Source organism: Micromonospora sp. bgisy143 (assembly GCF_057708145.1).
The window spans coordinates 173,015-230,685 of sequence record NZ_JBYIRN010000003.1 but is presented as its reverse complement, the minus strand read 5'-3'; the positions used below and the strand labels follow the sequence as shown (position 1 = coordinate 230,685).

The window sequence follows — 57,671 nt, the reverse complement described above, 5'->3', positions numbered from 1 at the left end:
GGTCAGCCGGCAGGAAGCCGGCCGCCTTCTTGTAGCCGGTGGCGATAGCGGTGAGCTCCTCGGGCGGGATGACGTCGTTAATGTGCGTGAACCCGTCCGGCGCGCGCTCGTGGGCGAGCACCATCACCTGTTCCGGGCCCTGCCGCCGGTTGCTCAGCACGAGCGCGGTGGTCACGGGCCGCCGGTCCGCCTCGTAGGCGTCGAGCGCCGCCCGGACCGTCGGCGCGGTCGCGAGGTGGAAGGCGAGGGTACGTGCGTCCAGGATCGCCTGCGACGCCCCGTTGGAACCGTTCGGGTACATCGGGTGGGCCGCGTCGCCGAGCAGCGTGGTGTTGCCGTGGCTCCACGTGTCGATCGGATCGCGGTCCACCATGGGGTATTCGAGGATCTCGTCGGCGGCGGCCAGCAGGTCCGGCACGTTGAGCCACCCAAAACGCCAGTCCGCGAAGAGCGAGACGACCGGCGCGGGGTCGACCGTCCGGTTCCAGTCCGCGTTGGGCCCGGCGAAACCGGGCCCGCGCCGCTCGGCCACGACGTTGACCACGCCGGGACCGATCGGGTACGCCACGAACTTCTGTTCCGCGTCCCCGGCCATGATCATGGTGCGCCCGTCCAGGAATCCGGGTGCCCGTGCCGTCCCGCGCCACAGTGTCAGCCCGTTCCACAGTGGCGCCCCCTCGCCGGGCCGATGTTGGCGACGCAGCGCGGAGTGGATGCCGTCCGCTCCGACGATCAGGTCGCCGCCGACGGTCACCTCCCCCGCCGCCGTCTCGAAGTGCGCGACGCCGTCGCGGACGCCGACGAGCCGGTGCCCGGTGCGCACCGCGTCGGCGCCCAGCCGTTCCCGCACTGCCGCGAGCAGTTCCATCTGGAACCGGCCGCGGTGCACGGAAAGCTGCGGCCAGCGATATCCGGCGTCCAGTCCGCGTGGCTCGCTCCAGATCTGCTGACCGTAGCGGTTGTAGTAGGCAAGCGTGCCAGGTGCGGCACCCAGCCTTTCCATGCGTTCCCCGAGACCCAATTCGGTCAGCTCACGGACGGCGTGCGGGAGCAGATTGATTCCGACGCCGAGTGGGCGCAGCGCGGCGGCGCGCTCGTAGACGGTGATCTCACGGAAGCCGGCCCGGTGCAGGCTGAGCGCGGTGGTGAGGCCACCGATACCAGCGCCCACGATCACGATTGCCACGTCGTCGCCCTCTCCGCCCCGCGCCACCAACCGCACAGTTTGGTCACAAAATCGTCGGCCGTCAAGGCGTGTTCTCGCCACCGTCGGACTACTCGCGGCGCTTGCGATTCGCTCTTTCGGAATTCTTGACAATCAATCGCGCCTGCATGACGCTGATCGACGCGATCGGATGCTTTCGGCACTCCGTCGACCCCACTCCTCAGGCTGCACAAGCGCTGCGCACGGAAGGGCCCGTCCATGAAGAAGGTCACTGCCCTCGCTGTTCTCGCCGGCGTCGTGATCGCCCTGACCGGCTGCACGGATTCCGATGCCACCGATCCGTCCCCCGGGTCGAGCGGCGACCTGCGGAAGGTCCGCGTGGCGGCGCTGCCGATCAGCGAGACCGCCGCGCTGTGGGGCGGCATCAAGGCGGGCATCTTCCGGGAGCAGGGGCTCGACGTGGAGGTGGTGCCCGCACAGGGCGGCGCCCAGGCCATCCCGGCCCTGCTCAACGGCGACATCGACTTCGCCATCGGCCAGCCGTTCGGCCCGTTCCGCGCCGATCTGCAGAATCTCGGCGTGGTGATCATCGGGAACTACGCGTCGTCCTACGCCGACGGCGACGACATCAACGCCGTGCTGGCGTCCACGAAGTCCGGCATCACCCGGCCGGCCCAGCTCGCCGGACGCAAGGTGTCGGTGAACAGCCTGGGCGCCGCCGGCGATGTCACGATCATGGCAGCGGTCGAGAAGGACGGCGGCGATCCCACCAAGGTCAAGTTCGTCGAGGTGGCCTTCCCGGACGCACCGGCCCAGCTCGCCGCCGGCAACATCGACGCCGCCTGGGTGACCGAGCCGTTCATCACCCAGATGCGTAAGCGCGGTGACGTTCTCGTGGTCGCTCCATACCAGGCCACCGTTCCCGGACTCACCACCCTGACCACGATCACGTCGAGCAAGCTGAAGGACTCCGACGCCTCCCTGGTCGCGGACTTCTCGGCGGCGATGAAGAAGACGCTCACCTGGGCCAACGACCCGGCGAACGAGAAGGACCTCCGGCAGGCCATCAAGGACAACCTCGAACTGCCCGATGCGGTGGCGGACTCCGTCCGGCTCCCGGCGTTCGGGTGGGAGATCGACCGGGCCGGCCTGGAGCAACTGGCGACGCTCGCCCAGAAGTACCGCGTACTCGACCGGCAGCCCGACTTCGGCCGTCTCGTCCAGCAGCAGTAGCCGGCCGATGCGCAAGATCCTGCTGGGCGCCGTCGGCCTGCTGGGGTTCCTCGCCGTCTGGCAACTGCTCCCGGCTCTGGGGCTGGTCGACCGGCACGACCTGCCGTACGCCACCGACGTGTTCGGGCGGCTGTTCCACGAGGTCCGCGACCTGGCGTTCTGGCGGCGGCTCCGGCTCACCATGACGTCGTGGGCGATCGGCCTGACGGTGGCGACGCTCGCCGCGGTCGCGGTGGGGACGATCGTCGGGCTGGTGCCGTTTCTGCGTCGCGCCACGCACACGACAGTCGAGTTCCTGCGGCCGGTGCCGTCGGTCGCGCTGATCCCCCTCGCCGTGCTGATGTTCGGCCTGCAGATGCGCGCCGCACTCGTCATCATCGTCTACGCGGCGTTCTGGCAGGTGTTCGTGCAGGTGATCTACGGCGTCGCCGACGTCGACACGGTCGCCCGGGACACCGCGCGGAGCTTCGGTCTCACCCGCTACGAGCGGCTGCGGTATCTCATCCTTCCGACCGCTCTGCCGTACCTGATGACCGGCCTGCGCCTCGCCGCGACGGTCGCGCTCATCCTGGCCGTCACCGCGGAGATGGTGATCGGTAACCCCGGCCTCGGACGCATGATCGAGCTGTCGCGCTCCACCGGGGACGCCGTCGGCCTGTACGGCCTCGTCGTGGTCACCGGCCTTCTCGGCGTGGTGGTGAACGTCGTGTTCCGTTTCGCCGAACGCCGCTCGTTGGCCTGGCACCAGTCGGTGCTCGCGGACGAGGCAACCCGATGACCGCCCTCGGTGCGGGCAGGAACGCCCCTCGCGGCCTCGGCGTACGAGTCGCCGAGGACGTCCTGTACGCGGTCGGGCTTCCCGTCCTGGCCGTGGGGCTCTGGGCCGTCTGGTCCACCCGGTCGGCCAACCGGTTCCTCGTCGGCCCCCGCCCGCTCCTCGACGCGTTCCGGCAGACCTGGATCGGCCCGGCGTTCGTCGACGACGTGCTGCCGAGCGTGTACCGGCTGCTGGTCGGCCTGTTCGCGTCGATCGTGCTCGGCGTCGCCGCCGGCGTCCTCATCGGCCGGTTCCGCCCGCTACGCGAGATCCTCGAACCGCTGCTGGAGTTCTTCCGCGCGATTCCGCCACCGGTGCTGATCCCGGTCGCGATGCTGCTGCTCGGCATCACCGACACCATGAAGGTCGTCGTCATCACCTCCGGCGCGATCTGGCCGATCCTGCTGAACACGATCGAGGGCGTCCGGGCGACCGACAGCGTGCTGCTGGAGACCGCCGACTCGTACCGGATCTCCCGGTGGGAACGGGTGTGGCTGCTGATCCTCCCGGCGGCGAGTCCGCGCATCATGACCGGTGTACGTCAGGCGCTCTCGGTGGCCCTGATCCTCATGGTCATCTCGGAGATGTTCGCGTCCTCGGCCGGCCTCGGCTACCGGATCGCGTACTTTCAACGGAACTACCTCATCGCCGAGATGTGGAGCGGCATCCTCCTGCTCGGCCTCATCGGCGTCCTCCTCGCCGTGGCCTTCGGCGTCGTCGAACGCCGCGTCCTGCGCTGGTACCACGGAATGAGGGAGGCCACCCGTGCCTGACGCACGTCCGCTGCTGCGGGTCGAGCACCTGCGGAAGGTCTACGCCTCCGGCCGGGGCGAGGTCGAGGCGATCGGGGATCTCAGTTTCACCATGATGCCCGGCGAACTGCTGTGCGTCGTCGGCCCGTCGGGCTGCGGCAAGACCACCCTCCTGAAATGCCTCGCCGGACTGCTCCGGCCCACCAGCGGCCTCGTCGAGATGGAGGGATCGCCAGTGACGGGCCCGAGCCCGGCGATGGCAGTGGTGTTCCAGGAGTACGGCCGCAGCCTCTATCCCTGGCTGACGGTCCGGGGCAACGTGGAGCTTCCCCTTCGACACCAGAAGCTCTCCCGCGCCGAACGCGACCGGCGGGTCGCCGACGCCCTCGACGCGGTGGGACTGCCGCAGTCGGCACGCAGCCATCCGTGGCAGCTCTCCGGCGGGATGCAGCAACGGGTGGCCATCGCGCGCGCCATCGCGTACCGGCCCGAAGTGCTGATCATGGATGAGCCGTTCGCGGCGGTGGACGCGCAGACCCGCGCGGACCTGGAGGACCTCGTACGCGACCTGCACCTGAACCGCGGTATCTCCACCGTCTTCGTGACGCACGACATCGACGAGTCCGTGTATCTGGGCCAGCGCGTGCTCGTCCTGTCCCACTCGCCGACCAGGGTGCAGGAAGACCTCGTGATCGACCTCCCGCGGCAACGCGATCAGCTCACCACCCGGGCGCTGCCCCGGTTCACCGAGCTGCGGACCCACGTCTACGCGCAGATCCAGCGGGCCAAGCGCGCGCCGGCCTCGGCACCCCACCCGGCGCCGTGACGCGCCTCGCCGACCCGGCGACGCCCGTAGCCGCCGGCACTCGACCGGGCCGCAGGCCTCTCGCAAGGGCCGGCCTCCGGCCGGAACACCGGTCGTGGTGGCGACTGTGTCAGCAGTCGGTCCAGCGCACGGGGAGCAGTCGGGAGCCGTTGACGTAGCCGACGACGAGGCCGTCGTCGGCGATTTGCCAGCCAATGATGGTCTGGACGCCCGGGATGGCGCCGGGCAGGGAGACGAGCCGGTCGCCGTGGTCGACGACTCGGTCGCCGAGCACCGTGCCCTGACTGTTCACGTCCTGTGTCGACACCAGCGCCGGGTGCAGGGCGTTGGCCAGGCCAGTGCGCAGATCCCAGCGCACCAGGGTGCTGTCCTCGTCCTCGCTGCCGATGCCGAAACGGCCAACCGCCCAGTTGCCTCGGGCCGCCTGGACCCGCGCCCACCGGGCACCGGGGACGGTGAGTCGGTCGGTCCTCCCGTCGGGATGGCGTACCCAGCCGAATACGCCGGTGCCGCCGACGATGGTGCCGTCGTCGAAGATCTCCACCGCGCCAGAGCTGGATGACGGTGCGTCGATCACCTCGACGGTGCCCGGACGGCCGGCGGGCCAGAGCAGCGGCAGAGCCGTCTCGGTCTCCTCGACGGCGCCGGTGCCGACGATGTCACCGCCCGCGTTGATGCTGTGCACCGAGACGTTGGCGACCACCGACGGGACGGGTAGCCACTCCAGCCGCCCCTGCACGTAGCGCCAGGGGCGGTAGACGTCACCGACATAGGCGGTGCCGATGGCAACGCCGTACCGGTTGATGCCGTAGACCTGCGGCTCCGTTTGAAACTCGACGACGGTGAGTCGGGGTTGGTTCCACGCCCCGGGCCGGGTGGCCCAGAGCAGCAGCAGCGGCTGCCGATCCTCGCCATCGATTCGGTAGCCGGGGCCGGCGATGAACCGACCGGTCGGGTCGACCGCCCGAGCTTGACCATTCAGGTCCGCTGGCAGGGGCAGTGGCCGTAGCGTGCACGCCGACACGGTTCGCGCCTGCGGCCCGGCCGTGGCGACGCCGGGCAGCCCCAGCGTTGCGACGAGGATGCCAGCGGTCAGACCGGCCAGGAAACCGTTCCGAGAGATCCGGGTCATCGCTGCCTCCAGTGACGCGCGGTGGTGACGTGCTCACACCAAAGCACGTCGACCCCCGCCACCGGAAGTGCTCTGCCGACGCTCGTCGAGGTTGCTGGGTCGCTCACCTCCACGGTGGAACGTGGCACGCGGGCCAGGTCGCGGCCGGTCCGGATCGACCGGGCCGCGACGCCGATTCGGGCTGGTTGGGCCAGCCTCGCGGTCAGGGCAGCGCCTTGAGGAACGGGCCGTGGTTGAGCCGGAATTCCCAGGAGTAGTAGCGGTCCCAGTTGATCGACCACGTCATGAGCCCTCGGAAGTTGGGGTTGGTCCCGCTGCGCGGGGTGTACGCGCCGCAGTTCTGGCCTCGGACCAGGCAGTTCACCGCCTGTTGCACGCCGGCCGGGGCGAGGTAGCCGTTGCCGGCGCTGGTGGAGGAGGGCGCGCCGAACGCGACCTGGTCCTCGCGCAGTGCGGGGAAGACCGCGTTGGCGTTCCCGGCCACGGGGAAGCCGGCCAGCAGCATGTCCGTCATCGCGATGTGGAAGTCGGCGCTGCCCATGGTGTGGTACTGACCGTCGAGCCCGACGATGGGGCCGGAGTTGTAGTCCTGGACGTGCAGGACGGTGAGGATGTCGCGCAGCGCGTAGATCACCGGCAGGTACGACCCGGCCCGGGGATCCTGGCCGCCCCATGGGCCGGAGCCGTAGAACTGGTAGCCGAGCTGCACGAAGAACGTCTCCGGAGCCATCGTGAGTACGAAGCCGCTTCCGTAGCGCTGCCTGAGCTCGCGAATCGCCGAGATCAGGTTCACCACGACCGGGGTGGTCGGGTTGCGGAAGTCGGTGTCGCCGGTGTTGAGGTAGAGGGAGTGGCCCTCGAAGTCGATGTCCAGGCCGTTGAGGCCGTATCGGTCAATGATCGCCGACACCGAGCGGACGAATGCGTCACGGGCGGCGGTCGTGGTGAGTTGCACCTGCCCGTTCTGACCACCGATGGACAGCAGCACCTTCTTGCCCTGCTGCTGCTTGGCGCGGATCGCCGCCGTGAACTGGGCCTCGGTCTCCACGGTGGGGCACTCGGCAACCGGGCAGAGTTGGAAGCGGATGTCGCCGGAGGTGACCGAGGTGGGCTCGCCGAAGGCGAGGTTGATGATGTCCCAGTCGTCGGGCACGTCGGCCATCCGCAGGTACCCGGCCCCGTTGGCGAAGCTGGCGTGCAGGTAGCCGATCAGCGCGTGCTTCGCCAACCCCGTGTTCGGCGGCGGGCTGGTGGGCGGTGTCGTGGTCGGCGGCGCAGTCGTGGGGGGTGCGGTGCTCGGCGGCGCTGTCGTGGGAGCCGCGGTGGTCGGCGGTGTCGTGGTGGGAGGTGTGCCACCGGCGCATGGCGCGCCGTTGAGTGTGCAGTCGACGGGCGAGCCGGAGCCGGTGGCCAGGAAGCCGAACGACGCCGACGCGCCCGGGGCCAGGGTGCCGTTCCACGAGCGGTTGGTGAAGGTGTGCCGCTGCCCGACGCTGCTGACCGTGGCGTCCCAGTACGAGCCGAGGGTCGTGCCCGTCGGCAGGGTGAAGGCGACCTGCCAGCCGGTGATCGTGCTCGACCCACCGTTGGTGATGGTGTAGCGGCCCTCCCAGCCGTTGCCCCAGTCGGACGTCTTGGTGAAGGTGGCCGTCGGGCCGGCGGCCAGGGCTGGATAAGCGAAGGTCAGGGTCGCCGCGGCGGCGGAGACCAGGGCCGCCAGGACAGCCAGGAAGGGTGTTCGTGATCTGCGTGCCATCCGGTCCTCCCGAGGGGTGCCCGGTCGAGATATCGACGGGTGACTAATTATTAGGTTTGTTAACTGAAGATGTCCAGAGGCAGTGGTGCTGCGCGAAGGTCGCCCGCCGTGAGACCACCCCGATGAGGGACCACCGCCGGCAGCCGGACACGACCCCTTCGTCGCCTTGGATACGCCCTGCTCGAACAAAGGCGAACAGTTCGGGACACGGGCGGCGGTTGACCTTCCCCTGCGGCACCATCAAGCTATTGCTGGCCCAGCATTTTGCCGGCGCCGATTCCGATAGGCGCAATCGCCACCCATGCATGTACCTGCATTGCGCGGTCAGCGCTTGAGCCTCGTCTGCGGATTGGGGGTATGGTCCTGTAGTTAACTGTCACTAATCAGCTGAATACGACCTGCCTCTATTGAAGCGTAGTCAATGGAAGGGAAAACGTGATGCGGCGTAAAATCGCTCAGGCCATGGCGCTAACGGTCACAGCAGTCGGCTTGTCCGTGGTCGGATACTCCACACCGGCGATGGCAGCACCATGTGGCGTCAGTGGGCCTGACGTCGACAGCAGCTCCTACGGAAAGTATTTCCTGCGGAGCGTCTCTCTCCGCAATGGGCCGGATTGGACTTGCGACGTCATCGGAACTGCCACTACCGCCAACACCGTCGACTACCACTGCTTCGTAATCGGAGAGACAGGAACCTGGACCTACCTGCGAACGGCGACGAACAAGTACGGCTGGGTCTGGGACGAGTACCTGGACGGCAACGGTTCTCAGGTGCACTGCAGCAACGGCTAAGGAGCGCGTCGAGGTCGGCAGTGCGGCACCACCCCTCAGCGGGAGGCGGAAACGTCCTGCAGAATCCGCGCCAACTCGTTCGGCGTGTCACGCATGAGGTTGTGTCCTCCCGCTAGGGCGTGGGTTCTCCAGGCGGGGTCCGCGCTCAGCCTCTGGTAGGTCGCGGTGAACGGGGACTGGTCGGCCCAGCCGGTCGCGTACACGTAGTCCCGACGTTTGATGTGTCCGAGTTCGCCGGTGAGTCGGAGTGGCTGGAGCAACGAGGCGATCGGGTGGGGCGTCGCCCGGGCGTCGAAGAACGGTAGGGGCCGGGACGCGCAGCCGGTGTCGTCCACGTCCAGGTACCACTTCCGCTCCTGGTCCGACACCAGCGACCAGCAGGAGTCACCGTCGGTGGGAACCACGGCGTCCAGGTAGACCAGGGAGTCGACCCGTTCGGGTGCCTGGTCCGCGGCCCCGGTGATCACCATCCCGCCGTAGCTGTGCCCGACCAGCACGGCGTCCCGCAGGTCCTCGACCTCGAGAGTCGCCACCACGTCCTGGATGTGCGTGTCGAGGTTCACCGTGCCGTGCAGCAGGTGCGAGCGTTCACTCAGGCCGGTCAACGTCAGCGGGTGGACGCTGTGCCCGAGGCCACGCATCCGTCGAGTGAGGTCCTCGAAGCACCAACCGCCGTGGCACATCCCGGGTACGAGTACGAAGTCGGTCATGGTCCTTCTCCTTGGGTTGGTCGTGAGTGGTCAGGGTTGGGCGCGTCGGGGCAGGGACGAGGGCGATCAGTGCGGCAGCGGCACCCAGGACGGCGGTCCACGCGAGGGTGGCCGCGGTCGAGGTGCGGTCGGCGATCAGGCCGGCGAGCCACGGACCGGCCGTCTGGCCGGCGGCGAATACCGCGGTGAACAGGGCGAGCGTGGCGGCCCAGTCGGCTGCGGGCGTGCGTGCCCTGATGAGGGCGGTGACCGCCGCGGGCACGCCCATGAAGGTCGCGCCGTACAGGAGCGCGGAGGCCAGGACGACCCGTGTCGCGGACGACACCAGCATCAGCGCCGCACCGGCGCTCATAACGGCGAGGAGCGTGGCCAGCGCCCGATTGCCGGGCCACCGGGTGATCGGACGAGTCCACACCGCCGGCGCCGCCGCGACAGCCGAGCCCAGCACGGCCCAGGTGAGGACGACCTGCCCGATGGAGGTGTCGTGGTCGGCCAGGTAGGCGGACAGGAAGGTGATGTAGGTGATGTAGCCGGCGGCGAACAACAGGTAGGCCAGGGCGGGCGCCAGCAGCGGCCCGAGCCGGGCCCGGCCGGTGACGGGCGCTTCGGCTTCGCTGCGGGCCGCGGTCCAGCTCACCGCCGTCGCCAGTGCGGCGGCGGCGCCCAGGGCCACCCAGGCCAGCCGCCAGTGCTCGCCAAGCAGTGGTACGGCCACACCGCTGAGCACGATGCCCAGCCCGGTACCGGCGAAGTACACAGTGATGGGGGTGCCTGACGCGACACCGGACGCGAGGCGGGACGCGAGCACCCCGCCTGCGATGAACACCACCGCGCCAGTGGCCCCGGAGAGCGTACGGAGGATCATCAGCGTCAGGTGGTCGTCGCTGACCGCGGTGCTGGCCAGCGATGCGGCGGTCAGCGCCATGGCAAGGCGGAACGCGGTGGCCGCGCCGAGGCGGCCTACCAGCCCCCTGGTCAGCAGGGCGCCGAGCAGATAGCCGAAGCCGTTGGCTGCGCTCATGGCGCCGGCTGCTGCCAGGGTCCAGCTCAGGTCGTCTCGCATCGCCGGCAACAACAGCCCGTAGGCGAAGCGCGCGAAGCCGAGGGCGGACGCCGTGCCCAGGGCGAGCCGCAGGGCCGGCCACATTCCGTTGAACGCGACCGATGTCATCAGCCCTCCCGATGATCGAACCGATCAGTACGAACTCGGGAATGCTAGCAACAGAAGGAACCGCTCGGTACCATCTATCCCGTGCCAGTTCCCAAGGGTTCAACGATCGACCCGGAGCGCACCCGCTCGGGCATCATCGACGCGGCGTCCCCGTTGCTGTACGAGCGGGGCCTCGACGGCATCGGCGTCGCCGAACTGTGCTCCCGTATCGGCGTGTCCAAAGAGACCCTCTACCGGTACTTCGGCACCAAGGACGGCCTGATCCAAGCGGTGCTGGAGGCGCGCAGCGACCGGGTGACGTCCTGGATCGCCGGGGCCGTGGCCGCCGCTGGGGACGATCCCCGCGACCAGCTCGCCGCCGTCTTCGACGAGCTTCAGCGGTGGTACGAGGAGCCGACGTTCCGAGGCTGCGCCTTGCAGAACGCCGCGGCCCAACACCAGGCCCAGCCCGTCATGGACATCACGGCGCGCCACCTCGACCGCCGCCTCAACCTCCTGACCGGCATCGCCCGGCGCACCGGCGCGGCCGACCCGGGCGCGCTGGGGCGACAACTGCTCCTCCTGGTCGAGGGGGCCACCCTGATCGCCGCCCACCACGACCGGACCAGCGCCGGCAGGCACGCCAAGCGGGCCGCCCTCGCCCTGCTGGCCGCCGCTTCACCTGCCGGCGCCTGACTCCGGCCGCACGTCGCCCCGCTCGGTGCGCCTCGGCCGCGCGGTGCGCCTGCTCTCCCCACGCGAAGGCGCCGGCCCTCACCGCCGCTGGTTCGACACCCTCGACACGCGGCAACTCGACCTGCGACCGCTCGCCCTGTTTCAGCCGCGTCGCGGCTACACCCCCGACTTCCTCTCCCCGCCCCCGGTCAGCCCGCGCGCCCGGTTCGAGGACCCCTGGCCACCGATCGGCACACCGCTCTGGGACGGCTGATCGGGCGGACCCGGGCGGCGCTGCTGCCGAGCCTCGACGAGCCGACCAGCACCACGACCCTGGCCCACCGCCACGCGTTGGCAGCCGGCACGGTGTCCGAGCACCTGTCGGTGCTGCGCGACGCCGGCTTCGTCACCGGGGAACGACACCGGCACGAGATCCGCTGTCGCCGTACGCCCCTCGGCGGAGCCGCGCTCCGTTAGTGGGATGTGTGGGCGAGCGACCCCCAGGTGGTGGGTCCGCCGCGCACCGACTGATCCTCAGGCAAACGCTTTGACGATAGATTGATCAGCGATATATGTTGCCTCGGTGACTGAGATGCGTGAGGCCACCTTCCTCATCCTGACCGCGCTGGCTGACGAACCGCGCCACGGCTACGGGATCATCCAGGAGGTCACGGCTCTGTCGGACGGGCGCGTCACCCTGCTGCCGGGAACCCTCTACGCCGCGCTGGACCGACTGGCCGCGCAGGGCATGGTCGAGCTCAGCCACGAACAGGTCGTCGACGGCCGGCTGCGCCGGTACTACCGGCTGCGCGCCGACGGCCGTGCCGAACTCGCACTGCAGACGGAACGGCTGCGCCAACTGGCATCCGCCGCCGAATCCCGGCTGCGCCACCTGCGGCCCAACCCCGCCTGATCCCGACTGTCGCCGCGTCCTGGGAGATCCCATGTACCGCTGGTTACTGCTGTCCTACCCGCGCGACTACCGTCGGGAGCACGGCGCCGAAATCCTCGAGACGGTACACGACACCGCGTCCACCTACCCAGGCGTGCGGGTGGCGGCCAATCTCGTACGTCACGGTCTGCGCGCCCGCCTCGGCCGACCCGCGAGCCGTACGGTGGTCCTCTGGGCAACGGTCTTCACGGTGGCCTGCGGTCTGTTCGCCGCGTCCTTCGGCACCTGGCTCACCTGGCTCGGCTCCCGTCCGCTCGACCACGACGAGCTTGCCGTCGCGGTCAGCCAGTTGTATCCGGACAAGCCGGTGAGCCAGATCGACACGGACGACCCGCCGTCGGTGTTCGTCATCTACGGCAGTCCGCTGAGCTGGAGCTCCGCTTCGAACCTGCTGTTGGGCGACGGCGGCGAATATTCGCTGGCCGGTCTCGGCGCGTCCTTCGAGCAACTACCGGCCGACAACCGCCCGCAAGTCCTCGCCGAGCTTCTACAGCGGCTGCGGGCCTCCGGATGGGAGTACACCGAACCCGTCTACTCCAACGCGTATGACTGCGTTCCCGACGACTCGCGCTGCGACCCCGCGACGATACCCTCCGACATCGCGGTCTACGCGCAGCGTGGCGACGACATTCTCGAAGTGTCCATCAACGACGACAACACGACGCCGAAGATGAGCCTCGCCCTGACCCGATCAACCCCGTGGAGCGCCTACCCCGTCGGCGTCATCGCCTTCGTGCTCGGCGCACTCAGTGGCTGGTGCCTGTTCGGCTGGGCCAGTCGAAGTTTGCAGGGACGCCATCCGCTGGCCCAAGCATCGACAAAGTTGCTGTTCGGCTTCGCGATGGTGCTGTGGTGGGCACCGATCCTGTTGAGTACGTCGCTGATGCTCTCGCACCAACTGAGCGAGCCACACCCTCGCTGGCATCTGCCGTGGGAGTGGCTCGGCCAGCCCGCCATGTCACTGGCGTTCCTCTGCGGCAGCCTCGCGCTCGCGCTCACGCTGAGCCTTGCCGCGCTCCCCCACCGGGCCGCCGCCGGTCGCCGTCGGTCTCGGGTAGCAGTGGTGGCACCGTCCTCGGCTGGTCGTCGTCGATGGCGACCATGACCAGGTGGACGGTGGCCACGTCGGTGGGCGGACCGGCCCGATCCCACCGGTCGGCGGTGATCTGCACCGCGACCTGCCTGCCCTTACCGGAGGGTCGCTAACGGATGGTGAAGGTCAGGGGGTTCGAGATGCCGAGGCCGCCGTGGGAATCGTGGACGCGCACGGTGAAGGTGGATGACGTACCGGCCGACAGGGCCGCCTGGAACTGGTAGCGCTGTCCGCTGTTGGTAGGCGTCCCGGCCAGCCGGGTTGAGCCGAGGTAAAGCTCCACCCGGCTGACGAGGTCCCCGGGATCGGTGTCGGCGACGTCGGCGACCAGCGTGACGGTCGTCGGTTCGAGGAAGTAGGTCTGCCCGCCGGGGGTGCTCAGCGCCACCGCCGGCGGATGGTTGGTGCCGGTGGACGCCGGCGTCACCACCGTGACCAGCAACGGCGGGGCTGCGCCGGACAGCGACTGGTCGGTGCCGGCCGAGACGTACAGCACGAAGGTGGTGCTGGTGCCGGGCTCCCCGATCGGTGGTGTCCACAGCGCCTCGAACCGATCACCGGTCGTCCTCACCCCCTGGGCCACCGTGACGCCGTCCACCCGGAACGACACCGAGGTAATGCTGTGTCCGCCTCCCACGGTCGCGGTCGCCGCCAGCGGGACGGTGCCCGGCGTGGTGTACACCGCGCCGACGGTCGGGCTGAGCCAGGTGACGATCGCCGGGTAGTCAGCGACCGGCGGTGTGGGCGTCCGGGTCGGCGTCGGCGTCACGCTGGGCAGGACGCCGCCGGTACACGCGACGCCGTTGAGCATGAACGACGCCGGCATGGGGTTGCTGCCCGACCATGCACCGATGAAACCGATGTTTGTGGAGCCATTGGTGCCCAGGGTCGCGTTCCAGCCCAGATGGGTCGCGCTGACCTGCTGGCCCGACTGCGCCCAGGTGGCGCTCCAGTTCTGTGTGAGCCGCTGGTCGACCGCGGGGAACGCGAACCGCAGCGTCCACCCGTTGAGTGGGTCACCCAAGTTGGTGATCGCGATATCGGCGTGGAAGCCACCGGTCCACTCGCTGGTGACGACGTAGGTCACCCGACAACCGGCCGACGCGTTCGCCGCGCTGGCGTGTGAGATCGCGGCCATCATCGCGACCATGGCAACAGCGATGGCGGCCACAGCAGTCAGCGACTTCCGCATGACACACCTCGCATAAATAGTCACGCATCGATGATGCACGTCGACTGTCCTGCTGTTCCGCCTACCTGTCAAGGCACCGCACGGCAGTGCACCGCCCCGACGAGCGCCCTGGTGCGTACGGGGAGCGACTGAGCGGTAGGGCGCTGATCGCGCCGTCGGTAGTTCGTTGCTGGGGTCCGGCATCCCCGTCCACGAACACGGTGCGCACCCCCGAGGGCCAGCTCGTACCCGGAGCCGGCGTCCGTCCGAACCAGGGGTACGTGTACGTCCGGGCGCCGCGCCGACCCGGCTCGGGACCGCTCCCGCTCCGGTCAGCCAGCCCCGAAGCAGACGAACGCCGCCGCGGTGGCCTGGGCGGGACCGTCACCCGCCGCACCGAACGCCCGCTGCGCGTCGGCGAGGGCTCGCGCCGGGCCGGCGCCCGCCCGCATCCGCGCGTGCAGGTCCAGCATCAGTGCCGTGGTGGGCTCGGCCGGCACGGGCAACACGGTCGCGATCAGGCACCGGGTGCCGAGCGCCAGGAGCACCGCGGTGAACCCCATGACCTCGTCGCCGGGGCGTAGCCCGGTCAGGCCGGAGTCACAGGCGGAGAGCACCACGCAGCCGGGCGGTCGGGCGACCGCCTCCCACTCGTAGGCGAACAGCGGCCCGTCGGCCAGTTCCAGGGTGGAGAACTGCGGGTTGTCCGCGCGGAATGTGCCGTGGGCCGCGATGTGCACCAACCCCGCCCCGTCCAGCGCGGCGGTCAGCGCCGCGGTGGTGGCGTCGGGCCCGGTGAGCCGCCGCGCGCCGGGCAGGACCTGGGCGAGCCGGCATACCTCGGTGTGCCCGGCCGGCAGGCGCGGACCGGCGGCCAGGACCGGCGGCCCGGCGGGCAGCTCCCGCCGGTCCGCCCCGAGCCAGGCGGTGGCCGAGGGGGCGACGGTCACCGGACGCCCCGCACAGGTGGGCAGCGCCGACCAGGGCACCGCGTGCAGCGCCCCGACCGGGACGATCACCAGGGCCCGGTCGGCCAGCCGCCGCCGCAGCGAAGCGAACAGCAGCCGGTCCAGGGCGGCCGCGGCGTGAACGGCCCCCGCCCGCGCGGCGGCCGCGTCGCCGGTGGTGACCAGCCGGCGCAGGGCGAACCGGTGCCGGCGGGCCAGGTCCGCCGCGGCGGCGAGCGGACCCAGGTCGTGCAGGCTGGCCCGACCGTCGCGAACCAGCACCGCCCGGATCCGGTCGTCGTGGGCCACCAGCTCGACCAGCACCCGGGAGCCGAGCCGCGCGGCCAGCGCGCCCACCCCGGGCGGGGCCAGCACGGCGCCGCCACCGGGCACCCGCCGGGCCAGGTCCCGGATGCGCTGCTCCAGCCGGGCCTGCCGGCCGCGCAGGGCGGTTGCCGGGCGGCCGGCCAGCACCTCGTCTTCGAGCAGGCCGCTGACCAGTCGAAGCTCGGCGAGCACCGCCACCAGCTCGGGGTCGGCCGGGGGCCGGGCAGGCCGGGCCCGCAGCGCGTTGGCCCGCCACCGCTCCGCCCAGGCCAGGACCCGCGCCGGCGCGTCCGCCCGGACCGCGATGTCGACGCCCTCGGCCGCCAGTTCCTGACCGTACGCTCCGCTGTGGGCACGCAGCTCCGTGGCACCGAGCGACATGCGGTGCCGGTCGAGTACGGCCAGTCCGCGGCGTAGCGCCCGGGCGGCCCCGGGTTCATCCCCACCGAGCCGGCGCGACAGGGCCAGGGCGTACCAGCCCTGTGCTCGCCGGTCGGCGGTGCCGCGACGGCGGGCCCGGGCGGCTACCTCCAGCAGGTTCCGGGCCCGGCCTGGCCGCCCGAGCGCGGCAGCCACCAGACCGGCCTCGATCCGGGTGGTCAGCGCCGGACCCGGCCACCCGGTGGCGTCGAGCTGGTCGGCGGTACGCGCCATGGCGGTGAACAGGGGTGCCGAGCGGGTGCCCCGGCGGTACTCGGCGCGCAGCTCGACGTGCCGGGCGAAGACGGCCCAGGTGCGCCGGCCCTGGCGACGGAACCGGGCCCGGGCGGCGGCGGCGGCCTCGGTCGCGGTGTCCAGGTCCGCGGCGAGCAGCGCCGCGCGGGCCCGGGCCAGCAGCGCCTCGGCAAGGTCGGAGGCCATGCCCCGACGCCGCAGTTCCCGGACGGCCTCCGTCGCGACCATCACCGCCTCGTCGACAAGCGGCACCGACAGCAGCAGCTCGACGCGGTCCAGCAGCAGCGCCGGCCGGGGTACGGCGAGCCGCCGGTACTCCTCGTCGACGGTGGCGAAGCAGCGCAGCGCCCCGGCGATGTCGCCCCGCTGGCCGGCCGCGATGCCGCAGTTCCACCGGGCGTCGGCCGCCGCGAGGTCCAGGCCCAGCCGTTGGAAGGCGGCTGCCGCGCGGGACAGGTCGTCGTCGGTGCCGCCGGCAGCGCCCCGGTGGGCGTTGAGCAGCCCCCGGTTGTTACGCGCCCGCGCCTCCAGCAACAGATCACCCTCGCGCAGGGCGATGTCGACGGCCAAGCCGTAGTCGCGTACCGCCTCGTCGTAGCGACCTCGGTAGTGCAGCACCACGCCCCGCTGCATCCGGGCCCGCCCCGCGTCGGCGCCGACGAGTTGCGGCAGCGCGGCGGTCACCGCGCGCAGCGCCGCAGCGGTGTGGCCGGCGTTGGCCAACACGTAGCCCAGGCTCATCCGGGCCAACGCTCGGGTCCGAGGCGTGCCGGCGGCCCGGACCGCGCGGCGCAGGTGGCGCAGCGCGCCGGGAAGGTCGTTGAGCTCCCGCAGGGCCAGACCGACGGCCCGCTCGGCGGTGGAGCGCTCGTCGGCCCCGGCCGCGGGCCCGGCGGCCAGCACCCGCTGGGCGATCGCGATCGCCTCGCGCGGGTAGCGCTGGACGGCGTCAAGCGCCGCCTGGGCCGTGCCGGCACCGGAACCGGTGCTGTCGGGCATGCCCCACAGAGTCCCCGCACTGATGCCCAGCCGTCAATGTCTGCGCGAGCCTGTCGGGATTCTGCACCCACCCTTAACGCCATTGACACGCGACTATGCTTTGGAAGAATCGACGACACCCGGGAACGCGGCCACGCCGGCCAGTGGCGGGCGCTTCTGCCGACCGCATGGAGGACCCGTGTCGCTGTCGCCTGACCATCCCGCCGCGCCGCGCCCAGCCAGCCAACTGTCCCGACGGCGACTGCTGGCCGCGTCCGCGCTGGCCGCCGTAGCGTCGTTCGCCGCCGGGTCCCGTGCGGCCCCGGCCCGCGCCGACGGGGCGGACGACGCCGCCTACCAGCGCGCCTTCGACGAGGCGTTGGCCGCCGACAAGAACGTGCGCCGGCACACCACACCGGGCCGGGAGTTCCTCTACCGGCCACGGCAGCTGCTCGCCGCCGACGCTGACGCCCAGCGGGTCACCGCCTGGCTGCGTGCCCGCGGCCACCAGGTGGCCGTGGGCGACGGCTTCGCCGGGGTCACCCGGCTGCTCTTCGACCGGGAGACCGACGTTCCCGCGCTCGTGACCAAGCTGCGCGACCCCCAACAATGGCCGGGACGGCCGGTGCCGAAGGTGCAGCCACACCACGTGCTGCTGGGCTGCGGCAACATCATGGGCAACCCGGGCAGCCCACCCGTGACGGTCGCCGCGCTGCCGTTGCCGGACCCGGCCCGGACGGCTGAGGGCGCCGGGGTGACCGTCGGGATCTGCGACACCGGCATGTGGCGGCAGGCCGGCGGCTACCACCCGCAGTGGCTCGGCGGGGCGTACCTGCCGGAGGTCGACGACGAGGACCCGCTCTACGTGCACACCGACGTGCTCGCCCTGCAGGGCGGGCACGGCACCTTCGTCGCCGGGGTGGTGCGGCAGGCCGCGCCGGGGGTCCAGGTCGACCCGGAGCAGGCGCTGACCGCCACCGGCCTCGGCGACGAGGCGTCGGTGGTGGCCGCGATGGCCCGCCTCGCGCCGGCGGTGTCGGTGGTCAACCTGTCCCTGGGCGGGTTCACCCAGGACGACAGGCCGTCGCTGCCCCTGGCCAACGCCGTGGCCGCGCTACCCACGACGAGCGCCGTGGTCGCGGCGGCGGGCAACGCCGGCACCAGCCGGCCGAGCTGGCCCGCCGCGCTGGGCCAGGTCGTCGCGGTGGCGGCGGTCAGCCAGCGCGCCGGTGGCGTGGTGCCGGCCACCTACAGCGGGTACGGGCCGTGGGTCGACGTCTGCGCGGTCGGCGAGCGCCACAGCACGTACGTCGAGGGGCAGTTACCGCTGCCGGGCCTGCCGACCCGGGTGTTCCACGGCTTCGCCGCCTGGGCCGGTACCTCGTTCGCCGCGGCGCACGTCTCCGGTCGGCTCGCCGCCCTGATGACCGCCGGCGGCCTGAGCGCCGACGCGGCCCGGCTGGCGCTGCTCGCGGCGCCGCGCTGGCACCCCGACTACGGCGTGCTCGTCGAATGAGCGAGCAGGCCGCGAGCAAGCAGCTCCGCAACAGCCGGCGGACGGCGTCGCCGTGACCGACCCGAGCGCGACCGACCTGGTGACCGCCGCGGCGGGCGGGGACGAGTCGGCGTGGGTGGAGCTGGTCCACCGGTACACCCCGCTCGTCTACTCGGTGATCCGGTCGTACGACCTGAGCCGCGCCGACGCCGCCGACGTCAACCAGACCGTCTGGCTGCGTCTCGTCGAGCAGCTGAGCCGGGTACGGGACCCGCAGGCCCTCGCCTCCTGGCTGGCGACCACCGCCCGGCGCGAGTGCTACCGGCTGTCCCGCCTCGGCCGTCGCACCCAGCTCTTCGACCCGTACGACGACGCGCTGGACGCGTACCATGGCTTCTCCCGCACGGCGGACGTGGCGGCCCCCGACGAGGAACTGCTGCGCGCGGAGCGGCGGCAGGCACTGCGGGAGGGCTTCGCGCAGCTGCCGCCGCGCTGCCAGAAGCTCCTGGCCCTGTTGACCGCCGACCCGCCGGCCAGCTACCGGGAGATCGCCGAACGGCTGAGCGTGCCGGTCGGCAGCATCGGACCGACCCAGGCCAGATGCCTGCGCCGGCTACGGGACTGCCCCGCGCTCGCCCCGTTTCTCGAAACGGCCGCGACCCGGACGAACGGAGGTGAACGCGATGGAGCCGTTGCCGCCGGCCGATGACGCGGCCCTGACCGCCGAGCTGGGTGCGGCGCTGCGGGAGGGCGCGTCGGTCCCTGAGGAGCTCCTGACCGCCGCGCGGGCGGCGTTCGCCTGGCGAAACGTCGACGCGGAGGTGGCACTCGCCGAGCTGACGTTCGACTCGGCGTGCGACGCGGCGCCGGCGCTGATCCGGTCGGCCGGGTCGACGCGGACGCTGTCGTTCCGCAGTGCCGTGGTGACGCTGGAGATCGAGGTGACCGACGCCGGCATCGTCGGTCAACTCTCCCCGCCCCGGGGTGGGCGGGTGTCCGCGCAGACCGCCTCGGGCACGTACGCGGAGGCACCGGTCGACGCGGTGGGCTTCTTCTCGCTGGACGCTCCCCCACCCGGCCCGGTCCGGCTACGCGCCCACACCGACGACTATTCGGTGGCCACCACCTGGGTCTCGCTGCGCTGACCCACCGTCCACCCCCGACGGCGGCGCACCCGGGACGCCCGGACCGTCCCGGGTGCGCACGGCGACGGGGGTCGCGGGATGCCCAGGCCCACGACCCCCGCTGGTGGCCGGGACTACTGCTTCCCGACGCTGATCAGGTACTCCACACCACCGAGGTCGGTCCGCTCCGCACCGCTCGTGTCCGGGCCGAACTGGGTCACGTCGAGCGCGAACTCCTTGTCCGACGCGACCGCGGCCGCGAAGGTGAGGGAGAACTCGACCCGCTCACCCGGTTCCAGCAGCAGGTTGCCGAGGGTGGCCTTCGCCGGTTCGACGACCTCCAGCTGGTTCTTACCGACCTCGCGTACGCCGGTGCCGACCTTGCCGCCGGCCTGCCACCGCTCGAACAGGGTCGGCCCGAGGTCGACGACGACCCGGCCGCCCACGCCCTGGATCGGCTCCCCCGGCTGCGTGAAGACCAGATCGTTCTTGGTCGCCACCCGGAGCGAGTTGCCGATGGCGAACGGCCGCACGACCGGCGTCCCGCCCGCGACGAGCCGCACCGAGTCGACGTTGCGCCAGGCGATGTTGTTGTTGTTTCGGGTGTTCGTGCTGATGTCCGGACCCTCGAAGGTCATCGGGTCGGTGGCCGACACCCACCTGGCCAGCAGGCAGAAGTGGCCCGGCCCGGGCACTCCGTTCCACGGGATCGTCACGGTTGTGGTGCCGGCGAAGACGGTCACGTTCATCGCGCCGATCTGGGTCCAGTGCGTCGGCCAGACGGCACCGCCACCCGGCGTCGTCCGGTAGACCCGCAGCACGCCGCTACTGGTGCCGGTGCCGTACGGGCCGGGGTTACGCAGCTTGACGAAGATGTAGTTGGTGACGCCGACGATCGGGTTCTGGCTGACGGCACACTCGACGGCGGTCGGGCAGACCTTGATGTCGGGGCTGGCCCACAGCGGGTTGAACGAGTGGGGCTGGACGCCGACATCGGCGGCGACGTCCCGGATGTAGACGTCGGTGCGGGCCGCTGCGGCCTTGTCCTGCCGCGCCTCGACCGGCGCGGCGGCGGCCGTGGTGACCGCCAGCAGGGCGGCCAGCGCCGTGCCGGTGAGCACGGCCATCGCCGAGCGGCGGACGCGTCTTCCTACGTTGCCCATGACAGGCTTCTCCCATCGTCGAGGGACCGCCGACCCGGCGTTGTCGCCCACCGGGCCGACGCGATGACGTTGTTCAGGAGCGCGGCGCGGTGCGGTTGATACGTCCGGCGGAACCGGTCACCGTCAGATGGAGCGAACAACGACGAATTAGACGAATGTCGATACTGCCGCCGGCCCGCCAGATGCTGTCGCAGGGCGGCAGCATGCTCCACCGGCATGTCGACGTAGATGACGATGGCTCGCGGTGTGGCATAACCGCTGCAGCCGGCCGGACCGGTTACGGCCTGGTGATAGACCCTTCAACTCGACATCGGAGATTCGAGCCGTTCCCGGTATCGCCGATCACCGGCCATCAACTCCTGCCCGATTAACGACGCTGCGCGTCGCCGGTCCCCATTTATTGCGGCAACCAACGGAAGCACGAAGGGTTTCTGATTATCGAGCAGAAGCCCCGCCTCGGCGATGGCGCTCGACTGGCGGGTAACCTCCGGCCACCTTGCTCGTTGATCGCCATGTGCGACAAGCACTCGGCGTTGGGGGTCACGGCGTCGCCTCGGAATCGTCACGACCTGGCGCGGAAGCGTCGGCAGAGGACGCGCCGGGAACGGCGGGCCCATGACGAGCACGGAGCCGACCGGGCCGCGACGTAACCCCCAGTCGTCGAATCGGGCGACGCTCCTGGAGCTGTTCTTCGACGTCTTCTACGTCGCCGTGTTCGCGCAGCTCTCGATGCAGTTCGCGAGGAATCCGAGCTGGGGTGCCCTGGGACAGACCCTTATCCTGCTGCTGGCCGCCTGGTGGACCTGGTCGGTGACGGTGAACGCCACCGAGTTCTACGATCCCCAACTCCGGGCGGTCCAGGCGGTGGTCGCCGGCACGGTGTTCGGCGTGGCCCTCATGGCGATCGCCGTACCGGCCGCCTACGGCGAACGCGGGCTGCTCTTCGCCGGCGCGTACGTCGGCATCCATCTGCTCCGGGGGATCCTGCTGGTCGTCGCGCTGCGCCCACTCCGTGCGCACGCCCGGGAGGAACGCGTCCTCTTCTGGTTCGTCCTCTCCGGGATCCTGTGGCTCGCCGGCGGGTTCACCGGACCGGCGTGGCGCACCAGCCTGTGGGCCGGCGCGCTCGCTGTCGACTACCTGGCCGCCGGACTGCGCTACCCGACGCCTCGACGAGGCCGGCTACCCATCAACCGGTTGAGCACGCACTTCGGCGAGCGTTACCAGCAGATCACCATTCTCGCCCTCGGCGACATGGCACTGATGTCCACGTTGATATTCAGCGGCGCGAGCTACACCCCGGCCCGTGCCGTCGCGTTCCTCACCGCGGTCGTCACTGCGCTGCTGTTCTGGCAAATCTACGTGTTACAGAGCAACAAGCTGGTCGACCGGTCGGCGCACCTGCGTCCGGACGCCTCGATCTTGTTGGCCCCGTACGTCTACGCCTTCGTCGTTACCGGCATCATCGCCACGTCCGGCGGCGTGGACCTCGTCCTGCACGACCCGCAGGGGACCACACCGGCGAGTTGGGTCGCTCTCCTCGCCGTGGGACCGGTCCTGTACGTGCTCGGCCGGATGAGCTCGGAGTACGTGCTCCTCAACCAACTCCCGCCCACCCGCGTTGCCTGGCTGGCGCTGCTGCTCGCCTCGACGCCGCTGCTCACCATGCTGGCCCCGTGGCTCGTCATGATCGCGAGCGCGGCCGTCCTGGTCGGCATGACGATCACCGACGTGCGGCGGCTCCGACGCGCCGCCCTGGCGGACTAGCCCCTGCTTCCTGCACGAGGGGCGGCCTCTCCGACCGGCCCTTCCGCGCGCCCCTTCGCCCGTACCGTCGAGGACAGGTCCGGCGCGACGGAGGGCGACCTCCGGTGACCGGCGGGTCCGGCTGGGCCAGTTGGTCGTGGCCGTCTGGCCTGTGCTGACTTCTCCTGGGCGTGGTGGCTTGGCGTCGGCGTCGAGATGGGCTGCCAGCAGCCAGCAGATGCTGGATACGACGCCGGCGGCGCCGACGCCGACGCCGGCCGCTGGCGAACATTCCGTCGGCCCAGACCCGGGCGCATTCGCGTGAATTCAGCGGCGCCACGGGTCAGGAGGAGCCTGTGGCAAGTCCGAACTCTTCGGCGACGAGGGCAAAGGAACGTATGCGGTTGGCGGTGTCGTCGATCAACGAGGTGAGCATCAGTTCGTCGGCCTGGGTCCGCCGCTGCAGCTCTGTCAGACCTTCGCGCACCGTGTCGGGCGCTCCGTGGATGACGTTGCCCAGCCAGCCTTCTACGAACTTCATCTCCTCCGGCGTGTATGGATGGTTCTCCGCCTCGTCCGGGCTGGGAAGCGCGGCCTGCTTCCCCTGCCGTGCAAGCATCATCATCAACGCCCCCGGCCGAGTCAGGCGTTCGGCTTCGGGTGCGGTCGGGGCGCAGGTGACGTTCACGGAGACCATCACGTGTGGTGCGGCCAGGGCAGCGGACGGCCGGAACGTTCTCCGGTACTCGGCGACGGCCCGCAGGGATTGCACGGGATTGATGTGAAAGGCAGCCGCGAACGGCAGGCCGAGGCGCGCGGCCACCTCCGCACCAGTGGTTCCCGAGCCGAGCGTCCAGACGGGAACGTCGGGTGCCGCCGGCACCACGTGCACGTTGTCGCGCCGGTAGGGGTGGTTCTCCGGGAAGTCGTTCCGGAGGAAGCCCAGAAGCTCCTCGACGTCGTCGCGGAAACTGTTGCCACCCGAGTCCTCGCCGCTGCGACGTAGCGCCTGCACGACCGACGGCAGACCGCCGGGACTTCGGCCGACGCCCAGGTCGATGCGGCCGGGGTGAAAGGCGTTCAGGACGCCGAACTGCTCGGCCACGATCAGTGGTGCGTGGTTGGTGAGCATGACCCCTCCCGACCCCAGCCGGATGGATCGGGTCGCGGCACCGAGGTGAGCGAGGAGAACCGCAGGCGCCGGGCTGCTCGAGGCGGGGAAGCTGTGGTGCTCGGCGACCCAGAAGCGCCGGTAACCCCAGCGCTCGGCGGCCTGCGCCAGTGTCGTGGTCTGCTGGAGCGCGTCGGCCGGCCGGCTCCCGGTGCCCCTGACGACCAGATCGAGAATCGACAGCGGTACGGGACTCGCCCCGTACCGTCCGAGCGGGGCCGCGCCTGTCGGTAGATCGGTGCCGCGTCGTTGTTCCATTGCCACTCCCCTGAACTGGAACCGAAACAACCGTGGGGCCTACTGGGGCGCCATGGTCAGACCAACGTCTCGCCACCATCGACGGCCAGCGTGGTGCCGGTCGTGAAGGTGCTCGTGAGGGCGTAGAGGACCGCGCGGACGACGTCGTCCGGGTGGCCCACCCGACCGGCCGGGTTGCGGGCCGCCCGACTCGCGAAGAGGTCGGCCTTCTGCTGCTCGCCGAGCGCGTCGTACGCACCGCTGTCGATGGTGCCCGGCGAGACTGCGTTCACCCGCAGCGGCGCGAGTTCCACGGCCAGGGCCCGGGTGACCGCGTCGACGCCGCCGTTGGTGGCCGCGACCGCCAGCATCCCCGGCGCCGGCTTGTGGGCGGTCGCGCCGGAGAAGAAGACGAAGCTGCCGTCCTGCGGCATGCGAGGCGCGAGGTGTTTGGCCAGCAGGATCGGGCCGAGCACCTTGGTCGACAGGGACTGCAGTACGGCGGCCGGCTGCAGGTCGCTCAGACGTCCGCGAGCGCGGGCCGACGCTGTCGACACGACATGGTCGACGCGACCCAACCGTTCAGCGAGCGCCGCCACGCTCGCCTCATCCGTGACGTCGACGGATTCGATGGTCAGCTCCTCGCCGTACGCGTCGGCCAGGGCATCGCGGTTGCGGGATGCGACGATCACTGTGGCGCCGGAGGCGCGTACGGCGGAGACGATCGCGCCGGCGATGCCGCCGCTGCGCCCGATCACCAGCACTGTCCGGTTCTCCAGTTCAGAGTGCATGATTCAATTCCTCCTGAGTTGATCAACGGTGCACGACGGTGGCCTGGGCCCGTGCCTCCTCGATGACGCGATTGAGGGTGGCGAGGTCCTGGGGTCCCTCGTGACGCTGACCGTTGATGAAGAACGTGGGGGTGCCGGCCACGCCGCTGCGGTCGGCTGAATCGACATCCCGCTGCACCCGGGCCTCGTGCCGGTGGCGGGCCAGGTCGTCACGGAACCTGTCGAGGTCGAGGCCGAGTTGCTCGGCGTACCCGGTCAGGTCGTCGGGGGCGAGCCGGTCCTGGCGTTCGAGCAGCAGGGTGTGCATGGGCCAGAACGCGCCCTGATCTCCCGCGGCCTCGGCGGCCTCGGCGGCTGTCTGCGCGTACGGATGGACGTCCGGCAGCGGCAGATGCCGCCACACGTAGCGCACGTCGGCGTTCTCGATGAGCAGTTCCTGGGCGGTGGGGCCGACCATCGCGGTCCACGGGCATTCGAAGTCGCCGTACTCGACGACGGTGACGACGGCGGTGGGAGGGCCTTGGATGTGGTCGCGGTCGTCGTTGACCGGCTCCGCCAGGTCGACAAGCCGGCCCGCGCCACCGAGCAACGCCCGCGCCTGTGTTTCGGCCGGAAGGGTCTCGATGACGCGGTAGACGGCGAAGCTCACCAGAGCCGCGCCGGCCGCGGCCGCGAGAGTGCCGATCTTTGCCTGGTCGAGCGCGTCGCCGCTGAAGGCCAGGTTCGCGATCAACAGCGACACGGTGAAGCCGATCCCAGCGATCGTGCCGCCCTCCAGGACCGCGCCCCATCCGACGGGTGGGCGCAGCAAGCCTCCGCTGAGACGTTCCGCCAGCCAGGAGGCGACGACGACGGCAGCCGGCTTGCCCACGACATAGGCGAGGACGATGCCGATCGTGATCGGCGATCGCAGTGCCTGGCGCACCGCGTCACCGTCGATGACGATTCCGGCGTTGGCCAGGGCGAACAGCGGGACGATGCCGTAGCTGGTCGCGGCGTGCAGGGTATGGCGCATCCGGGAGTTGGCCGACAGCGCACCGGTCAGGCTCCGAGTGGCCACCGCCGCCAACTTCGCCGACGGCTGCTCGCGAAAGAGCCGGACCAGTCTGGTCGCCTCCTGAAGCTCGGTGCGGCTGGGCGTGTACGCCGTCGTGGCCAGCCCTGCGGCCAGCCCAGCGACCACCGGGTCGACGCCGGCCGAGAGCAACCCGGCCCAGGTCACCACAGTGCCCAGCGCGAAGCTCCATCCTCGGAGCCGGTGCGGCAGCCGGCGCCCTGCCAGCAGGCCGGCGTAGGCCACCACGGCCACCACCATGCCCGGCACCGCGATGTGCTCGCTGTAGGCGAGGGCGATCACGATCAGGGCCACCAGGTCGTCCACGACGAAGACGGTCAGGACGAAGGTCCGGATCCGCTCCGGGGCGTGCGCCGCGATCAGGGAGAAGGCTCCCAGCGCTAACGCCGTGTCGGTGGACATCGCGATGCCCCACCCCACGGCGCCGGCTCCCCCGTGGTTCACGATCAGATAGATGCTGACCGGAATGACCATCCCCGCCGCACCGGCGAGCACCGGGAGGGCCAGGCGTCGCCGCTCGCGCAGATCGCCCAGATCGAACTCGCGGCGCGCTTCGAGGCCGACGACGAGGAAGAACAACGTCATCAACCCGCTGTTGACCCAGGTGCGCAGGTCGAGGTGCGCTGCCCAGGGGCCGAGCTGGATGGTCAGGACCCAGGACCAGAAGCCGTCGTAGTCGAGCGAGGGCAGGTTCGCCCAGACGAGGGCAACGGCAACGGCGGCGACGAGGAGCGTCGCGCCAGCCGATCCGGTACGCGGGAAGCCGCGCCGAGCCACCGACCCGATGGGTGTCATAACCATCGACGTCGTCGGGTCGGGCTCCATCGTTTGTTGCACCTGCGGCATCGCTTCCTCGTGACTGGTCTGGTCCGGCGTGCCGGTCGTCAGGCGGAGAGAACTGCTGACCTCAGGGCGTTCATCGCGTGGAAGGCTCGCGACTTGGCCGTTCCGATCGGCACGGAAAGGAGTTCGGCGGCATCGACTGCGCTGCGGCTCTGCAGGTAGATCTCCTCGAACGCTCTGCGGCGCTCGGGACTCAGCTTGCGGAACGCGTCCAGCAGGGACTCGCGGGCCACGACGACGTCCATCGGGTTGGCCGGCGAGGAGTAGTTCTGCAGTTCTCGTTCGCCCGGGGACTCCTGGGGCCGCCGTACGCGCTTGCGGGCCTCATCCGCCGACACGTGGCGAGCGATCGTGAAGAGCCACGACTGGATGTGGTCCTCGTCGACCGGGATGTCTCCGATGTGCCGCCATACCCTCAACATCGTCTCCTGCAGCAGGTCTTCGACGATCTGCGGCCGGTAGGCGTTGATTCGTCTGAGGTAGCGGAGCAGGACGCCGGAACGTTCCTCGAAAATCTGCCGCAACGTCTCCCCGTCACGCTGCCGGTACGGGCTCTCGGCCGGGCCGTTGAGGCGCGGAACAGGCATGGCCATCAGTCACTCCTGGACGGCGTGGTCAGGTGAGCGGGTGGCCGCCGCTCGCGTTCGGGCACGTCGAGGGCGGCCGGCCGTCGGGCCCTAGCTGGAGACCCCGCCTGGAGCAGCCTTCGCGCTCTCGGGCATGGTCACGGACAGTCGGCGGCCGAGGAACTCGCGGATGATCGTGGCTACCGTGTCGCCGGCGCTCTCGAGCAGAAAGTGGCCGCCCTCGAGCAGGTGGATCTCGGCGTCGGTGGCATCGGTGGCGAAGGCCCGCGCACCGTCCGGACCGAAGATCTCGTCACCGCGGCCCCAGACTGCCAGCACCGGTACGCCGCTGCTGCGCAGGTATTCGTGCAGGCGGGGGTAGAGCGGCGGGTTGGTGGCGTAGTCGCGGAACAGGGCGAGCTGGATGGCGTCGTTGCCGGGCCGGCTCAGCAGGGCGTGGTCGTGGTGCCAGGTGTCGGGGCTGATCAGGGTCTCGTCGGGGGTGCCGGTGACGTATTGCCAGCGGGTGACGTCCAGGGTGAGTGCCGCACGGATGGCGGACTCGGTCTCCGGGGTCTGCTCCTTCTGGTAGTTCCAGACCGTCTGCCAGAAGCTCTCGACGAAACCCTCCTCGTAGCCGTTGCCGTTCTGCGTGATGATCGCCGTGATCGCGTCGGGGTCGCGCAGGGCCAGCCGGAATCCGACGGGTGCCCCGTAGTCCTGCACGTAGATGGCGTACCGCTCGATGCCGAGCTGCTTGAGCAGGTCGGCGGTGAGGTCGGTCAACGCGTCGAAGGTGTAAGTGAACCTGTCTGCCGCGGGGGCGTCCGAGAGCCCGAACCCGAGGTGGTCGGGCGCGATGACGTGATAGCGATCGGCCAGCGCCGGGATCAGATTGCGGAACATGAACGACGACGTCGGGAACCCGTGCAGGAGGACCACGGTCGGCGCGTTGGCCGGGCCGGCCTCCCGGTAGAACAGTTGGTGCCCTGCCACTGAGGCATACCGGTGGTGAACGTCGGGCATGGCTCCTCCTTCTCCGCTGCGGGTGCACCCGTCAGGACGGTCTGCGACCTGTACGGCTGCGAGCTTGGCTCGGCGAGACATGGCTTCGCCTCCGAATCACCACCGGCCTACCCCCGGGCGTGATCCCGGGGGGTGCCTGTCGAACGTCAGCAGGCGACGGGGCACGAACGGTCTTGGCGTACCTTTTCGGCAATTTCCTGCCTTTTGCCCACCTCCCGGGGTGCGGTTGTCAGGTCCGGGGGTGCGACCGGTGGCGGACCCCTGACTCGATCCGGCCGACGACGCGCAGGATTGTCCGATGGATGTCGACCCCGACGCCTTGGGCCTGCCAGCCGACCCTCGGTTACCCCTGTACGGTCCTGGCGAGGAGGACCAACTCGGTGACCTGACACGACGTACCGCGGCCGGTTGCGGCGGTGGGATACGCATCGTCGGAGACCGCGGCATCGGAAGTTCAGCAGCCCTGGACCAGATGATCGATCAGGCTGCCGGCTTCCGCGTGCTCCGGGTTCGGGCAGTTGCCGCCGAGCAGGAGATCCCCTTTGCGGCTGTGCACCTGCTCTGTGCTGAGCTGCTCGACCACTGCGCGACCCTGTCGGCCGCACATCTCACGACACTGCAGGCCGCGTTCGGCCTGATCGACGAAACCAGGCCCAGCGTCGGCGCGGTCGCCCCCGCTGTGCTCGCGTTGCTCAGCGGCATCGCCGGGGTGCAGCCTGTCTGCGCCGCCGTCGACGACGCCCACTGGCTGGACGAGGCCAGCGCCGAGGTACTGGCCTTCGTCGCCTCCCACTCGGCCGGGCGAGCGCTGATGATCGTGATCGCCGGCTCGCACACCCCGCGGCTCGACCCGTTCAGGGAGGTTCCGGCGATGCGCCTCCTGCCGATCGGGCACGGCAAGGGGGCGGAGCTGGCCGGTGCATTCGCGATCCCCGGCCCCCGTCGCGTCCGTTCGTGCTCGCATGAAGGCCGCTGTTCGGCAATCGTCGGTCACCTCACGCCGGTGTCCCGGCGGCTGCTGCTGGCTGCGGCGGCCGACCCGACCGGTGACGTTCTGCTCTTCGAGCTCATGGCCGCCGAACTGGGCGCCGACCGGGAAGCCCTCGTCGCGGCCCATCTGGTCGAGGTTGGTGATCATGTTGTTTTCGCCTGCCCGGACCTGAGATCGGTCAGCTACCACTCGGCCGCGCCCGCCGAACGGCGACTGATCCACCGCATGCTCGCGGGGAACACAGCCGGCGATCCGACGCGGCGTTTGTGGCACCTCGGCCTGGCGGCAGGCACTCATGACGACGCTCTCGCCGACGGTCTCGAGGCCCACGCCGACCTGTTGCAGGCCCGTGTGGGCACAGCCGCCCGAGCCGCGTTCCTGGAGAGGGCAGCCCTGCTCACCAGCGACCCGGGCGTACGCGCCGACCGCGCGCTCGCGGCGTCGGCCGCGATGTACGACGACGGCGACCTTCCCGGCGCCCAGCGGCTCCTGGCCATCGTGACGCCGGAGTCGCAGGACGCCGTCCGCGCCGCTCGGCGAACCTGGCACCGAACCCGGATCGAGACCGTCCTGCGTCCCGGTGCGGGCTCCGCGCGCCACCTGCTGGAGGCGGCCCGGCGGCTGCGGCCACTCGACCCGGCCGACGCGCCGGAGGCGTACCTCGACGCTCTCCTCGCGGCGACCTTCGCCGACGGACCCACGGATCGCGAACTGCTGATCGTCACGGCGACCGAGGCCCGCGCCACCGCAGGCGATCACCGTCGCCGACCGGCCGACCAACTCCTGTTCGGGCTCGCCACGCGGGTACTCGACGGCTACCCCCGCTCGGTCGCACCGCTGCGGGCGGCAATCGCTGCCTTCCGGGAGCCGTCTCTCGACCTGCGGGCGGCACGGTGGCTCGGCCTCGCGGCTCTGCTCGCCGCCGAGGTGTGGGACAGCCAGGCCTGGCGGGACCTGACTCAGCACCACGCCGCGGTCGGACGCGGCCCTCGGCTCGACAATCTCCTCTCGCCGGTTCCCACGAGGGCTCGCAGTCACGACGCCGTGGTCGCCGCCGCGCTGCACAACGCGACGGGGCGGTACGACCTGGCCGTCGAGGCGGCCGGCGAGGCGGCGCGGTCGGAGCACCCCGGCATCACCGGCTGGGCGCTTATCGAGCTGGTCGAGGCTGCGGTCCGCGCGGGCGACGAGCATCTGGCCGTAAGTGCGACGGTCCAGCTCGCGCGACGCACCGCCCCGGCGGGTGGCGACTGGGCGCTGGGCGTCCAGGCGACCGCCGAGGCGCTGATCGCCAAGGACCAGACGGCGGAGGCGTCATACCGAGAGGCCATCGAGCGGCTCGGCCGCACCGGCCTGCCCGATCGGCTGGCACGGGCCGAGCTGCTCTACGGCGAATGGCTGCGTCGGCGTAACCGCCGCATCGAAGCCCGGGCTCAGCTGCGAGCCGCGAGCAGGCACTTCGGCGAGGTCGACGCCGATGCGTTCGTCCAACGGGCCCGCCGAGAACTGCTCGCGACCGGGGAGAACACGCATCGGCAGCCCGACGGGCGTCGACGCCAGCTGACCCCGCAGGAGAGCCAGGTGGCGTCGCTGGCCCGGGCCGGGCTCCGCAACGCCGAAATCGCCGCACAGCTGTTCATCAGCCCTCGCACCGTGGAGTACCACCTGTACAAGGCCTTCCCCAAACTCGGCGTCCGATCCCGTGCCGAACTCCAGCCACTTCGGGACCTTGAAGGGCAGGCCGGCACTGCGGGATCGTGATCCTGGCGTCGACGAGCGGTCAGGCGTTGTTCCCGTCGCGATACGCCTCCAGCAGCCGCAGCCACACCTCGCCGACCGTCGGGAAGGGCGGCACGGCGTGCCACAGCCGGCTGATGGGCACCTGCCCGGCTACGGCGACCGTGGCCGAGTGCAGCAGTTCGGCGACTCCGAGCCCCACCAGGGTCACGCCGAGGACGCGCTCGGTGACGCTGTCGACGACCATGCGGGCATGGCCCTGATAGTCGTCCGCGAACAGCCGGGCGCCCGCGACGGTTGCCGCCATGTCGACATCGACGACCCGCGCCTCATGGCCATTGCGGCGCGCCTGGTCGGCGGTGAGCCCGACCGCCGCGACCTCGGGATCGGTGAAGATGACCTGCGCCAGGGCGTGCACGTCCGCCGTCGCCGCGTGCCGTCCCCAGGCCGCGGTGTCCAGAGCCTGACCTGCGGCAACGGACGCGATGGCGTTCCCGACGACGCGGGCCTGGTACTTGCCCTGGTGGGTCAACAACGCGCGGTGGTTGACGTCACCGATCGCGTACAGCCAGCCCTCGTCGACGCCGTGCACCCGGCAGGTGTCGTCCACGTCGAGCCAGGACCCCGGCCTCAGTCCCACCGTCTCGAGACCGATGTCGCCCGTGAGCGGGACGCGGCCGACGGCGACGAGCACCTCGTCCGCTTCCACCTCGGCCCCATCGTCGAGCATCAGCGTCACGGGACCGGTGGATGACGGCCGGCTCATCGACGTCACGGTCACACCATGTCGAACGTCGACCCCCGCCTTCTGCAGAGACGCACCGACCATCTCGCCGGCAAAGGATTCGAGCCGTGGTAGGAGACGCGGCTCCCGCGCCAACAGCGTCACCGCGGCCCCGAGACCCTGCCAGGCGGTGGCCATCTCCACACCGACCGCGCCGCCACCGATGATCGCCAAGCGGGCGGGCACGGTCGAGGTGTCGGTGGCGGTCCGGTTCGTCCAGACCAACGCCTCGGCAATACCCGGCATGTCGGGGATCGCCGCACGGCTACCGGTGCAGAGCACCACCGCGTGTCGGGCCGTCAGACCAACGATCTGCTGCTCCGAGGTGGCGACGGCGACTCGGCGCGGACCGTCGACACGGCCGTGGCCACGGAACAGGTCGGCCCCGATGTCCTTGACCCACTGCGCCTGCCCGGAGTCGTCCCACCCAGTGACGGAAAGGTCACGGCGACGGAAGACACCGGCAGCATCGACGGGCCCGCTGACGGCCTGCCGTGCACCGTCGACCCGCCGGGCCTCGTCCACCGCCACCACTGGACGAAGCATCGCCTTGCTCGGGATGCACGCCCAGTAGGAGCACTCCCCGCCGACGAGCTCCTTCTCGACCATCGCCACAGTGAGGCCAGCTGCCGTGGCGCGGGCGGCGACGCTCTGCCCGACGGGACCACCGCCGATGACGATCACGTCGTAGGTCCGGTCCGCGGAAGCCTCGACCTTGGAATTTCCCATCGTTCTCACCCTTCGTGATCGCATGGTCAGGTCAGCTTCGATCACTGTCGCCCTCGACCGCGCCGAGCGAATCCGTGTCGGCCCGGGGCCGACCCCGGGCCGATACCTGTCGACCACCTGGCGCTCGACGCCTCACCACTCGCGGCGCTTCTGGTCCGGGCTGTCAGATGTCATGTTCGTGTCGCGCGTGCCCGGATCCGCCCGATCGCGATGCGCAGGGCCTCTTCATGCAGGCGGCGCAGTGACTCATAGAGGGTGCCGTCGACGCGGTGCGCGGCCGTTCGGGCGCGTTCGAGCGCCTTCAGCCGCAGAAGCATCTGCTGGGTGATCATGTCGAGTTGCGGACGCACCTCGGACTCCAGATGCGGCCGGCGCCGTGGCCGCAGTTCCGGATGATCAGCCCACAGGGCGTGCAGACGGCGCTGGAGCACTTTGTTGGCCTCGATCTGGGCCCGGAAGAAGCGACAGCTGAGCAGCGGGTCGAGTCCGATCTCCCGGGAACGCGCTACGACGTCCGCGAGCAGCCGCTCCTCCCGAGCCTCGTCGTCGATCGGGGTCGTGCTGCCGTACTTGGCGGCGGCGACCTTGTCGCCGAGCGCGAGGCGTTCCGCAGCGAGTGCCGTGAGCAGCGACTCCTGCTCGTTCACGTCGTCGGCGGAATTCTGGTTGTTCGAGTCCGACCACTCCATGACCGCTCTCACGTCGGCTTGAGCGCGCGGTTCGACCGCGGGCCTGTGCCTATCGCCACGTTGCACGTCGCCCGCCGTCCGAGCCTGCCGCCGCCCGCGCTCATGATCGCCGGAACCGGCTCCTGAACTGCGTCACCCGAGCCTCTGTGATCTCTCACACCGAGAGAACTTCGCCCGCAGCGGTTCGTACCTGTTGATTGTGAGCGCTCAATTCCAACAGATCGAGGCCGGGGATCGGCGCGAACGCCGCCTGCGCCCCAGCCGGACAGTCCTCGTCGTGATGTGGTTCGCCGTCGGCGTGGACGCGATCCTGAACCTGATCCCATTGCCCCTGGCAGGCTCGGTGGTGACCGTGGTGAGCCTGCTGATGGAGCTGACGTTCGCCCTGTCGCACGGCGCCGTGGCCTACCGATGGCGAGGGATTCTGGTCTTCCTCCTGCTGGCGCTGGTGGTCAGCAACGTCATCGAGGACATCGGCGTGCTGACCGGCGTGCCGTTCGGCCACTATCACTACACCGACGAGCTGGGTGCCAAGCTGATCGAGGTACCCGTGCTGATCGGGCCGGCCTACTTTGCCGTCGGTTACATGGCCTGGTGCATCGCCACCATCCTGTTCCGCCCGGTGCACCGGCGCAGCCCTGTCGTCGCAGTCGTCGGCACGCCCCTCGTCGCCTCCTTCACCATGGTGGCCTGGGATCTGGCGTTGGACCCGTCATCGTCGACCCTGCGGGGACGCTGGGAGTGGGAGGACGGCGGCGGGTACTTCGGGGTGCCGCTCACGAACTTCCTGGGCTGGAGCCTGACCGTCTACGTCTTCTACCAGCTCTTCGCGCTGTACCTGCGCCGGTGGGGACCCGAGGCCGGCAGCCTCGAACGGCGGCGCGGCGGCTACCTGGCGCTACCGGTCGTCGCCTACGTCGTGGTGGCCGGCGACTACGTCGTCACCTGGCTGACCGGCGGCCACGACGGTGTGCCCGCACACGTCGTGGATGCCAGCGAATACCTGTGGCGCTCCGCGGACGTCTACGAAAGCTCGGCTCTTTCCGCCATCTACGGAATGGGCTTCCTGGCCCTGCTGGCCGCTCTCCGGTTGGCCGATCAGCACCGCTCCTGAGCGGTCGCATGTCTACTAGAAGGAGTTCCACCTTGCTTGACTCTGCTCCTCCCCCGTCCTTCCTGCTGGTGCACGGCGGCTATCACACCGCGTCCGCCTGGCTGCCCGTACAAGGCATTCTCGACGCCCAGGGATGGAAGTCCGAGGCGATCAGCATGCCCAGCGCGGGCCAGCAGCCCACAGCAGGCCTGTACGAGGATGCCGACGCGCTGGCCGCGAGGCTGCGGGAGATCGAGGGCCCGGTCGTGGTGGTCGGTCACTCCCACGCGGGCCTGACCATCACCCAGCTCGGCGACGACCACCCGAACCTCGTCCGCCTGATCTACGTCGCCGCCTTCATGCCGACCGAAGGGGTTTCCGCCGCGACGGCTTTCGGCATTCCGGTGCCGGATGACCCCAGCGGTCTCGCCCCACGTGAGGCGTACGGAAATCCGCGGGAGACGTTCTACTCGGACCTCTCGGACGTCGACGCGAAGGTCGCCATCGACCAGCTCGTCGACCAGAGCCTGCTGTCCTGTGTGCAGCCGACGACACGAGCGGCGTGGCGTACGGTTCCCTCGACCTATGTGATCTGCACCGAGGACAGGCAGTTCCCGGTCTCTCTCCAGGAGCAGTACGCGGCGCAGACGACGGATGTCGTCCGGATCCCGACGGGGCACTCACCGATGCTGTCGAAGCCTGACCAGGTCGCAGACATCCTGACATCCCGTGCAGGCGCAGCAGCCGGGAGTTGAGAATGCGTGTCACCGCCGGTCCGGCCGTTTTGCGGCCGGACCGGCGGTGCCGGAGTGGGCTGTCAGAGGGTTGACAGAAACTGAAGCAGCAGCCGGTTGACCTCTTGCGGGCGTTCCTGCTGGATCCAGTGTCCGCACCCCGGCAGGAAGATGGGCTCGGCGAACCGGTCGTGTCGACGGGGAAGGGACTGCACGTAGTCGCGGAGCCCGCGGAACGCCAGCACCGGGTCCAGATCACCCGAGATGAACTGCGCGGGCATCGGCAGGCGGATCCCGTCGAAGGCGGCGGTGAGTTCCCAGTTGCGGTCGAGGTTGCGATACCAGTTGAAGGCTCCGGTGAAACCGTCCTCGAACTGGGCGGCATAGACCTCCAAGTCCTGTTCGGTCAGCCATCCTGGCAACGCCGTGCTGTGCTCCGGGTCGACCGCGTCCAGCAACCCGCCGCCCACGGGGACCAGCATGTCCCGGGGCGCCTGGTTCGCCGGGTTGTCCCCGCTCACGCCGTAGAAGGTGCGACGCAAGCTTGTCATCGGGTCGCGGCCGAACTCTTCGTCCGCGACGCCAGGCTCCTCGATGTAGTTCACGTAGAACCGCCCGTGGTGCATCGCGCGCATGGTGGTCAACTGTCCGTGCTCTCCCCGCAGGTAAGGGGGAACACTCAGCCCCACCACCCCTCGGACCAGGTCAGGACGCATCAGGGCGAGGCTCCACGCGACAGTGGCGCCCCAGTCGTGGCCGACCAGCACGGCATCCTGGGCCTTCAGCTCTCGCATGAGACCGGTGATGTCGGCCACCAGATGCATGATCGAATAAGCCTCGACGGCCGGCGGATGCGAGCTGCCGCCATAGCCACGTTGCTCGGGAGCGACCACCCGGTAGCCGGCGTCGACCAAGGGACGAATCTGGTGCCGCCACGAGTGAGCCGACTCCGGAAAACCGTGCAGCAGTACGACGAGAGGGCCGTCGCCCGCCTCCCATATCCGGAGATTGACACCGTTGGTAGCGACGAAACGACGCTGTGACATGCGGCTCCAGTTGTGCTTCGTGGTCGGCGACCCGAGCCGGCCGACCGTTGCCGAGCGCGACCACATGCGCCGCAGCGGCCCAGCGCCGCCGTCCAGGGGTCAGCGACGCAGTTGTCGCCGTGAGGTTATGCCCAACTTGGCGAAGATCTTGCTCAGATGCCACTCGACCGTCCGCGGACTGATGAACAAACGGGTTCCGATCTCCGCGTTCGAGAGCCCCTCACGGGCCAGCTTGACGATATGGGTCTCCTGGGGCGTCAACGAGCCGGTGTCGTTACTCGGCCGCTGACGGACGGTCAATCCCAGCCGATGAGCAGCTGAGGCGGCGAACGCCTCCACGCCCATCGCGGTGAACATGTCGTAGGCCATCCGAAGCTGGTCGCGGCCGTCGTCGCGTCGCCCCAGCTCCCACAACCATTCACCGTAGTAGAGGTGGGCGCGTGCCGTCAGCGGTCGAATCCTCGTACGGTGGAGCCGCTCGATCGCCTCGACGTACGAGTCCTCCGCCCTCGCGTTACCGGTGAGCATGGCACGGCAGCACGCCTCCATGCCGAGCGCCCAGTCGGTGCCGCACGCCTGCGTCGAGATGGACAGGCGCTCCAACGCGTCAACCCCGGATTCGGGCCGTCCGGTACGGGCAGCGGCGATGATCAGCTCGACGAGCGGCGCCCCGGTCAACACCCCGGGTTCCAGGCTCGACTGGATCGTCAGCTGAGCTGCGCTCAGCGCCTCACCGAACCGACCCATGCCGTTGTAGAGCAGCGCCTGAGCCCACCCGACGATAGCCGGGGCGAGCCCCTCACCGCGGCGGCGGGCGTCGGCGGCGCTGACCGCGGCCAACTCGAGGGTCCGCGCCTCGTCGCCCTGCCAGGCAGCGAGCAGCAGAGCCATGTAACTCGGTACCGGGATCCCAGTTCCGTCCGCCACGTCGTCGAGTTCCATGATCAGTACGGATGCCTCGGACAGGTCGCCGGCGAACAGGTGCATGAGGATGCGTGTCGTCAGCGCCAACGGCAGGTCGGCCAACGCCCCGCTCTCGCGCGCCAGCCGCACGTAGCTGCCGGTGAGTGCGTCTGCCGCATCGTCCTGGCAGAGGTCAGTGGCGATCGAGCTGGCGAACCACAACCATCGAAGGCCGCCCTCGATCGCCAGGTCCGACTTCTGGAACGCCCTCAGCGCTTCTCTCATCTTCGGTACTGCCGCCGCGAAGCCCGCGGTGTACCGCACCGCCAGACCGTCCAGGAGAAGGTCCGACGGCCGCGCCGGCGCGGTGGCAACCGGCGCAGCAACGGCCGCCCGGGCCACGTCTCCCAGGGTGCCGCTGGTGCCGGAGTCTGACGCGTACCAGGCCGCCCGCAACGCGTCGAGATACGTGCTCCGGGCGAGACCGACGTCCAGCGGCTCGAGCCGCGAAGCCGCCTTGAGGAAGAGGTCAGCCGTTCCGCGACCCCGGTCGACGGTGAAGGCGATGTCGGCCCGCAGGAGATCCGCGCGTGCCCGGTCGAGCTCGGATGCATGGTCGGCCTCGGCCAAGGCGAGCAAGCGCAGCGCGACGTCTGGAGCACCGCCCACATGTCGGGCCTGCGCCGCAGCCAACAGCCGCGAGGCCCTTCGTGTCGGATCCGGGGTCAGTTCCGCGGCTCGTTCCAAGAACGCTCCGGCAGCCGCGAATCCGCCGCGGGCCTGCGCCCGAGCCGCAGATGTCTGCAACTCGGTCGCTACGTCCTCGTCGGGTCCGGTGGCTGCCTGCGCCCGGTGCCAGGCTCGCCGGTCCGGATCCGTGCTGGGCTCCATGGTGTCGGCGAGCGCCGCATGCGCCTTCCGCCGCTCCGTTTCGCTTGCGGCCCGATAGACCGCCGAGCGCAACAGTGGGTGCCGAAACCGGACCCCGAACCCGAAGTCCACGAATTCCGCAGCGGGCCACGAGGCAGCGAGATGGCTCTCGGCGGGTACGCCCATACGAGTGAGAGCGCCCCATACGAGCACGGGATCCCCGAGCGGTTCGACCGCCGCGACCAGGAGCAACGTTCGCGCGTCCGGAGGGAGGGCACGAATCTGCCGCCGGAAGCTCTCCTCGATGCGGCGAGGCAGGGCACTGTGGTTGAAGATCCCGAAGCCACCGCTCAGCTCGGCGGCGGTGAAGCCACGGGGCAGTTCGGTAAGCGCCAAGGGATTCCCGTGGCACTCGGCGATGATGCGGTCGAGCACCCTCTCGTCGACTCGCCCGTGAAACGTCGAGGCGAGCAACGCCCGCGAATCCTCGTCGGACAGGCCGGTGACGGTCATGACCGGCAAGCCCTTCAGCTCCGGCATGTCGTCAGTGTCGAGGTCGCCGCGCACCGCGAAAATCATGATCAGCGACTCGCTTCTCAGCCGCCTGGCCACGAAGCCGAGGACCTGAGCCGACGCCTTGTCCAACCACTGGGCGTCGTCAACGACGCACACGACCGGCTGTTCGTCGGCAAAACCAGCAAGAAGGCCGAGCACTCCCAGACCAACCATGAAGAGGTCCGGGGCCTCGCCAGCGCTCAGACCAAACGCGGTGCTCAACGCGCGGCCCTGCTGGGCGGGCAGCCGCGCAAGGCGATCCAGAACCGGCGCGCAGATCTGATGCAGGCCGGCAAACGCGAGTTCGCTTTCGGCCTCTACACCGGTGGCCTGAACAACCCGGCAGTCTCCGGACTGGGCCAGGGCGTAATCCAGCAGGGCGGTCTTGCCGATTCCCGCCTCACCGCGAAGTACGAGGGCCCCGCTGACTCCGAGACGCCCACCAGCGAGGAGCTGATCAAGCGCCGAGCGTTCCGCGCTCCTGTCCAACAGCACGTTGCGCCGTCTGTTTCTGCTCATGGCCGCACCGTGGCCGTCCTGGGGAAACATCGCCATAAACCCTAGTCGGGGGCGTAGCCGGTCAGCAGGCGCGGTGGCCAACCCCACCGACAATCCCCAGTTCGATGACCTGGTGTCGTCTTAGCAGGCTCACCCACCGGGGGTCGGTGTCCGGTGTAGGTGCGGGCCACCCCGCCCGTAGCCGAAGTGGCATTTCACCGAGGCCAGAGTGGTGCGCCAGTGTGTGGTGCAACGGGACTGCGGCAGCGAGCTCGTCGCCGCTCACGGGATGATCGTTGCCGACTGCTTCGATGTCGGTTGCTTTCGACGCCGCATCGCCGCCCTCACCTGACTCGCCTACCGCCGCTGCGCCACATGCGCCGGCCCAGGTCGCTCACACGCTTGTCGGCCGGGAACCGCGGATCGCCCAGGCACGTGCGGTCAGTCGGATCGACCCGTCGGGACCGGTTGGCAGGCGGGCGGCGAGCAGGTCCCGCAGCGCGACCCGCTGGGGCTCGGCTAACGAGGACAGGTAAGCGGGCGCGGAGCCCTGCCCCCCGAGAAACGGTGTCCAGTAGTCGGCGAAGCCGGTGAAAACAGTCGGTACGACCACCGCCTCCACCGACACATCGGTCAGCCCAGCCTCGCGGCACAGCGCCTGGAGCACCTCCGGCCGGCTGTCGACGGCGAGCATCGCGGTTGACGGAGCGCCTTGCGCTTTCCCGTCTGGTGAGCCGGGTTGCGGGACGCGTACGACGTAGCCGGCAAGGTTGTGCACCAACGGTAGAAGCACCGGCTGGGGTCGGTGCAGTCGCCGGGCGGCTCGATATGCCCGCCTCGACCGTGCATGCCGTACTGACCCGCTGCCGGATCAACCGCCTGACGCACATCGACCGCACCACCGGCGAGCCGATCCGCCGCTACGAGCACGACCGGCCAGGCGCGGTGCTACATGTTGACGTCTCGGTAACTGGAAAGGCGTCGCTCGGCTCGGGCTGGTGGGGTCAGCCGGCGCGGTGGATGAGCATCCTCGGTGGCCTGGCCGGCGTCGCCGGCAGGGCGGTACTGCTCGGACAGCTCGTCCTGCGGCCGCGCGGCAGGCCGCAACGGGAGGCCCGGCGCGAGGTCCTGCGGCGGCCCGCGCTCCACCTATCGGAGGGGGGACCTACCCCCGAGCTGCGCGATGTGCACTTCGTGCAGCTCGGGGTCAAGGCCTTCGGAACAAACCATCAACTATTAGTTGAAAAGGTGCATCGCTGGCAAAGCATCTCATTAGGCTCCTGGCAAGTTTGACAGGAGGCGCGATGAGGGTTTCTTTGTTGGCTGGTCGCGGGTCCCGGGCGGCAGCGCTGGTGGCCCTTGGAGGCATGCTGGCGACCAGCGGTCTGCCGGCGCTGGCACCGGCCGCACGGCGACCGGCGAACCGGGCGCTTGCCGCAGCCGGCGCGGCGATCGGGACAGTCGACCCGCTCGCACCGGCGCAGAGCTTCGGGGTGATGACCGAGGGCGACGCCAGCCTTGGCGGCGGTAGAAACGAGGGCAGTCTCGCGGCTGGTGGCGATCTCGCCTTCGGCACCTACACCATGGCCGGAGCCACCGCGGGTTCCTTCGTAGTTCCGGGGGATGACAACCCGGCCGCCCTGGTCGTAGGTGGACGGGTGAACTTCGCCGGCAGTATCGGCGGCAGCGGCCTCCGAGTGCTGTCCAACGGCTACGCCAAGGTCGGCAACCCAATCGGAACGTTCGTCCGCAACATCGACACCAACAGCGTCCAGGCGAACACTCGGATCCTTCCTGCGGACAACTACAACGCCTCTCCCCGGATCGAACTGGACACTCGGCAGCCGGTGGGCAGCGTCACGCCGACCTCACCGATCAACTTCAGCGCTGCCTTCACGTCCTTCCGCCAGACCTCCGCTGCCCTCGCTACCTGCGACAGCACCGTGATGCTGCGTACCACCACCGGCGATGCGATGCCCAGACCCATCCCGCCGGGCAGCAACGTCGTGGTCATCCTGACCCCGGGCAAGACCAACGTGCTCAATCTCAGCGCCACCGAGCTGAACAACATTCAGAGTCTGACGTTCGCCAGGCAGCCGAACGCCAGCACACCGCTGCTGATCAACGTGGACACCCACGGCATCGATGGCGCCCTCGCATGGACCGCACCGCGCACCATCGGAATCGGGCGCGCGCAGGCCCCTTACATCTTGTTCAACTTCCCGGACGCCACTGCGATCACCCTCACCGCCAGCGCCGCCACCGTCGAAGGCACCATCTACGCCCCCAACGCCAACCTGCTCGACGTCTCGGCCACGAACACCGAGGGCGGCGTGATCGCCCGAACGCTCGACCACCAAGGCGGCGTCATCCACTACGTGCCCTTCAGCACCACCCTCTCCTGCGGCAGAGGCAGCCCGGCAAGCATCGCCTTGATCACGTCATCAACCACCACGACGATCAGCAGCATCGGCCAACACGTACCGTACACATTCCACGTGGTCAACACCGGTGGCGTCGCGCTGAGCGGCATCACCGTCACCGCCACCCAGTCGCCGCCTTCGTCGAACGCGAACCTCGGCCCGATCACCTGCGCAGCCAGCACCCTCGCACCCGGCGCCCGGACCACATGCTCGGCTGCCTACACCGCCACCAGAGCCGACCTGGACCATGCTGCGGTCACCACGACAGCCACCGCTCGCGGCACCGCGCCAGGCACCAGCACCCCGGTGCTCTCCGATCCGGAAAACCTGACCATCCCCGCGCGCAAGCTCGCCGCCGCCGTCACGGTCGTGAAGTCGTCCGCCACCACGTCGATCACCCTGGTCGGACAGCAGGTTGCCTACCGATACCTGGTCGCCAACACCGGCGAGGCCACGCTGACCAACGTCGCCATCACCGACGTGCCCACCCCGCCGTCGTCGAAGGCGAACCTCGGGCCCATCAGCTGCCCGCATACCACCTTGGCCCCCAGCCAGACCACCACCTGCACGGCCACCTACACAGTCACCCAAGCCGACCTCGAGAAGCACGGCATCATCGGCACCGCCACAGCGCGGGCGACCCCACAGGGCACCACCACTACCGTCACCTCACCACCCTCGACGCTGACCATCCCTGAACCCGGCCTCACCGCAGCACTCACCGTCACGAGTTCCTCCACCACCACGGCGCTCAACACCGTCGGGCAGAAGGTGCCGTACTCGTTCCAGGTGGTCAACAACGGCGGACTGACTCTGACCGGCGTGAACGTCACCACCGTCCAAGCCCCACCCTCGTCGAACGCCGACCTCGGGCCGATCAGATGCGCCGACACGACCCTGGCCCCCGGCGAACAGACCGCCTGCACCGCGACCTATACCGTCACCCAGGCCGACCTGAACAACAACGGAGTCACCGCCACCATCACCGCCCACGGCACCGGACCCGGTGGCGGCACACCAATCGACTCGCGGCCCTCAACGCTGACCATCCCGGAGACCGGCCTGGTCGCCTCCATCGCAGTGGTAACGACCTCCACCACCACGGCGCTTACCACTGTCGGGCAGCAAGTGCCATTCTGGTTCGTCGTGGCCAACAACGGTGGGTTCACCCTCACCGACATCGCCATCACCGACGTAACGGCCCCGCCATCGCCGAACACGAACCTCGGGCAGATCACCTGCGCGGCGACCACCCTCGCACCCGCCGCCGTGACCGCCTGCACCGGCACCCACACCGTCACCCAGGCCGATCTCGAGGCCGGCTCGATCAGCAGCAGCGCCAAGGCGCGGGGAACCCCACCCGACGGCGCCCCACCGGTACTGTCACCGCTGTCGACGCTGACGATCACGAACAGTACGCGACCGGCGACGATCGCCTTGGTGAAGTTGGCTGTCCCCACCTTCAGCTCGGTCGGCCAACTGGCCTACTACCGATTCCTGGTCGTCAACACCGGCGGCGTCAGGGTTTACGGCGTCCAGATCAGCGACCTGCAGGCCCCGCCGTCGTCCAACGCGAACCTCGGACGGATCGAGTGCCCGGAGTTCGTCGACAGCATCGGTCCCGGTGAGTCACTGGGCTGTAGCGCCGCTTACCGGGTCACCCAGGCCGACATGGACAACGACGAGGTGACAAACACCGCAACCGCCTACGCCACCTCGGAGGGCACCAATACCCGGGTCGATTCCCTGCCATCCACCGCGACCATCCGAGCGGCCGACCTCACCCCAGCCATCACGGTCGTGAAATCGTCCACCACCACGGCCATCACCTCACTAGGCCAACAAGTGCCCTACCGCTACCAGGTCACCAACACCGGACGGGTCCCTCTGCATCGGATGTATGTGAGCGAGTCGTCGGGCACCGTCGCACCGGTCGACTGCCCGAGGACAGCCCTGGATCCCGGCGAGAGCACCACCTGCACCGCGACCCATACGGTCACCCAGACCGACCTCGACAGAAATGGCGTCATCGGTTCCGCCACTGCGCTCAGTGTCGGTCCGTTCAACGGGAGCCAGGTGAACTCGCTGCCGTTCTCGCTGACCATCCCAAAGTCGAAGCTGGCCCCGTCCCTCGCGGTGATCAAGACCGCGGGGTCGACTGCGATCACCACGGTCGGGCAGCGGATGCCCTACCGGTTCCAGGTGATCAACAACGGTGGGCTCGCCTTGACCAACGTCACCGTCACCGACGTGCAAGCCTCGCCGTCGTCGAACGCGAACCTCGGAAAGATCAACTGCCCCGCCACCACTCTCGCGCCGGCCGCGACCACCACCTGCACCGGCACGTATACCGTCACCCAAGCCGACCTGGACAACAACGCTGTCACCGACACCGCCACCGCCCACGGCACTGTCGCCGGCGGCGACACCGCAGTGAACTCGCCGCCCTCGACCGTGAGCATCCCAAAGGTGCAGATCCTCGCCAACATCGGCGTCATCAAATCTTCAACGACGACGGCCGTCAGGGTGCCGGGCCAACAGGTGCCCTACACCTTCCTGGTGGTCAACACCGGCGGCTTCCCCTTGACCGGCATCATCATCAACGACACCGTGCTGCCGCCTGCGGAGCGCGACGCCCTCGGGCCGATCACGTGCCTGTCACAGAACATCCCCAATGGTCGTGTGACCCTGGCGCCCGGCGCCTCCGTTCAGTGCCAGAGCACCTACCGAGTGACCGAGACGGACCTCGCAGGCGCGGCGCTGCGCAACGTCGCGACAGCAACCGGAACGCCGCCCGTCGGACCGCCTCGAGTCTCCCCGCCGTCCGCGCTGACCATTCCCATCGCGTCGACCAATCCGACCCCGCACCCGGGGATGGCCATTACCAGCCGGGTTGCCCCGACCACGGTGTCCGCGGCCGGTGATGTGATCACCTACCAATTCGTGGTCAGCAACACCGGTGCCACCCCACTCAGGGCGGTGACGGTCACGCAGACCGAGTTCTCCGGGACCGGAACGCCCGCAAAGATCACCTGCGGCACCCCACCCGCGGCCAACGGCAGCGTCAACCTGCCGGTCGGAGCAAGCACCACCTGCACCTCGACTTACGCCACAACCGCAACCGACATCGAAGCAGGCCGCATCACCCACACGGCCGTCGCCGCCGGAACACCACCCACCTTCCCGGGACAGGACCCGCCGACTCCTATACGCTCCGCGCCAGCTACCGCCACGGTCACCGTCACCAAAGCGACGGCAATTACCGTCACCCAGTCCAGCAGCATCGACACGATCAGCCGACCAGGACAACGCGTGCCACTGCGATTCCTGATCACCAACAACGGCAAAGTGACGCTCACCAACGTGACCGTCACCGACACCTTCACCTCGCCGGCGTCATCGGCCAACCTCGGGCCGATCTCCTGCGGCCCGAACGAGGCGCCCAACGGATCCGCCACGCTGCCCGCAGGCGCCGCGATCACCTGCGCGACGACGTACACCGTCAGCACGGCCGACTACCACCACGGCTCAGTACACGCCACCGCCACTGCGACCGGCACTCCGCCAACAGGCCCATCGCCAGTGTCACCGGGATCCACCATCACCATCCGGGTGCACGGCAAGCTGCCGGTTACCGGCGAGTCGTACCCGCTGGGCTGGCTGGGCGCCGGCGTGCTGGCACTGCTTCTCGGCGCCACACTGCTGCAGATCACTCGGAAACGCCGGACGCGCGCGTAGCGACTCTCTCTTGATCATCGGGAGCGGCGTCCAAGGCCGCGGGTGGATGCACGACAAGCACGCCAGCCTCAGGGTTCCGCCGCCAGCAGCAACCGGTCGCCAGTCTTGAGTCCGCAACATTTCCGCACGGCTGCCGGCAGATGAAGGTGACCTTCGCCCGTCAGGGTGAAGACGCCCTGCGGGTCCAGACGAACGACGATGAACCCAGCGCCCTCGTGAAGATGAAGACGGGAACCGCAGCCCCATCCGAGAGCGCGGACGATCATACGATCAGCGATCGGGCCACTGACATCGATGGCAGCCAGGCCGTAGACCGACGAGCCGGCCCGAGGGGTTGGGAGGCCAGGCAGGGGCAATGGGGGACGCCGCAATGCGCCTAGCCGCCGGCCCGCCCCCTGGCCCTGCTCGGGCGGCGTCAACGGCGGGATGAGCGGAGCCACGGTCACATCAGCCGCGGCGATCACCGCCGCCGAGCGTCACATCCGTGGAGGCTGCCTCGAAGATGCGATACGGGTGGTCAAGCGAGCTTGACCACCCGTACGTCAGATACAGCAGGGATGCTTCAAATCTGTGTCCGAGGGGCGACACGACCCATTGCCCCACTGCCGTTGACACTCAGCGCAACTCTAAAGCTAGCGCAAGCTTAGCTGTGGTGGTGACCTCTTCGGCCCCGCCGAAGAGGTCACCAGCCCGAAGGGCCTGGTCAGGGCACTCCCCGTGGGATCGGCGTCTCGAATGATGGAACCGCGGCGGACTCCAACAAGCTCACCCGCAAGGCTACACATCGATCTTCAACGCGCCCGCAGACGTGGCCTTAGGCGAGCCGAGACGTCGCCCGGCGCCAGTCATCCGGGAGCAGCGACGCCTGACCACTTCGACCTTTACTGGGAGGTCAACGGCTCCGGAGCACACCATCGTTGCTGCTCAGCGACCTGGCCGGACAGAAGCCGGGTGAGCTCTTCGCTACGGTGACCACTTCGCCGACCTGCACCCAATCTGCTCCCAATGCAAGGCCCAACTACCGCACCGGCTCGTTACCGCGCCGACCTGCTCACACTCCCCTAGCAGGCAATATAGAGAGCCGCTGAAGTCCATCCCCGTGGCGCTGAGCACTCCGCGGGAAACAGGACGCCGCACCTGCTCTGACCTGGGAGAACGTGGAGCCGCAGGCAGGGGTGGGTGCAGTTGAGTGCTGTTCGATGCCGTTAGATGCAGTTCAAAGCTGTTCAGGGCACCCCGCTGCTCCCAACCTGCTCCCCCTAGCCCGGGTTCGCACCGGGCCGCCGACGGCTCGTGACCTGCCGGCCAGCGCTACGGTCGGCACCAGCGCTGGCTCCCTCAGCCGCATCGGTCGATCGGGAAACACACCCACGATCACCGCGCCTTATCAGCGGCGGAAGCGTGTATGTGACCTTGGTGTGCTACGCCGTGCTGCTCGCTCTGCCATCAGGCAGGAGACCGCCGCAACGAAGAGTCGATCCCGACGGGCTCTCCAGGGCGAGAGCCGACGCGTACCGCTCGCTCAGGCGTCCTGCTGTGTGCGGATGTCCAACTTTCCCGCCAGCCACTCCGACTGGGGCACGGCCGATCCCCGGATGCCGAGACTCGCCCGGGCCGCCTGGTAGAAGCGATCGCGTGTCTCGTTGGCATGGCCGAGCCCAGCAGCCAGCTCGAACCCCGCGGAAGTTACGCCGCGGGCGTAACGGGCGATGTCCGTCACTGCGGCGCGCCACTCGCGGGCCGCAGTGATCGATGTGGCGTCGCCCAGGAGGAGGACACTCTCCCATGTCTTTGTGCGCCGGATATCGGCCTCTTCCATCCTGGCCAGGGCGTGTTCACGATCGACACCGTGACGAAGCGCGTTCAGGTTGGCGATCCGGAGCGCGTACGTGTGCACTTCCTTGACTGCGTTGGCGAACTCGACGTACGCCTGAAGCCGGCGCTCGTCCCACCGCGCCGCCTGCTGGCGCTGCCACCGCGAGCGGTCCGCGATCAAGGTGGCGAGGATGGTCCCGCCTGTTCCGACGAGGACGCCGAGCAAAGCCGGCAGTTGGTCCATCAACGCGCTCATGCCTTGATGGTGCACGGGCGCCACAACCGATATGCGTCTGCCCGGCAAGGCGCCCGACCTTCGGCGTGACCGCGCGACCAGCGGCATGTGTGTGCATCTGATCAAGCGTGGTTCTCGAGTCACTCAGGGGAGAAGGGTGCGCCCCTCCCAGGTGCCGTGTTCGGACAGAGGGCGGAACCGCATGAACGCGGATTCGTGGTGGAAGTCCCGGCGATGCTGTTCAGCCATGGCGACGGTGTGTGTATGGGCCTGTGGGACGGCGCTGCGGCCGTGGACCATGTCGGTCATCTCGCGGACGCTGCGCCAGATCGTGAAGGTGGAAAACGTGTGGGGCGGGCGTACCGCTGCGGTGGCGAACGTGGTGCCGGGGTGACCGGCGACCAAGCGTTCGACGGGCCGCCCCCACTTCAGGAACCGGGGTAGTTCGAGCACCTTGAGCCGGGCGAGGGTGACGGCCACGATAGGCTCCTGCGGATCCCACCGGCCCGCCTGCACCGGCAGGCCGGCGAGGGCGGCCACCTCGCCGTAACGCCGCAGGTACTGCAGTCGCACATGCCATCCGTCGTCGAGCTGCCGCCCTAGATCGTCGTCTGCGAGGAACCGCTCCAACGCCGATTCGTCGTCCCATTCGGCGAACATCGCAAGGCGTCGCAGCTGCATCCGTTCCACCGACAACGCCGGGGAGCCGAGTCGCATGAGCGCGAGGCATTCGGCGTGCCGCAGCCCAGCCGCCCGAGGCCTGCGACGCAGTGTGCGCAAGGTCAAGGCCGGCGGAAGCAACGCGAGATGGAACGAATGCATCATCGGCCCATGATCCCAGTCGTCCGCACCCGCGTCCCTCCCACAGCGTTCAGGCTGGCGACGGCGGCAGGCGGACGTTGGCTTCGCCGGCAGCGGTTCAGCACAGAGGACCAATGACAGTCTCATCAGCCCCGTCGCCGTCTGACGAGGCTGAGTCCCCACAGATAGACCGCGGGTCGTGGCAAAACAGGGCGCCGACGGGCATCGAACCCACCAGATCGGCGGTCCTCCGACCGGGCTTGAAGCGTGCGCGAGGTGGTAGGACCAGCAGCCCTGTCGGGGCTGTGACCAACAGTTGGCATCATGAATTCGTGACCGAGCCGGTGTTTCGATACCACCCTGATCCCTTGGCCACGGGCTCGGCGATGCGGATTGAGCACGAATGCAGCATCTGCGGGCAACTTCGGCAAATTCGCTACCGGGGACCGATCTATGGCGGACAACCCGAGACTCTTTGCCTGCACTGCATCTACTCCGGGGAGGCTTCCAGGGCACTCGGCGTCGTTGCCGTCGCCACGGATGGCAGCGACATTCTGGACATGCCTGCCGAGTTCAGTGACGCGATCGACGTGCCTGACGACGTGCCGCACCACGTCATCGAGGAGATCACTCGCCGGACCCCTGGCTTCACCGGTTGGCAGCAAGAGTCATGGCTCTACCACTGCGGCGATGGCGCGGCTTTTCTCGGCCCGGCTGGCTACCGCGATGTCGAACCTCATCCGGAGGCCCTGAACATGCTTCGGGCGAGCCACCGGCAACTGGGCTGGTCACCCGAGGAAACCGAAGAGTTCCTGCACCGGCTCGACCGCAACGGTGAGCCCACCGCGTATCTATTCCAATGCCTGCATTGCAGGACTCACCTCGCGTCCTGGGATATCGGCTAACCGCGGCTTATCGCCGAGACGCAGACGCACTCTCTTCGACTACTTGTTTCATTGACCTGCGACCGTGGCCCGGCCAGGCTTCGGTCGAGGCGCCCGGGCTGTCGCTCACTTTTCGGCTGCCCACGCTGGTCGTGTGGCTCTCATTTGGCCTGCGCGGTCCAGGCGTCGCCCCAGGGCGGGGAGAGGCTCAAGAGGGGTTTGCTCGGCTCGAAGTAGCGTTGCCCTCCCGGCTCGACGACCCAGGTGGATCGAGCATCGGAGGACGCGCTGCTGACAGCGCATTGCCCGTGGGATCGGCTTCCTAAGGGATGTCTCGTAACTGGGGTGAAGGCGTTGCCCGGTGCCGAACAGTGCCCCCGACCAGTCCGCCCTTCATCATGGCGCCGCTACCGCAGGAAGAGGTTGTCCAACTCGCGCACCCAGAGCACGTAGTTCACTTCCTCCTCTAGGACGTCGTTGCCGGTACGGACCAGGTACTCGAAAATGGTCAGCCGATCCCAGTGCGGGTTGTCCAGCGCGGTATCGAGAATCAGCTCGGAGGTCTCCTCGTCATCGGGGGAGATTATCTCGATGGGCTCATCGTCTGCTGAGATCCAGATGGTTTGCGCGCTGCGCATGTCATCGTCATGGACCACGGGGCCTCCAAGGAAGAGGGCGTGTGGTTTCGACGGTACGGATGCCAACCGCTGCGGCTCCATGACTGATCGTGGCGGGATGCTGACGCACGACTGACGCGTCCGAGTCGTCGGTGTGGCGCTGGCGATGCGCATTTTGATCCGGCCGGCGGCTGCCTACGCTGGGGATGATCCGCTATATGTGAGCAGGGCGTACACGAGAAGGGAAACGTAACTGGTAGCCGTCCAGATCGCGGTCGTCGACCCGCTGCCGTTGTTCCGCGACGGCGCAGTGGCTGCTCTCGCCGCTGACGGCCGAGAGGTGCAGACCCCGACCGACGTCGTGGCGTGGGCCCTCCAAGCCCAGGAAGCCATCGTGATCCTGACCGTGCGCAACGAGGACGACTGGGACATGCTGGAGCGGTTGCACCAGATCGACTCAGCCACGTGCTCCGTGGTGGTCATGCTCGACGAGGACTCAGCCGCAGCGGGGGTTCGCGCGGTTCGCGCCGGAGCCCGTTCTGTACTCATGCGCAACGCTTCGCCCGAGACGATGCGGCGAGCGGCAGCGGCGCTGATGGACGGCCAGTCCGTCCTGCCCGCCGCTGTGGTGGCCGCCTTCGCCGCCGGTGGTGAAGTGCCCGGCAGCCGATCCCTGGCCGTGTCCACCGAACAGCTCTCCTGGCTTCGTGCGCTGGCGGCTGGCCAGACCGTCGCACAGTTGGCCGAGCAAGTCGGATACTCCGAGCGCGCGATGTTTCGGCTGCTGCGCGCGCTCTATCGGGAGATGGGCGTGAGGGGCCGAGTGGAGGCGTTGATGGTCGCCCAGACGAACGGATGGCTACGGTTGCCGGCTCGCGGGTGAGCAGCGTCTAGGACGGTTCAAACCGCGGTTCGGTACCGGAGGCAGTCGCGAGCACAGCGTCGAACTCGCCCGGCGCGGCATTCACTCGCAGCAACTCCAGCATGAACTTCAGGCGGTCCCTGAGAACCGGCGGCGGCACCGGAGTCACATCGCGAGCCCGCCGAAACGCCTCCACGGCTGGGTCGAGCGATTTGCCGGAGCCCACCCGCTGACCGACGATAGCGAGCCCTTCGAAGTCCCAGGCGGCGAAGTCGCGTCCATCACGCGTGTGGCGCTTGACCGCCTCCCGTTGCAGATCCCGGAAGAGCGACCGAGCCTCCGTCTCCGAGTCGGTCACGAACGCGGTCAACGCCTGCAACGCCAGCACCACGAGGGATCGATTGGCGAGGCGGTATCGATTGGCGCCCTGGATCTCACGCCTCGCCTGCTCGGGATGCCCGTTTCTCAGGAACACCATGGTGAGGGTTGTTCGCGCCTGTAGAACCGTCACCGGATCCTGGAGTTCACGGGCCCATGTGACAGCCTCATGTGCGATTCTCGCTGCCTCACCTAGATATCCGGTTTCGAGCAGCAGGTCGGCCCGCGCGTCGAGGCACCGTACCCGCAGCGAGGGATCCTCCGGGTGCTCGCGGGCCGCCTCGTCCGCGATACCCATTAGGCGGTCGGCCTCATTCACCTCCCGTAGCTCCGAATGCCACCTCGCCAGACTGATGGCGATGTCGACCGCGGACGAGTGCCCGCCGTTGCGAGCCAGCGACAGTGCCGCGCGGCCGCGGCGAATCGCCTCCGGGTACGCTCCGCGCCTACGCAGGCACTTTGCAAGACCCGACAACGCGGCTGCTTGGTCCAGCGCGTCGTACTCCTCCTCCGCCATTCCGAGGGCGCTCAGGTAGTACTCCCCGGCTCGGGCCGCGTCACCTGCCTCCCAGTGCGCCGCAGCGAGATTGATGAACAACTTGCGCCGGCCGTGTCGCCACGTGGCACGACTCGCATGCTGCACCGCGGACTCGAACGCGGTCCGCGCATCGTCGATTCGGCCCCGAGACAGGTAGATACAGCCGAGAGCATTGTCGTTTTGCATCTCGCGGAAGGGTTTGCCCAGGTTGTCGGCCAGTGCCTCGCGAGCCGGCAGCACCAAGTGGCCAGCTTGCCACCGTGAAAGTGCCCTCTCCATCTCGTTGATCAAGGAGTACGCCGATAGCCACAGCTCGGCCCGGATCCGAATGTCGAGCTCCGCGAAGTGGAGGTCCAAGTCCTCTATCCGCTTGACGCTCTTGATCGGCCGCCGGCGCCGGGATAGCAGGTCGGCGGCAGCAGGTAGCAGCCGCGCAGGTCCGTCAGGGCGCCGCGCCAGTTCGTCGTAGACCTCTGGCGACAACAGGTGGTATCGGTGACCGACGGCGGTTATGACGGTGCTGTCGACGAGTTCCGGGAGCACCACGGCCACCCGTCCGGCGGCTGTTTCGTCCGCGAGGAGTCCGCTCACTTGCTCGGCGGCCACCGGCACGCGGTACGCCGCGAGCGCGATGACGACCAACCGCTGCTCGTCGCTGAGCCATTCGACCAGCACCTGAGAAAGCCGGCCTGCCCGTGCCGACGGCGCCTCCCGCGCCAGCAGCTCGGCCAGCTCGCGGGCCTCAAGCCTGCGCCCTGCCAACGTGAGCACGGTGCGGAAGAGTTGTGCCAGCCGGGGAACGCCCTGCAACACGTGGTAGAGCAGGTCGGGTTCAGTGCGGGCCAGGCTCGACAGACCCAACCGGTCGGCGGCGTCGAGCTGCTCTACATACGTGCCGAATTCCTGCGGCGGAAGGCCGTCGATTCCAATGCGCGGAGCGTCCTTGAACCAGCCGGCAGCCGTCGACGCGACCGGGACATCGCGCAGCTCCAAGATCACCTTGACCCGACGCAGCCCACCGGAGAGAATTTCAAACGCTTCGTTCAGCTCCAGGCTGGTGACGGAGTACTGGTCCGGATCGACCAGACGCTGGGCGTTCTGGACCAGGATGGTCACCGGATCGTGGTCCGATGCCTGCATTGCCGCTTCCAGTCGGCTAAGCAGATCTTCGCCCGGCCGTCGTCGTTGTCCGACCGCTGTACCGAGCGCAATGTCGTCTAACAGGGCCCTGACATCGAGCGGTGGCCCCGCAGAGAGGTCGTGCTCGCGTAGCTCCCGCGCCAGCCCGGTCTCGCGTAACACCCACCGCACCAGCGTCGTCTTTCCACCACCGGCCCGACCGTGCACCAGGATGACGCTCGACCTGTCGGTCTTCAGCGCCGCCACCAGCCGGTCGCGTTCGTTCACCTGGTTGATCGGGTCCGCACCATCGCCGCTCGATGCCCGCCGTCCCGGGATCGATGCCGCGACCCCGCCGACGATCCTCGGCATCGCGTACGCCTCGCCCGCAGTGATGAAAACCGTGTCCGCGATCATCGGAGCGTTGCTTGCTCCCGGTGGACCATGATCCCGCCGTCTTGCCGAGATCGACGCCACAGCTGCGGCGACGCCCGATCCGATCGCGACGAACCAGCTGACCCGCTCGATCCAGTTCCAGGCCGCAACACGGTGCCCGACCAGGACGCTCCACCAGTCCAACCACGTGCCGATGAGCGTCAAGGCGGCAAGCGCGCACAGCGCGGCCGTCCAACGCATAAGGCGAAACCAGCGTCGACGGCTCACCTCGTCATCATCGCGGCTAGGCGGTGCCAGCTAAACAAGACATCGACGGCCGTAGGGTTTGCGACAGATCTCTTGACTAGCCACTGCTGCACGGCGTTGCTCCGGAGCTAAGGCCCGTGGCCCTGCCCAGACGGCGGTTATCCAGGCGAGTCTCCGCCATCCCGGTGCTGCAACCCCGGCCCCGTTGGGCCAACCGCTTGACCCGCTTCTGACGTTTGACTCCTTCGGATCCGCCGAAGAGGTCTCAGCTTAGAGGGCCAGCTCAGGACGTTGCCTGTGGGATCGGTGTCTCGAGAGACGAAACTTCGGCGGACTCCGGCAATCTCACCCGCAACGCTTCACCGCACGACCTGCGGTACTGCGCCGCCACCTACCTCGAAGCCGCTGGCGCCGACCTCAAAGATATCCAGAACTTCTGGGCCACTCCTCCGCCGCCATGACCGACGTCTACACCTCCGTCATCGTCGAACTCGACGTCTAACACGCCAAAGCTGAAGCCGCCGCCATGCTGCTCTACCGTCACCGGCAACAGCCAGCCACATAAGCGTCGTCTGCTAGCCGCCCTCGCCACAATCGGGAGCTTCCTGCCGCGTCCCGGGAATCTCCCGCAGCGCGAAGGCGGGATCGATCTGAATCGGTGGCCTGTCCCCCTCGTCGAGCGGAACGGGCGCCCGTACCGCCCCGAACTGAATGCTGTCCACCGTCGTGATACGCCACCAGCCGACGGTGTCAAGGAACCGCATGCTCATCGGCCGGTCGTGCGCCGGGGCCGTCGGTTGGCTGGTGTAGTCGTCGTACAAAACCCGCACTGTCAGTATCGAGCACGGCGGGGCGTTGAGATTGCCGCCGTAGAGGACGTGCGGGGTCGGCTTCACGCTCACCTGGGCCATCTCGAAATGGATGCGCATGATCGGCACAGGCGACCGGTTGTAGATTACGAAAGTGGGATAAGTGTTCACCTCATCAGGCGCTCGGTCCGCGTACCAAAAGGACACCCGGGCGGCGTACCGCTGCTCGTACCGCTCATTCTCAATCTTGGCTAACCCCAATTGCGCCTGGTTGATCTTCAATTGCGACCGGTTGATCTCTTGCTGATCTCGAAGCGTCCAGAAGGCGATTCCGAGAGCCAGCAGGGTGAGCACCGACGAGACGACAGCCAGCCACGTCTGCACCCGACCGCTGACGGCTGAAGGCGGCGCCACCGAGCGACGCGGACGGCGGCGCGCCGCGACAGCTCGAACTCGCGGCGCTCCTCGGGGCACAGGGCTCTCCTTCCATCGAGACCCTTCATCTTGACCCGAACCTGCAAGAATTGCCTCCGCCGACCAATCACCACAGGGTGACCTGACGTCCGTTCGTTGTTTGACCAACGCCACCTGCTCACGGTCACCCTCGATCGATCCTTGCCCCACCAATATTCCCGTCGCGCCCCGACCAGTCCGTACCACAGTGCCTCGACTGGGACGGCCAGCCAACGGCGCCGCTCACGCCGCCCGGTCTGCTGCCGGCCAGCGGCGACGGCGTCGCGACCGAACGGCGGGACCAGCGGCTGCCTCAAACTCGCTTAGTACCATCGTGAACTGCTTCGGCTTCTCGAGGACCTGCTCGGGCACGACGAACGCAGCGGCGTCACCGCTCCGAGCGGTAGGGGCGGAGCGTCGCCGCTCACGCCGATCGGTAGGCGGTCAGTGAGCAAACAGCCCCCACCGCCCGCAGCAACCGGTCACGGTCGTCATCCGAGCGGCGAGCCCGACGAGACAGGCGATAGCGCTGTTGAGGTCAGAGCGGTCAGCACGACGACCATCCTCGATGGGAGCTACCCTTGGTAGCTAACGTGTAACCCGTTGCCTCCGTCGGCTGCGAGCAGGATCACCGCTTAGGGGGACCCGTGAACCGACCAGTCTGGGAACACCTCGACCCGCTCGCCTTCAACGACGGTGTGTTCTACGTGCCGGCCGCGATCGAGTTGCAGCCGCGACTCACGCTCTGGGGGCACCCCGACCAACCCGATCTGCGCGAGCGGCTGGCCAACGACCGCCCCCACGGCATCGGTGGTAAGAAACTGCTTTGCCTGCTCTGCATGCGCTACCAGTCCCAAAGAGGGCTGCCCCGCACGCCGGTGTGGCTGACCTTCGTAGAAGGCCGGCACGGCCCGGTATTCCGACACGAGGACGGCCGTTCCCCGCACCCGGAACACCAGCCCGAAACCGACACCCACAAGGCGCTCAAAGAGCGCAAGGCCCGCACATGGGAGTCCGCCGGCGGCACGGTGGAGGTTGAAGTGTGGCGGCCACGCGCCCGCCGCCGACCGGACGTCCTGGCCATCGGCCCGGTCCTAACGGTCGCCGGGGAGATCCAGCACTCTAAGGAAACCCCTCGGACTATCCGGGCCCGACAACGAGCGCTCCGCAGGGCCGGAGACCGGGTGGTGTGGACCACCGACCGCGGCGCCGACGACATCGCGTTCCTGCACCCGGTGCCACACCTGTCCGTACCGGCCCTCGACGACCACCGCATGTACCTGTCCGAGACCCGCCTGGAGGTCGGCGCGGGTGCCATCACGTTCGAGACGCAACGGTGCGGCTGGGCGGACCTGTGGACGGGCACCACCCGGTGCCCGTCCACCCGCAAGACCATGCCGTGCGGCCGGTTGCACCTCTACCCGACGCTCAACCCGCACGGCTACAGCCGGCAAAAGGCCGCCACAACCGCCATATTTCCCTGTGGCCCCCGCCTTCACCTCGACCACCTACTCGAAGGCATCTTGCACGGGGCCTGGCTGCCCTACCGGCACCGCGACCGCGTTAGCTGGATCCCTGCCGATGCTCACAGCACGGTCGCCGGCGAACGGGGCGGGACCGTCGAGCTCGCCGAAACCGCAAGCGACCCCCGGCGCGACGAGACGGCAAAACGCGCCTGCGAACGGCGATACGGTCCCGACGCCACGCAGGCCGGAACGTCCGAGGCGAGAACCCTGCCCTTCTGCTGCGGTAACAAACCGCCCGGACGAGCCGGTCAGCCGCTGGTCCTCGCCTGCCAGCTCTGCAGCAACTCCCCTACCTACTGGCGCCGAGAGGAACTCGACGGGACGCAGTCCAGCGCCCACCAATGATCTGGCCCTCAGACCCGGACGCCCGAGGCCAACCTACCTGACCTCGACCTCGAGGAGGTGTCGGTACTGCTGGCCACGCTGTCAGTTGCAATCACCGTCGGCGACAGATCCGGGCGGGGGTTCTCGGGCACGCTAGCGGGACCTACGCTGTCGTCGCCGGTCTGGCTGAGGCACTTGGGGTTGCGGTGAGTTTTGACCTGTACGTCTGGCACGAGGACCAACCAGTCACTGCCGCCGAGGCGCGAGCAAAGCTGGAGCGCTGGGGCGACGGCGCACAAGAAGTGTTCGCCGCGCATCCCGCCGTAGGGCGGTTCTACGACGCACTGCTCGATCGCTTCCCGCCGCTGGAGAGTCTCGGCGATGATGACGTCGACCGGCTCGGAGCGTGGAGCATGACTCCCGAGCGGTCCGACGCGATTCTGACCGTCTCGTGCGTCTGGTCGCGAGCCGACGAGGTCGGCACCGCCGTCCTGACGCTCGCCGCCGATCACGGCCTGATCTGTTACGAACCGGGCTACCACGTCGTCAACCCGAACGCTCCCGGCCACGCAGCGCTCTTTACGCTCTCGTCGCAGAGCCTGCCGACGATGCCCGACCCCGACGCGGGCCGCTTGGGATGGATCATCGGCAAGGTCGGCAAGCACAACCGCTACGTGATCCTCGAAAGCGCCGACGGATGGTTCGTCCAGGTTGGCTACGGCGACGCTGCCGGAGTACCCGCCGGGACATACGCACTGGAATATCAGGAAGGCTCCATCGACCGACACTTCCGCTGCCAGACCACCGACGGCGAAGCAGCCCTGCGGCTCCTGCAGGAGTTCCGAGCCGGCGACGACAGGTGGAAACGCCGCCACCTGTGGGAACCACTCTGACCAGTCCTCCCAAGTGCCCATTGAGCCGCGACGAGTGTCCGGACGCGTACGCGCGGCAGCTCCCCACCGCACTGAGGTCCGCTCGGCGGCATCGCGGTACGCCTCAAGTACACGTCTGAAGGCGCGCACATCACTCGGCTTTCACAGACGCCGCCCTACGGCCTTCGCAGGGTGCCGACGCTGACGCCTTCGGGTCCGCCGAAGGCGCACCACAGAGGACGAGCTGGCCACCGCGTTGGGGGTGGGATCGGAGCTTCTCCAACTGTCCGCGCAGAAGCTTGGCGGTCCGCTCGTGGTCGGAGGTCTCCGCGGCAACGCCAGACGGCCGGGGTTAGTTCCGGGGGTGGCCTGGTCTGCGGTAAGGCCCTTAGTTCAGTGCCGTAAGCCGGGACAAGTGTCAGGTACACGAGCGCGTGAGATTCTGCAGGTGGTTACGCATCATTGACACACCGCTGAGGTGCATACGTACCTGCGAGGGATCTTTCTCGCCGTACCGACAGGGCTCGTAGCGGAACATCCGCTCGCTGGGCGAACTGGACTTTATGCAGCTCCTTGGTGACCGTCAGGTCCATCGTCACATCGAGCCACCAACGGCGG

General features: G+C 69.1%; 43 protein-coding genes and 1 pseudogene (1 of these 44 cut by a window edge). 21 read left to right on the top strand and 23 right to left on the bottom strand.

Going from position 1 to position 57,671, the window contains the following annotated elements:
• Positions 1 to 1,186 carry the 5' portion of a flavin-dependent oxidoreductase gene (locus tag AC3EN4_RS06665; RefSeq protein ID WP_435205032.1) on the bottom strand. Its footprint begins 53 nt before the window's first position, so 1,186 of the gene's 1,239 nt are visible here — the first part of the coding sequence; the start codon lies at positions 1,184 to 1,186; its stop codon lies beyond the left edge, outside the window.
• A gap of 237 nt (positions 1,187 to 1,423) precedes the next feature.
• Between AC3EN4_RS06665 and AC3EN4_RS06660 the strand changes: the two genes are divergently transcribed.
• The 4 genes from AC3EN4_RS06660 to AC3EN4_RS06645 are packed head-to-tail and all read left to right on the top strand — an operon-like array spanning position 1,424 to position 4,793.
• The gene (locus AC3EN4_RS06660; protein ID WP_435205031.1) at positions 1,424 to 2,398 is read left to right on the top strand and encodes an ABC transporter substrate-binding protein; all 975 of its coding nucleotides are present in this window, start codon (positions 1,424 to 1,426) and stop codon (positions 2,396 to 2,398) included.
• Between the two features lie 7 nt (positions 2,399 to 2,405).
• Positions 2,406 to 3,176: an ABC transporter permease gene (locus AC3EN4_RS06655; protein WP_435205029.1), complete on the top strand. Its 771-nt coding sequence runs from the start codon at positions 2,406 to 2,408 to the stop codon at positions 3,174 to 3,176.
• Positions 3,173 to 3,988, top strand: coding sequence for an ABC transporter permease (locus AC3EN4_RS06650; RefSeq protein ID WP_435205028.1), 816 nt, complete (start codon positions 3,173 to 3,175; stop codon positions 3,986 to 3,988). The genes AC3EN4_RS06655 and AC3EN4_RS06650 overlap by 4 nt, the downstream gene beginning before the upstream one ends.
• A complete protein-coding gene (locus tag AC3EN4_RS06645) occupies positions 3,981 to 4,793 on the top strand; it encodes an ABC transporter ATP-binding protein (protein WP_435205027.1) in 813 nt (270 codons plus the stop codon). The genes AC3EN4_RS06650 and AC3EN4_RS06645 overlap by 8 nt, the downstream gene beginning before the upstream one ends.
• Before the next feature lie 109 nt (positions 4,794 to 4,902).
• On the opposite strand, the gene AC3EN4_RS06640 is transcribed toward AC3EN4_RS06645, so the two are convergent.
• The 4 genes from AC3EN4_RS06640 to AC3EN4_RS06625 form a co-directional block, all read right to left on the bottom strand.
• Complete coding sequence (locus AC3EN4_RS06640) at positions 4,903 to 5,925, bottom strand: hypothetical protein (protein ID WP_435205026.1); 1,023 nt, start codon at positions 5,923 to 5,925, stop codon at positions 4,903 to 4,905.
• A 202-nt stretch (positions 5,926 to 6,127) separates the two neighbouring features.
• Positions 6,128 to 7,681 (bottom strand): chitinase, encoded by a 1,554-nt coding sequence (locus AC3EN4_RS06635; RefSeq protein ID WP_435205025.1) that lies wholly within the window; start codon positions 7,679 to 7,681, stop codon positions 6,128 to 6,130.
• An 827-nt stretch (positions 7,682 to 8,508) separates the two neighbouring features.
• Positions 8,509 to 9,114 carry an alpha/beta fold hydrolase gene (locus tag AC3EN4_RS06630; RefSeq protein WP_435205024.1) on the bottom strand — a complete coding sequence of 202 codons (606 nt, stop codon included), beginning with the start codon at positions 9,112 to 9,114 and terminating at the stop codon, positions 8,509 to 8,511.
• A complete protein-coding gene (locus tag AC3EN4_RS06625) occupies positions 9,062 to 10,354 on the bottom strand; it encodes a YbfB/YjiJ family MFS transporter (RefSeq protein ID WP_435205023.1) in 1,293 nt (430 codons plus the stop codon). The genes AC3EN4_RS06630 and AC3EN4_RS06625 overlap by 53 nt, the downstream gene beginning before the upstream one ends.
• 81 nt (positions 10,355 to 10,435) lie before the next feature.
• Here AC3EN4_RS06625 and AC3EN4_RS06620 point away from each other — a divergent pair, with 81 nt between their 5' ends.
• From AC3EN4_RS06620 to AC3EN4_RS06605, 4 genes are all read left to right on the top strand, one after another.
• A complete protein-coding gene (locus tag AC3EN4_RS06620; RefSeq protein ID WP_435205021.1) occupies positions 10,436 to 11,029 on the top strand; it encodes a TetR/AcrR family transcriptional regulator in 594 nt (197 codons plus the stop codon).
• Between the two features lie 25 nt (positions 11,030 to 11,054).
• The gene (locus AC3EN4_RS06615; protein WP_435205020.1) at positions 11,055 to 11,282 is read left to right on the top strand and encodes a hypothetical protein; all 228 of its coding nucleotides are present in this window, start codon (positions 11,055 to 11,057) and stop codon (positions 11,280 to 11,282) included.
• A 318-nt stretch (positions 11,283 to 11,600) separates the two neighbouring features.
• The gene (locus tag AC3EN4_RS06610; protein WP_422740738.1) at positions 11,601 to 11,921 is read left to right on the top strand and encodes a PadR family transcriptional regulator; all 321 of its coding nucleotides are present in this window, start codon (positions 11,601 to 11,603) and stop codon (positions 11,919 to 11,921) included.
• Positions 11,922 to 11,952: 31 nt separating this feature from the next.
• Positions 11,953 to 13,065, top strand: a complete 1,113-nt coding sequence (locus AC3EN4_RS06605; protein WP_435205019.1) for a hypothetical protein — start codon at positions 11,953 to 11,955, stop codon at positions 13,063 to 13,065.
• A gap of 97 nt (positions 13,066 to 13,162) precedes the next feature.
• Here the strand turns inward: AC3EN4_RS06605 and AC3EN4_RS06600 are convergent, their stop codons facing one another.
• Complete coding sequence (locus AC3EN4_RS06600; RefSeq protein ID WP_435205018.1) at positions 13,163 to 14,245, bottom strand: cellulose binding domain-containing protein; 1,083 nt, start codon at positions 14,243 to 14,245, stop codon at positions 13,163 to 13,165.
• A gap of 311 nt (positions 14,246 to 14,556) precedes the next feature.
• Positions 14,557 to 17,172 carry a CHAT domain-containing protein gene (locus AC3EN4_RS06595; protein WP_435205017.1) on the bottom strand — a complete coding sequence of 872 codons (2,616 nt, stop codon included), beginning with the start codon at positions 17,170 to 17,172 and terminating at the stop codon, positions 14,557 to 14,559.
• A gap of 178 nt (positions 17,173 to 17,350) precedes the next feature.
• Here AC3EN4_RS06595 and AC3EN4_RS06590 point away from each other — a divergent pair, with 178 nt between their 5' ends.
• From AC3EN4_RS06590 to AC3EN4_RS06580, 3 genes are read left to right on the top strand one after another with little or no spacing between them, the layout of a single operon-like run.
• Positions 17,351 to 18,667: a S8 family peptidase gene (locus tag AC3EN4_RS06590; protein ID WP_435205016.1), complete on the top strand. Its 1,317-nt coding sequence runs from the start codon at positions 17,351 to 17,353 to the stop codon at positions 18,665 to 18,667.
• A gap of 52 nt (positions 18,668 to 18,719) precedes the next feature.
• The gene (locus tag AC3EN4_RS06585; protein WP_435205015.1) at positions 18,720 to 19,355 is read left to right on the top strand and encodes an RNA polymerase sigma factor; all 636 of its coding nucleotides are present in this window, start codon (positions 18,720 to 18,722) and stop codon (positions 19,353 to 19,355) included.
• Complete coding sequence (locus AC3EN4_RS06580; protein ID WP_435205014.1) at positions 19,330 to 19,791, top strand: hypothetical protein; 462 nt, start codon at positions 19,330 to 19,332, stop codon at positions 19,789 to 19,791. The genes AC3EN4_RS06585 and AC3EN4_RS06580 overlap by 26 nt, the downstream gene beginning before the upstream one ends.
• Positions 19,792 to 19,904: 113 nt before the next feature.
• On the opposite strand, the gene AC3EN4_RS06575 is transcribed toward AC3EN4_RS06580, so the two are convergent.
• Complete coding sequence (locus AC3EN4_RS06575) at positions 19,905 to 20,933, bottom strand: hypothetical protein (RefSeq protein WP_435205013.1); 1,029 nt, start codon at positions 20,931 to 20,933, stop codon at positions 19,905 to 19,907.
• A gap of 615 nt (positions 20,934 to 21,548) precedes the next feature.
• Here AC3EN4_RS06575 and AC3EN4_RS06570 point away from each other — a divergent pair.
• Entirely contained in the window at positions 21,549 to 22,700 is a 1,152-nt protein-coding gene (locus tag AC3EN4_RS06570) for a low temperature requirement protein A (protein WP_435205012.1), read from the top strand.
• Between the two features lie 322 nt (positions 22,701 to 23,022).
• Here AC3EN4_RS06570 and AC3EN4_RS06565 read toward each other — a convergent pair whose 3' ends face one another.
• The 5 genes from AC3EN4_RS06565 to AC3EN4_RS06545 form a co-directional block, all read right to left on the bottom strand.
• Entirely contained in the window at positions 23,023 to 24,108 is a 1,086-nt protein-coding gene (locus AC3EN4_RS06565) for an LLM class flavin-dependent oxidoreductase (protein WP_435205011.1), read from the bottom strand.
• A 56-nt stretch (positions 24,109 to 24,164) separates the two neighbouring features.
• The gene (locus AC3EN4_RS06560; RefSeq protein WP_435205010.1) at positions 24,165 to 24,878 is read right to left on the bottom strand and encodes an SDR family oxidoreductase; all 714 of its coding nucleotides are present in this window, start codon (positions 24,876 to 24,878) and stop codon (positions 24,165 to 24,167) included.
• 22 nt (positions 24,879 to 24,900) lie between these two features.
• Positions 24,901 to 26,748, bottom strand: a complete 1,848-nt coding sequence (locus AC3EN4_RS06555) for a Na+/H+ antiporter NhaA (RefSeq protein WP_435205009.1) — start codon at positions 26,746 to 26,748, stop codon at positions 24,901 to 24,903.
• Positions 26,749 to 26,837: 89 nt separating this feature from the next.
• Positions 26,838 to 27,389, bottom strand: a complete 552-nt coding sequence (locus AC3EN4_RS06550; protein WP_435205008.1) for a sigma-70 family RNA polymerase sigma factor — start codon at positions 27,387 to 27,389, stop codon at positions 26,838 to 26,840.
• 84 nt (positions 27,390 to 27,473) lie between these two features.
• Positions 27,474 to 28,388: an alpha/beta fold hydrolase gene (locus tag AC3EN4_RS06545; RefSeq protein WP_435205007.1), complete on the bottom strand. Its 915-nt coding sequence runs from the start codon at positions 28,386 to 28,388 to the stop codon at positions 27,474 to 27,476.
• Positions 28,389 to 28,686: 298 nt separating this feature from the next.
• On the opposite strand from AC3EN4_RS06545, the gene AC3EN4_RS06540 reads away from it, so the two are divergent.
• A complete protein-coding gene (locus AC3EN4_RS06540; protein WP_435205006.1) occupies positions 28,687 to 31,140 on the top strand; it encodes a helix-turn-helix transcriptional regulator in 2,454 nt (817 codons plus the stop codon).
• 19 nt (positions 31,141 to 31,159) lie between these two features.
• Here the strand turns inward: AC3EN4_RS06540 and AC3EN4_RS06535 are convergent, their stop codons facing one another.
• Positions 31,160 to 32,629, bottom strand: a complete 1,470-nt coding sequence (locus AC3EN4_RS06535; RefSeq protein ID WP_435205005.1) for a dihydrolipoyl dehydrogenase family protein — start codon at positions 32,627 to 32,629, stop codon at positions 31,160 to 31,162.
• Between the two features lie 170 nt (positions 32,630 to 32,799).
• Positions 32,800 to 33,318: a gamma subclass chorismate mutase AroQ gene (aroQ, locus tag AC3EN4_RS06530; protein WP_435205004.1), complete on the bottom strand. Its 519-nt coding sequence runs from the start codon at positions 33,316 to 33,318 to the stop codon at positions 32,800 to 32,802.
• Positions 33,319 to 33,517: 199 nt separating this feature from the next.
• Here aroQ and AC3EN4_RS06525 point away from each other — a divergent pair, with 199 nt between their 5' ends.
• Positions 33,518 to 34,432, top strand: coding sequence for a carotenoid biosynthesis protein (locus tag AC3EN4_RS06525; protein WP_488179810.1), 915 nt, complete (start codon positions 33,518 to 33,520; stop codon positions 34,430 to 34,432).
• Positions 34,433 to 34,464: 32 nt separating this feature from the next.
• Positions 34,465 to 35,166: an alpha/beta hydrolase gene (locus AC3EN4_RS06520; protein ID WP_435205003.1), complete on the top strand. Its 702-nt coding sequence runs from the start codon at positions 34,465 to 34,467 to the stop codon at positions 35,164 to 35,166.
• A gap of 62 nt (positions 35,167 to 35,228) precedes the next feature.
• On the opposite strand, the gene AC3EN4_RS06515 is transcribed toward AC3EN4_RS06520, so the two are convergent.
• From AC3EN4_RS06515 to AC3EN4_RS06505, 3 genes are all read right to left on the bottom strand, one after another.
• The gene (locus tag AC3EN4_RS06515; RefSeq protein ID WP_435205002.1) at positions 35,229 to 36,191 is read right to left on the bottom strand and encodes an alpha/beta fold hydrolase; all 963 of its coding nucleotides are present in this window, start codon (positions 36,189 to 36,191) and stop codon (positions 35,229 to 35,231) included.
• Between the two features lie 99 nt (positions 36,192 to 36,290).
• On the bottom strand, positions 36,291 to 39,038 hold the full coding sequence (locus AC3EN4_RS06510) for a helix-turn-helix transcriptional regulator (RefSeq protein ID WP_435205001.1): 2,748 nt from the start codon (positions 39,036 to 39,038) through the stop codon (positions 36,291 to 36,293).
• Between the two features lie 373 nt (positions 39,039 to 39,411).
• Positions 39,412 to 39,711, bottom strand: a complete 300-nt coding sequence (locus tag AC3EN4_RS06505; RefSeq protein ID WP_435205000.1) for a hypothetical protein — start codon at positions 39,709 to 39,711, stop codon at positions 39,412 to 39,414.
• 116 nt (positions 39,712 to 39,827) lie between these two features.
• On the opposite strand from AC3EN4_RS06505, the pseudogene AC3EN4_RS06500 reads away from it, so the two are divergent.
• A pseudogene (locus AC3EN4_RS06500) lies at positions 39,828 to 40,013 on the top strand (IS481 family transposase); the annotation flags it as partial.
• A 371-nt stretch (positions 40,014 to 40,384) separates the two neighbouring features.
• Complete coding sequence (locus tag AC3EN4_RS06495; RefSeq protein WP_435204999.1) at positions 40,385 to 45,178, top strand: DUF7507 domain-containing protein; 4,794 nt, start codon at positions 40,385 to 40,387, stop codon at positions 45,176 to 45,178.
• A 1,522-nt stretch (positions 45,179 to 46,700) separates the two neighbouring features.
• Here the strand turns inward: AC3EN4_RS06495 and AC3EN4_RS06490 are convergent.
• Positions 46,701 to 47,249, bottom strand: a complete 549-nt coding sequence (locus AC3EN4_RS06490) for a hypothetical protein (protein ID WP_435204997.1) — start codon at positions 47,247 to 47,249, stop codon at positions 46,701 to 46,703.
• Between the two features lie 123 nt (positions 47,250 to 47,372).
• Complete coding sequence (locus AC3EN4_RS06485; protein WP_282261504.1) at positions 47,373 to 48,053, bottom strand: hypothetical protein; 681 nt, start codon at positions 48,051 to 48,053, stop codon at positions 47,373 to 47,375.
• 308 nt (positions 48,054 to 48,361) lie between these two features.
• Between AC3EN4_RS06485 and AC3EN4_RS06480 the strand changes: the two genes are divergently transcribed.
• Positions 48,362 to 48,934: a CbrC family protein gene (locus AC3EN4_RS06480; RefSeq protein ID WP_435204996.1), complete on the top strand. Its 573-nt coding sequence runs from the start codon at positions 48,362 to 48,364 to the stop codon at positions 48,932 to 48,934.
• 386 nt (positions 48,935 to 49,320) lie between these two features.
• Here the strand turns inward: AC3EN4_RS06480 and AC3EN4_RS06475 are convergent, their stop codons facing one another.
• A complete protein-coding gene (locus AC3EN4_RS06475) occupies positions 49,321 to 49,569 on the bottom strand; it encodes a hypothetical protein (protein ID WP_435204995.1) in 249 nt (82 codons plus the stop codon).
• A gap of 355 nt (positions 49,570 to 49,924) precedes the next feature.
• Between AC3EN4_RS06475 and AC3EN4_RS06470 the strand changes: the two genes are divergently transcribed.
• Entirely contained in the window at positions 49,925 to 50,413 is a 489-nt protein-coding gene (locus tag AC3EN4_RS06470) for a helix-turn-helix domain-containing protein (RefSeq protein ID WP_435204994.1), read from the top strand.
• 7 nt (positions 50,414 to 50,420) lie between these two features.
• Here the strand turns inward: AC3EN4_RS06470 and AC3EN4_RS06465 are convergent, their stop codons facing one another.
• Positions 50,421 to 53,090 (bottom strand): tetratricopeptide repeat protein, encoded by a 2,670-nt coding sequence (locus tag AC3EN4_RS06465; RefSeq protein ID WP_435204993.1) that lies wholly within the window; start codon positions 53,088 to 53,090, stop codon positions 50,421 to 50,423.
• 554 nt (positions 53,091 to 53,644) lie between these two features.
• Positions 53,645 to 54,232, bottom strand: coding sequence for a hypothetical protein (locus AC3EN4_RS06460; protein ID WP_435204992.1), 588 nt, complete (start codon positions 54,230 to 54,232; stop codon positions 53,645 to 53,647).
• Between the two features lie 797 nt (positions 54,233 to 55,029).
• On the opposite strand from AC3EN4_RS06460, the gene AC3EN4_RS06455 reads away from it, so the two are divergent.
• Both AC3EN4_RS06455 and AC3EN4_RS06450 read left to right on the top strand, forming a co-directional pair.
• Entirely contained in the window at positions 55,030 to 56,202 is a 1,173-nt protein-coding gene (locus AC3EN4_RS06455) for a competence protein CoiA family protein (protein ID WP_435204991.1), read from the top strand.
• A 185-nt stretch (positions 56,203 to 56,387) separates the two neighbouring features.
• Positions 56,388 to 57,074: a hypothetical protein gene (locus tag AC3EN4_RS06450; protein WP_435204990.1), complete on the top strand. Its 687-nt coding sequence runs from the start codon at positions 56,388 to 56,390 to the stop codon at positions 57,072 to 57,074.
• The last annotated feature ends 597 nt before the right edge of the window (positions 57,075 to 57,671 follow it).

Excerpts from the sequence above, each read along its gene's own strand:
- AC3EN4_RS06540 (WP_435205006.1), top strand. The coding sequence starts at position 28,687 with ATGGATGTCGACCCCGACGCCTTGGGCCTGCCAGCCGACCCTCGGTTA.
- AC3EN4_RS06550 (WP_435205008.1), bottom strand. The coding sequence starts at position 27,389 with ATGGCCATGCCTGTTCCGCGCCTCAACGGCCCGGCCGAGAGCCCGTAC.
- AC3EN4_RS06640 (WP_435205026.1), bottom strand. The coding sequence starts at position 5,925 with ATGACCCGGATCTCTCGGAACGGTTTCCTGGCCGGTCTGACCGCTGGC.
- AC3EN4_RS06660 (WP_435205031.1), top strand. The coding sequence starts at position 1,424 with ATGAAGAAGGTCACTGCCCTCGCTGTTCTCGCCGGCGTCGTGATCGCC.
- AC3EN4_RS06555 (WP_435205009.1), bottom strand. The coding sequence starts at position 26,748 with ATGACACCCATCGGGTCGGTGGCTCGGCGCGGCTTCCCGCGTACCGGA.
- AC3EN4_RS06570 (WP_435205012.1), top strand. The coding sequence starts at position 21,549 with ATGACGAGCACGGAGCCGACCGGGCCGCGACGTAACCCCCAGTCGTCG.
- AC3EN4_RS06580 (WP_435205014.1), top strand. The coding sequence starts at position 19,330 with ATGGAGCCGTTGCCGCCGGCCGATGACGCGGCCCTGACCGCCGAGCTG.
- AC3EN4_RS06630 (WP_435205024.1), bottom strand. The coding sequence starts at position 9,114 with ATGCGTGGCCTCGGGCACAGCGTCCACCCGCTGACGTTGACCGGCCTG.
- AC3EN4_RS06600 (WP_435205018.1), bottom strand. The coding sequence starts at position 14,245 with ATGCGGAAGTCGCTGACTGCTGTGGCCGCCATCGCTGTTGCCATGGTC.
- AC3EN4_RS06575 (WP_435205013.1), bottom strand. The coding sequence starts at position 20,933 with ATGGGCAACGTAGGAAGACGCGTCCGCCGCTCGGCGATGGCCGTGCTC.
- AC3EN4_RS06565 (WP_435205011.1), bottom strand. The coding sequence starts at position 24,108 with ATGGAACAACGACGCGGCACCGATCTACCGACAGGCGCGGCCCCGCTC.
- AC3EN4_RS06560 (WP_435205010.1), bottom strand. The coding sequence starts at position 24,878 with ATGCACTCTGAACTGGAGAACCGGACAGTGCTGGTGATCGGGCGCAGC.
- AC3EN4_RS06595 (WP_435205017.1), bottom strand. The coding sequence starts at position 17,172 with ATGCCCGACAGCACCGGTTCCGGTGCCGGCACGGCCCAGGCGGCGCTT.
- AC3EN4_RS06490 (WP_435204997.1), bottom strand. The coding sequence starts at position 47,249 with ATGAGCGCGTTGATGGACCAACTGCCGGCTTTGCTCGGCGTCCTCGTC.
- AC3EN4_RS06655 (WP_435205029.1), top strand. The coding sequence starts at position 2,406 with ATGCGCAAGATCCTGCTGGGCGCCGTCGGCCTGCTGGGGTTCCTCGCC.
- AC3EN4_RS06510 (WP_435205001.1), bottom strand. The coding sequence starts at position 39,038 with ATGAGCAGAAACAGACGGCGCAACGTGCTGTTGGACAGGAGCGCGGAA.
- AC3EN4_RS06605 (WP_435205019.1), top strand. The coding sequence starts at position 11,953 with ATGTACCGCTGGTTACTGCTGTCCTACCCGCGCGACTACCGTCGGGAG.
- aroQ (WP_435205004.1), bottom strand. The coding sequence starts at position 33,318 with ATGGAGTGGTCGGACTCGAACAACCAGAATTCCGCCGACGACGTGAAC.
- AC3EN4_RS06515 (WP_435205002.1), bottom strand. The coding sequence starts at position 36,191 with ATGTCACAGCGTCGTTTCGTCGCTACCAACGGTGTCAATCTCCGGATA.
- AC3EN4_RS06625 (WP_435205023.1), bottom strand. The coding sequence starts at position 10,354 with ATGACATCGGTCGCGTTCAACGGAATGTGGCCGGCCCTGCGGCTCGCC.
- AC3EN4_RS06535 (WP_435205005.1), bottom strand. The coding sequence starts at position 32,629 with ATGGGAAATTCCAAGGTCGAGGCTTCCGCGGACCGGACCTACGACGTG.
- AC3EN4_RS06650 (WP_435205028.1), top strand. The coding sequence starts at position 3,173 with ATGACCGCCCTCGGTGCGGGCAGGAACGCCCCTCGCGGCCTCGGCGTA.
- AC3EN4_RS06505 (WP_435205000.1), bottom strand. The coding sequence starts at position 39,711 with ATGCTCGCCGTCGACAGCCGGCCGGAGGTGCTCCAGGCGCTGTGCCGC.
- AC3EN4_RS06485 (WP_282261504.1), bottom strand. The coding sequence starts at position 48,053 with ATGATGCATTCGTTCCATCTCGCGTTGCTTCCGCCGGCCTTGACCTTG.
- AC3EN4_RS06610 (WP_422740738.1), top strand. The coding sequence starts at position 11,601 with ATGCGTGAGGCCACCTTCCTCATCCTGACCGCGCTGGCTGACGAACCG.
- AC3EN4_RS06635 (WP_435205025.1), bottom strand. The coding sequence starts at position 7,681 with ATGGCACGCAGATCACGAACACCCTTCCTGGCTGTCCTGGCGGCCCTG.
- AC3EN4_RS06545 (WP_435205007.1), bottom strand. The coding sequence starts at position 28,388 with ATGCCCGACGTTCACCACCGGTATGCCTCAGTGGCAGGGCACCAACTG.
- AC3EN4_RS06495 (WP_435204999.1), top strand. The coding sequence starts at position 40,385 with ATGCTGGCGACCAGCGGTCTGCCGGCGCTGGCACCGGCCGCACGGCGA.